Origin of the sequence: Vibrio sp. 10N.247.311.51 (genome assembly GCF_041467855.1) — a bacterium.
Taxonomy (GTDB): Bacteria; Pseudomonadota; Gammaproteobacteria; order Enterobacterales; family Vibrionaceae; genus Vibrio; species Vibrio coralliirubri.
The window spans coordinates 1-57671 of sequence record NZ_JBFSVK010000013.1; the positions used below are offsets into that span (position 1 = coordinate 1).

General features: G+C 44.5%; 49 protein-coding genes, 1 tRNA gene and 1 riboswitch (1 of these 51 running past the window's edge). Of the genes, 27 read left to right on the forward strand and 23 right to left on the reverse strand.

Going from position 1 to position 57671, the window contains the following annotated elements:
- Positions 1 to 192: 192 nt before the first annotated feature.
- Both AB6E85_RS13185 and AB6E85_RS13190 read right to left on the reverse strand, forming a co-directional pair.
- The gene (locus AB6E85_RS13185) at positions 193 to 2001 is read right to left on the reverse strand and encodes a DUF3413 domain-containing protein (RefSeq protein ID WP_248639478.1); all 1809 of its coding nucleotides are present in this window, start codon (positions 1999 to 2001) and stop codon (positions 193 to 195) included.
- Positions 2002 to 2029: 28 nt separating this feature from the next.
- A complete protein-coding gene (locus AB6E85_RS13190) occupies positions 2030 to 2257 on the reverse strand; it encodes a YejL family protein (RefSeq protein ID WP_017068253.1) in 228 nt (75 codons plus the stop codon).
- A gap of 84 nt (positions 2258 to 2341) precedes the next feature.
- Between AB6E85_RS13190 and yejK the strand changes: the two genes are divergently transcribed.
- The 3 genes from yejK (at position 2342) to AB6E85_RS13205 (ending at position 6110) form a co-directional block, all read left to right on the forward strand.
- Positions 2342 to 3346: a nucleoid-associated protein YejK gene (gene yejK, locus AB6E85_RS13195; RefSeq protein WP_017061190.1), complete on the forward strand. Its 1005-nt coding sequence runs from the start codon at positions 2342 to 2344 to the stop codon at positions 3344 to 3346.
- Between the two features lie 105 nt (positions 3347 to 3451).
- Positions 3452 to 4855, forward strand: a complete 1404-nt coding sequence (locus AB6E85_RS13200) for an Hpt domain-containing protein (RefSeq protein ID WP_372142996.1) — start codon at positions 3452 to 3454, stop codon at positions 4853 to 4855.
- Between the two features lie 76 nt (positions 4856 to 4931).
- Positions 4932 to 6110, forward strand: coding sequence for a chemotaxis protein (locus AB6E85_RS13205; protein ID WP_372142997.1), 1179 nt, complete (start codon positions 4932 to 4934; stop codon positions 6108 to 6110).
- Between the two features lie 104 nt (positions 6111 to 6214).
- On the opposite strand, the gene nhaC is transcribed toward AB6E85_RS13205, so the two are convergent.
- The gene (gene nhaC / locus AB6E85_RS13210) at positions 6215 to 7651 is read right to left on the reverse strand and encodes a Na+/H+ antiporter NhaC (protein ID WP_017063453.1); all 1437 of its coding nucleotides are present in this window, start codon (positions 7649 to 7651) and stop codon (positions 6215 to 6217) included.
- 500 nt (positions 7652 to 8151) lie between these two features.
- On the opposite strand from nhaC, the gene asd reads away from it, so the two are divergent.
- Positions 8152 to 9270, forward strand: coding sequence for an aspartate-semialdehyde dehydrogenase (gene asd / locus AB6E85_RS13215; RefSeq protein WP_017629874.1), 1119 nt, complete (start codon positions 8152 to 8154; stop codon positions 9268 to 9270).
- Between the two features lie 120 nt (positions 9271 to 9390).
- Entirely contained in the window at positions 9391 to 9912 is a 522-nt protein-coding gene (locus AB6E85_RS13220) for a prepilin-type N-terminal cleavage/methylation domain-containing protein (protein ID WP_048611556.1), read from the forward strand.
- Positions 9913 to 9969: 57 nt separating this feature from the next.
- Here AB6E85_RS13220 and AB6E85_RS13225 read toward each other — a convergent pair whose 3' ends face one another.
- Together AB6E85_RS13225 and AB6E85_RS13230 are read right to left on the reverse strand one after the other, a co-directional pair.
- Positions 9970 to 10815 (reverse strand): ion transporter, encoded by an 846-nt coding sequence (locus AB6E85_RS13225; protein ID WP_048610604.1) that lies wholly within the window; start codon positions 10813 to 10815, stop codon positions 9970 to 9972.
- Positions 10816 to 10964: 149 nt separating this feature from the next.
- Entirely contained in the window at positions 10965 to 11603 is a 639-nt protein-coding gene (locus AB6E85_RS13230) for a YchE family NAAT transporter (RefSeq protein WP_004734056.1), read from the reverse strand.
- A 639-nt stretch (positions 11604 to 12242) separates the two neighbouring features.
- On the opposite strand from AB6E85_RS13230, the gene adhE reads away from it, so the two are divergent.
- Entirely contained in the window at positions 12243 to 14948 is a 2706-nt protein-coding gene (gene adhE / locus AB6E85_RS13235) for a bifunctional acetaldehyde-CoA/alcohol dehydrogenase (RefSeq protein WP_017056490.1), read from the forward strand.
- A 186-nt stretch (positions 14949 to 15134) separates the two neighbouring features.
- On the opposite strand, the gene AB6E85_RS13240 is transcribed toward adhE, so the two are convergent.
- The 3 genes from AB6E85_RS13240 to sodB form a co-directional block, all read right to left on the reverse strand.
- Positions 15135 to 15818, reverse strand: a complete 684-nt coding sequence (locus AB6E85_RS13240; protein ID WP_048611559.1) for an SDR family oxidoreductase — start codon at positions 15816 to 15818, stop codon at positions 15135 to 15137.
- A gap of 278 nt (positions 15819 to 16096) precedes the next feature.
- Positions 16097 to 16600: a VC2046/SO_2500 family protein gene (locus AB6E85_RS13245; RefSeq protein WP_261881426.1), complete on the reverse strand. Its 504-nt coding sequence runs from the start codon at positions 16598 to 16600 to the stop codon at positions 16097 to 16099.
- 246 nt (positions 16601 to 16846) lie between these two features.
- Positions 16847 to 17431, reverse strand: coding sequence for a superoxide dismutase [Fe] (gene sodB / locus AB6E85_RS13250; protein WP_004734050.1), 585 nt, complete (start codon positions 17429 to 17431; stop codon positions 16847 to 16849).
- A gap of 269 nt (positions 17432 to 17700) precedes the next feature.
- On the opposite strand from sodB, the gene AB6E85_RS13255 reads away from it, so the two are divergent.
- Together AB6E85_RS13255 and AB6E85_RS13260 are read left to right on the forward strand one after the other, a co-directional pair.
- Positions 17701 to 18039, forward strand: coding sequence for a Grx4 family monothiol glutaredoxin (locus tag AB6E85_RS13255; RefSeq protein ID WP_004741702.1), 339 nt, complete (start codon positions 17701 to 17703; stop codon positions 18037 to 18039).
- A 98-nt stretch (positions 18040 to 18137) separates the two neighbouring features.
- Positions 18138 to 18767, forward strand: a complete 630-nt coding sequence (locus AB6E85_RS13260) for a DsbA family protein (protein WP_048610518.1) — start codon at positions 18138 to 18140, stop codon at positions 18765 to 18767.
- A 192-nt stretch (positions 18768 to 18959) separates the two neighbouring features.
- On the opposite strand, the gene AB6E85_RS13265 is transcribed toward AB6E85_RS13260, so the two are convergent.
- On the reverse strand, positions 18960 to 20285 hold the full coding sequence (locus AB6E85_RS13265) for a Na+/H+ antiporter family protein (RefSeq protein WP_029235135.1): 1326 nt from the start codon (positions 20283 to 20285) through the stop codon (positions 18960 to 18962).
- Between the two features lie 65 nt (positions 20286 to 20350).
- The gene (gene rnt, locus AB6E85_RS13270) at positions 20351 to 20995 is read right to left on the reverse strand and encodes a ribonuclease T (protein ID WP_017061178.1); all 645 of its coding nucleotides are present in this window, start codon (positions 20993 to 20995) and stop codon (positions 20351 to 20353) included.
- 188 nt (positions 20996 to 21183) lie between these two features.
- Here rnt and motY point away from each other — a divergent pair, with 188 nt between their 5' ends.
- On the forward strand, positions 21184 to 22065 hold the full coding sequence (gene motY, locus AB6E85_RS13275; protein WP_371724730.1) for a flagellar protein MotY: 882 nt from the start codon (positions 21184 to 21186) through the stop codon (positions 22063 to 22065).
- Positions 22066 to 22160: 95 nt separating this feature from the next.
- Here the strand turns inward: motY and AB6E85_RS13280 are convergent, their stop codons facing one another.
- Positions 22161 to 22595, reverse strand: coding sequence for a DUF2753 domain-containing protein (locus AB6E85_RS13280; RefSeq protein ID WP_004734047.1), 435 nt, complete (start codon positions 22593 to 22595; stop codon positions 22161 to 22163).
- A 200-nt stretch (positions 22596 to 22795) separates the two neighbouring features.
- Positions 22796 to 23212, reverse strand: a complete 417-nt coding sequence (gloA, locus tag AB6E85_RS13285; RefSeq protein ID WP_172379823.1) for a lactoylglutathione lyase — start codon at positions 23210 to 23212, stop codon at positions 22796 to 22798.
- Between the two features lie 765 nt (positions 23213 to 23977).
- On the opposite strand from gloA, the gene AB6E85_RS13290 reads away from it, so the two are divergent.
- Positions 23978 to 26731: a cation-translocating P-type ATPase gene (locus AB6E85_RS13290; RefSeq protein WP_372142998.1), complete on the forward strand. Its 2754-nt coding sequence runs from the start codon at positions 23978 to 23980 to the stop codon at positions 26729 to 26731.
- Positions 26732 to 26912: 181 nt separating this feature from the next.
- Here the strand turns inward: AB6E85_RS13290 and nth are convergent, their stop codons facing one another.
- From nth to AB6E85_RS13330, 8 genes are all read right to left on the reverse strand, one after another.
- A complete protein-coding gene (nth, locus tag AB6E85_RS13295; RefSeq protein ID WP_248401971.1) occupies positions 26913 to 27548 on the reverse strand; it encodes an endonuclease III in 636 nt (211 codons plus the stop codon).
- Between the two features lie 164 nt (positions 27549 to 27712).
- Positions 27713 to 28405 carry an electron transport complex subunit E gene (locus AB6E85_RS13300; protein ID WP_017099961.1) on the reverse strand — a complete coding sequence of 231 codons (693 nt, stop codon included), beginning with the start codon at positions 28403 to 28405 and terminating at the stop codon, positions 27713 to 27715.
- Positions 28405 to 29034 carry an electron transport complex subunit RsxG gene (gene rsxG, locus AB6E85_RS13305; RefSeq protein ID WP_012603532.1) on the reverse strand — a complete coding sequence of 210 codons (630 nt, stop codon included), beginning with the start codon at positions 29032 to 29034 and terminating at the stop codon, positions 28405 to 28407. Before rsxG ends, AB6E85_RS13300 begins: the two co-directional genes overlap by 1 nt.
- 13 nt (positions 29035 to 29047) lie before the next feature.
- Positions 29048 to 30094 (reverse strand): electron transport complex subunit RsxD, encoded by a 1047-nt coding sequence (rsxD, locus tag AB6E85_RS13310; RefSeq protein WP_050633736.1) that lies wholly within the window; start codon positions 30092 to 30094, stop codon positions 29048 to 29050.
- Positions 30094 to 32766, reverse strand: a complete 2673-nt coding sequence (rsxC, locus tag AB6E85_RS13315; RefSeq protein WP_372142999.1) for an electron transport complex subunit RsxC — start codon at positions 32764 to 32766, stop codon at positions 30094 to 30096. Before rsxC ends, rsxD begins: the two co-directional genes overlap by 1 nt.
- Positions 32767 to 32773: 7 nt before the next feature.
- Positions 32774 to 33367: an electron transport complex subunit RsxB gene (gene rsxB / locus AB6E85_RS13320; RefSeq protein WP_004734040.1), complete on the reverse strand. Its 594-nt coding sequence runs from the start codon at positions 33365 to 33367 to the stop codon at positions 32774 to 32776.
- A gap of 2 nt (positions 33368 to 33369) precedes the next feature.
- Positions 33370 to 33948 carry an electron transport complex subunit RsxA gene (rsxA, locus tag AB6E85_RS13325; RefSeq protein WP_004734039.1) on the reverse strand — a complete coding sequence of 193 codons (579 nt, stop codon included), beginning with the start codon at positions 33946 to 33948 and terminating at the stop codon, positions 33370 to 33372.
- Positions 33949 to 34314: 366 nt separating this feature from the next.
- Positions 34315 to 34390 (reverse strand) — tRNA-Asn (locus tag AB6E85_RS13330).
- 509 nt (positions 34391 to 34899) lie between these two features.
- Between AB6E85_RS13330 and uvrB the strand changes: the two genes are divergently transcribed.
- The 3 genes from uvrB to luxU all read left to right on the forward strand — a co-directional run bounded on the left by uvrB (position 34900) and on the right by luxU (position 38990).
- The gene (gene uvrB / locus AB6E85_RS13335; protein WP_017062180.1) at positions 34900 to 36930 is read left to right on the forward strand and encodes an excinuclease ABC subunit UvrB; all 2031 of its coding nucleotides are present in this window, start codon (positions 34900 to 34902) and stop codon (positions 36928 to 36930) included.
- A 302-nt stretch (positions 36931 to 37232) separates the two neighbouring features.
- Positions 37233 to 38621, forward strand: coding sequence for a quorum-sensing sigma-54 dependent transcriptional regulator LuxO (gene luxO, locus AB6E85_RS13340; protein WP_052878991.1), 1389 nt, complete (start codon positions 37233 to 37235; stop codon positions 38619 to 38621).
- 24 nt (positions 38622 to 38645) lie between these two features.
- Positions 38646 to 38990, forward strand: coding sequence for a quorum-sensing phosphorelay protein LuxU (luxU, locus tag AB6E85_RS13345; RefSeq protein WP_048611583.1), 345 nt, complete (start codon positions 38646 to 38648; stop codon positions 38988 to 38990).
- A gap of 75 nt (positions 38991 to 39065) precedes the next feature.
- Here luxU and AB6E85_RS13350 read toward each other — a convergent pair whose 3' ends face one another.
- A complete protein-coding gene (locus AB6E85_RS13350; RefSeq protein WP_050620882.1) occupies positions 39066 to 39953 on the reverse strand; it encodes a YvcK family protein in 888 nt (295 codons plus the stop codon).
- Positions 39954 to 40147: 194 nt separating this feature from the next.
- Positions 40148 to 40300: riboswitch (molybdenum cofactor riboswitch) on the forward strand.
- Here AB6E85_RS13350 and moaA point away from each other — a divergent pair.
- The 11 genes from moaA (at position 40289) to AB6E85_RS13405 (ending at position 50584) form a co-directional block, all read left to right on the forward strand.
- Positions 40289 to 41278 carry a GTP 3',8-cyclase MoaA gene (moaA, locus tag AB6E85_RS13355; protein WP_372143000.1) on the forward strand — a complete coding sequence of 330 codons (990 nt, stop codon included), beginning with the start codon at positions 40289 to 40291 and terminating at the stop codon, positions 41276 to 41278. (Overlaps the previous riboswitch by 12 nt.)
- A gap of 86 nt (positions 41279 to 41364) precedes the next feature.
- Positions 41365 to 41877, forward strand: coding sequence for a molybdenum cofactor biosynthesis protein B (gene moaB, locus AB6E85_RS13360; protein WP_372143001.1), 513 nt, complete (start codon positions 41365 to 41367; stop codon positions 41875 to 41877).
- A 12-nt stretch (positions 41878 to 41889) separates the two neighbouring features.
- A complete protein-coding gene (moaC, locus tag AB6E85_RS13365; protein WP_004734026.1) occupies positions 41890 to 42369 on the forward strand; it encodes a cyclic pyranopterin monophosphate synthase MoaC in 480 nt (159 codons plus the stop codon).
- Positions 42366 to 42611 (forward strand): molybdopterin synthase sulfur carrier subunit, encoded by a 246-nt coding sequence (gene moaD / locus AB6E85_RS13370; RefSeq protein ID WP_019823606.1) that lies wholly within the window; start codon positions 42366 to 42368, stop codon positions 42609 to 42611. The genes moaC and moaD overlap by 4 nt, the downstream gene beginning before the upstream one ends.
- A gap of 2 nt (positions 42612 to 42613) precedes the next feature.
- Complete coding sequence (gene moaE / locus AB6E85_RS13375) at positions 42614 to 43069, forward strand: molybdopterin synthase catalytic subunit MoaE (RefSeq protein WP_081230609.1); 456 nt, start codon at positions 42614 to 42616, stop codon at positions 43067 to 43069.
- Between the two features lie 650 nt (positions 43070 to 43719).
- Positions 43720 to 45351: an ABC transporter substrate-binding protein gene (locus tag AB6E85_RS13380; RefSeq protein ID WP_372143002.1), complete on the forward strand. Its 1632-nt coding sequence runs from the start codon at positions 43720 to 43722 to the stop codon at positions 45349 to 45351.
- Between the two features lie 103 nt (positions 45352 to 45454).
- A complete protein-coding gene (oppB, locus tag AB6E85_RS13385; RefSeq protein WP_017067676.1) occupies positions 45455 to 46375 on the forward strand; it encodes an oligopeptide ABC transporter permease OppB in 921 nt (306 codons plus the stop codon).
- 15 nt (positions 46376 to 46390) lie between these two features.
- Positions 46391 to 47293: an oligopeptide ABC transporter permease OppC gene (gene oppC, locus AB6E85_RS13390; protein ID WP_019823598.1), complete on the forward strand. Its 903-nt coding sequence runs from the start codon at positions 46391 to 46393 to the stop codon at positions 47291 to 47293.
- Between the two features lie 42 nt (positions 47294 to 47335).
- Entirely contained in the window at positions 47336 to 48307 is a 972-nt protein-coding gene (locus tag AB6E85_RS13395) for an ABC transporter ATP-binding protein (RefSeq protein ID WP_012603544.1), read from the forward strand.
- A complete protein-coding gene (gene oppF, locus AB6E85_RS13400) occupies positions 48304 to 49290 on the forward strand; it encodes a murein tripeptide/oligopeptide ABC transporter ATP binding protein OppF (protein ID WP_009848634.1) in 987 nt (328 codons plus the stop codon). The genes AB6E85_RS13395 and oppF overlap by 4 nt, the downstream gene beginning before the upstream one ends.
- Before the next feature lie 355 nt (positions 49291 to 49645).
- Complete coding sequence (locus AB6E85_RS13405) at positions 49646 to 50584, forward strand: glutathione S-transferase family protein (protein ID WP_372143003.1); 939 nt, start codon at positions 49646 to 49648, stop codon at positions 50582 to 50584.
- A gap of 82 nt (positions 50585 to 50666) precedes the next feature.
- Here AB6E85_RS13405 and pta read toward each other — a convergent pair whose 3' ends face one another.
- Together pta and AB6E85_RS13415 are read right to left on the reverse strand one after the other, a co-directional pair.
- Positions 50667 to 52832 (reverse strand): phosphate acetyltransferase, encoded by a 2166-nt coding sequence (pta, locus tag AB6E85_RS13410; RefSeq protein ID WP_017069189.1) that lies wholly within the window; start codon positions 52830 to 52832, stop codon positions 50667 to 50669.
- Positions 52833 to 52979: 147 nt separating this feature from the next.
- On the reverse strand, positions 52980 to 54176 hold the full coding sequence (locus tag AB6E85_RS13415) for an acetate kinase (RefSeq protein ID WP_017107306.1): 1197 nt from the start codon (positions 54174 to 54176) through the stop codon (positions 52980 to 52982).
- A 341-nt stretch (positions 54177 to 54517) separates the two neighbouring features.
- Between AB6E85_RS13415 and yfbV the strand changes: the two genes are divergently transcribed.
- From yfbV to malZ, 3 genes are all read left to right on the forward strand, one after another.
- Entirely contained in the window at positions 54518 to 54970 is a 453-nt protein-coding gene (gene yfbV, locus AB6E85_RS13420) for a terminus macrodomain insulation protein YfbV (protein ID WP_017062168.1), read from the forward strand.
- 302 nt (positions 54971 to 55272) lie between these two features.
- Positions 55273 to 56238 (forward strand): ABC transporter substrate-binding protein, encoded by a 966-nt coding sequence (locus AB6E85_RS13425; protein ID WP_372143004.1) that lies wholly within the window; start codon positions 55273 to 55275, stop codon positions 56236 to 56238.
- A gap of 190 nt (positions 56239 to 56428) precedes the next feature.
- Positions 56429 to 57671, forward strand: partial view of a maltodextrin glucosidase gene (malZ, locus tag AB6E85_RS13430; protein ID WP_372143005.1) — the 5' portion only. 605 nt of this gene lie beyond the right edge of the window; only the first 1243 of its 1848 coding nucleotides appear in the window; the start codon lies at positions 56429 to 56431; its stop codon lies off the right edge, out of view.

Consider the following 57671-nt stretch of genomic DNA (forward strand, 5'->3'; position numbering starts at 1 on the left):
TTAACGGTTGCCGGTTTTCAAGACCGGTGCTTTCGACCACTCAGCCATCCCTCCAGTGGCGTGAATAATATAAGGGGTGGAGGATCTTGTAAACCCTTAATTTTCATAATTTTGTTTTGTTGCTTGTTTTCTAATCATTCACGGCAATAAAAAAGGGAAGCCATTGGCTTCCCTTTTCTGTTTGCTGATTATTTAGTCATTTTTTGTGTAGAAACGCTGTAGCTCTGTGAGGCCTTGCATCAATACAGGTAAGCGAGGGCTTACGTTTTTCAGGCGCTTGTAATTCTGGTCGTACAATTTGTAGTTACCAAATTTATCTAGCACCGTTGTTTGCTGATCAGTAACAAGCGCAAGTTCACGAGAATCGCCCGCGAGGATCCACTTTCTGCTACGCTCATTAAACAGGCTGCGACCACTACTGAAATCCGTTGGGTTCGAAGATACACCCAATAGCTCTTGCATCAGTGTTACTGACACGTCTAGATGACTAGAACGGTGAGTGTATTCAGAAGCAGACTTACCAGGCCAGCTGATAAACAGTGGCACCTGTAATTGATAACGACTGTAGTTGGAGTTTGCACCCCAGCTATTGGTTTTGGTTTCGTTAAACTCAGTACCGTGGTTAGAGGTAATGATAACCACTGTGTTGTCGGCGAGCTCTAAGCGTTCTAGTTCAGCGTAGATAGTTGCTAGCTGAGCATCGGCCGCAGTCGCTGACTTTTGATAGTCTGCTGCAAAACGCTCTGCTGTCGTTAGCGTAGAGTCCGACTCTGAACTTGAATCGTAGCTGGCGAAGTTATCCAGTGTAGTTAGTTCAATAAAGTTAAACCAAGGGCGTTTAGCTTGCGGTGATTGAATCCAGTCAGACCAAGCTTTTATGGCACTCTGGTCATCATAAGTTGCTTGCTCTGGCATCACATCACGGCCTCGGAAGATGATATCCGAGTACAGTGCATCACTAAAGTTGTCGCCACTGAAAGCAGCGAACTTGTAATCGTGATTCTCTAAAACATCGAGCAATACTGCGCTTGACCCTTGAGCTTCAATGCTGCTTGCGTAGCTGCTCGGTAGGCCGTAGAACAAGCCAAAAATACCAAACATATCGTTACTTGAACTGTAGTGGTTGGTGAAGTTGATCGACTGTTGTGCGTAGGCATAGCTGTTTGGCATCGCTGTCGCATTAAGTGCGTCAGAGCGAAGGTTGTTCACACTCACCATCAGGATATTAAGATCATCACTGCGGCGGTTGTATTGAATTTTTTCTAGCGGGTAGCTAACTAGGTTTACGTTCTCTTTGTTCGCTTCTAAACGCTCAAGGTACTCTTCACGGTCTAATAGGCCATGTTTTTCCATAAAGCTTTTCGCTGTCATTGGGTAAGACAGTGGGAAGTTCGCTTTCTGGCTAGTAATTGGGTTATAGAAATACGCATCAGCCCACATGTAGGTCAAGTGGCTGCTGATGAAACACAGGAAGAAGACGGCAGTAATCGGACGGCCAATGTGTTTATGAGACAGTTTACGCTGCTTACGCCAAACCCACTCAGACAGACCAAGCTGTAGTAAGAAGATAAATGGCATAACAATGAAGAGGTGCTGCAAATCAGACGTGAATGCAGATTCCTCTCCACTGAATAAAACCTCCCACACGACAGGCGTCAGGTGGAGGTTTATATTTTGATACGTTTGGGTATCAATCAGTAGGACAGTTAAACCTATGGTCGCGAAGATAACGGCAACCAAACGTAATAACTTCCTCGACGGAAGAATAAAAGTGAGCGGGAACAGCACTAATAGATAGAGCGCGAACACTAAAAAGCCAAAATGACCAACCCACGATGCAGCCAAATAGAATTGACCTAGCAAGGTTTCTGGCCAAGCAGATTGAGTAATATAACGAGTACCAATCAACATCGCAGCAATGATGTTGAAAAATGCAAACCAGTGACCCCAACCAACCAGTCGAGATACACGATCGCTATATGAGTTTGCGCTGTCTACCATTTATAATTCTTTTATCCGTCAATCAAATTTAGTGAGACTTTTTATCTTCAAGAGAAGAAATTAAAGCCTCGGCAAATTTTTCAGCAATTCCTTTGCGTTGTGAAGCAGCAACATTCTGATTTAAGACATTGGTTGCGATATTTCCAGCGATCATCAGTGAAAGTTCTGGCGAAGCTTTGTGCTTAGATAGTACAGCACCTACTTCAGCTAGGATTTTTTCAACTTGATCATCTGTGTATTTAGATATAATCGGCATAAGGACTCTAATAATGATAGTAAAAGCGGCTTATGATAACCTACTATGCACGACAACTGAAACCTGAACGGTAATATTTTCACTATGAGCCTTCACCTTTCCAACGTAATTTTACACCAGCTGAGCAAGAACGATCAGGATGAGCTGATTGTTAACTATCGTGCTGAATCTCTAGAAAACGATGCTTCATCTGAAAGCCTAGTTGCTGAACTTCACCGTGTTTTTAATTCAAAAGCAGGCAAAGGGTTTGGTTCTTTCAAATCTGACAGCGAATTCCAGCAGTGGTTGCATCAACTTCGTGCTGGTGAGACAAACTTTTACGATTTTTCTCAAAAGAGTGCGCAACGTCTAAAAGACGAACTATCAAAGTACCCATTCGCTGACGAAGGTATCTTGGTAATGGCTGAATATCAGTCACTTGCAACAGATTACCTTTTCATTGGTTTATTGCCTTCAAACCAAAGCCTAAAGGTAACTGAAGGGCTTGATATTAGTGCGACTGACTACCTTGATATCTCAAAAATGGATATCGCGGCTCGCCTAGACCTTTCAACTTATGAGACTGATAAAGAGTCAAACCGTTACTTAACTTACATTAAAGGACGTGTTGGCCGTAAAGTCGCGGATTTCTTCTTAGATTTCTTACAAGCTGAAGTGGGTTTGGATGCGAAACAGCAAAACCAAGTACTGATGCAAGCGGTAGAAGACTTCGTTTCTGACTCTAAATTAGAGAAAGAAGAAGCGATCAGCTACAAAAAGCAGGTTGCGGATTACTGTAACGAGCAGCTTAAAGCGGGCGATGAAGTGCAAGTTCGTGAACTTTCTGGTGAGTTGCCAGCGAGCACAGATGGCACAAGCTTCTTTGACTATACTAGTGAGCAAGGCTACGAGTTAGAGGACAGCTTCCCAGCCGATCGCGCAACTATGCGTAAACTAACAAAATTTGTTGGTGCTGGTGGCGGTTTGAATGTTAGTTTTGATAGTCTGCTTCTAGGCGAACGTATCTTTTACGATCCAGAGACAGACACGCTAACGATTAAAGGCACTCCACCGAACTTACGTGACCAACTGACTCGCAATAAGTCATAGTCCGAAGTTAACGGATAAAAGCGGCAGCAGGACGTTGTCGCTTATTTTGTGCTTAATCTTTTAGCTACGGTCATGGCTTCAAGTTAACACGCACAAGGAATATAGATGGAACAATCAGTAGCAAAGCCCAAACGCTTTAAAAAACCAGCCACCTTCTTGGTTGTGCTCTTGGCTCTGTGGCTACTTCCTTCATTGGCTCTTCTTAACCTAAGCCGTTCCTACACCAATTCTCTTGCTCAAATTGAAGAACTCGGTATTCGAGTCAACGAATTGAGGCAATCGCTTTATTTCTCAGAACCGCTTCGAGTCTCCCGTATCAATGATCTCGCACTCGATGCTCAGTTGGTTTATTCGATCCGACTGCAGATTGAATCAGATTTCCAACACGCCTTGTTTCGTCCTGATGTGAACCAACTGTTGTACGTAGCTGATCAGTTCCTTGAAAAGTTCGATGAGTTCATTCCAATCGAAAGCCAAGTTCAAGACATCGTTGATAATATTAAGATCTTGCGTGCGGATAAAGAGCTTTCACCTAAGCTAAAACCACTCCTCAATGAATTCGGCGTTGTGGTATTTGAAGCCATGTATTCTGACAATCAAAGCTCGTCAGCGACTTATCGCGCCTTTGATTCCATTCTGGACAAATCTTATTCACTAGAAACCGAAGAGCAAGATGCACTCCAGCAGTTACTGGCTGATGCGTCAGCGTTGTTGAGTGATTACGCTCAGCTTAACTATTTGGTTGATAAGATTAAGAAAAACTCAGTAAATGAACAGATCATAAAACTCGAAGCTGAGTTCCATGATCGTCAATTCAACCTATTGTTGGTGATGCTAGGCTTAAGCTTGGTGGCGATGAGCGGGATAGTGTTTTGGGGCGTTAGGTCCACAAAAACGATGAAAGAAGCAGACCAAGAATTCAGCTCGGAACTAGAAATTAATTCAAGTAAGGAAGACGCTTCTTCTAGCGATGTTGTTTCCTCAGCAGTGAAACAAGCAGATCACGACGCTTATGTATCCGAGAGCACCTCAACGAGACAGTCTTCCGACCTTCAACCTCCGCAGAGCGTTAACGTTACAAGCCAACCCGTTGTACCGCAAGACTCTATTCAGCAAGCCTCTGAGCAGGCGCCAGTAGTAGAGAAACACATTGCCAGTGTCACAGATTCAAAGCCTGCGATTGATATTGAAGACATGTTAGAAACGCTCGATGGTGATGCTGAATCTGTCGAACTCTTACTTGGTGTGTTTGTACAAGACCACGCCAGTGACTACGAGAAGTTTAAGTCTTTGTTGACTAAAGATGAAACCTCCGCGGCTCGCATTGTACATAGCTTAAAAGGTGTGGCCGGCAGTATTAAAGCGTCTCGGTTAGCCATCATTGCCGCAAGTATTGAAATGACAATGAAGCAGTCCAGAGCGATCAGTGAACATGATTTGGCTGAACTAGAGCAGGCCATAAAAGCCTCTGTGGATTCTGCTCATGAATATTTAGACAGTCAGCGTTAACTTTTACAGGATTTTTGACAATACTCTGACGAAGCGCTCATACAATCCGCGCCCTTAGTCTTTGTCAGAGGTTTATATGTTACGAGTTTCGAGTCGAAGTTGGATGGTGTTGGTGCTTAGCATTGTGCTAAGTGGTTGTTCTCTCTTAGAAGTTAAGTTAGATAGTCAAACGACGCCTCTCACTCAACAAGAGTTAAATGCTCGGGTCATGACTCGTGAATACGCCAAGATGTTCTTTACACGAGTAGAAGACTCGGCCGATCTCATCGCGCAATCTTACCCTGCTGATGACACCTTACATCAATCTTATGTGTTGCTTTGGAAGATCCATGCAGAGCAGGGCTTACAACAAGCGGCTTACCAAACTTCCCCTATGTCTGCATTAATTGACTCGTGGGTTTTCACTGCCCAAATGAATCAGTTTTATAGCCAAGGCGATGGTGCGGATCTGTTCGTGACGGATGATGCGGTAGAGACTTCTCGTTTTCTTGACCAAGAAGCTGAGAAACTGGCAAAGGGTGTATTGAGCTCGAGTGATTTCAAAAGCAGCAAAGCGTTCGTTGCTCAGTTTGCTGCTAGCCACCCGTTTAAAGACCTCACATTCAGAAGCACACCTGCTTACCGTGAATGGCTAAGTTACCTTGGTAAAGACGAATCGCAAATCGTTCAGAGCTTAGGCACCATGCCAGAAGCCATGAGTGACGCATCTGATCGTTTAAGCCTTATGGCTGACCAGACACCGAAACTGATGTCGTGGAAGGCGGAGCTGGTTGCATTGAATAGCTCACTAACGGGTGAAGACCTATCGATGACGCTGGAAAGCCTTCGTCAAACATCAGCAAGCATGCAAGACTTCATTGAGAACAACCCGGAATACATGCAAACACTGGCTTCTATTATGTCGACAGAAATGCAGCCATTGCTCAACGACCTGAGCGATAAAACCGACCAAAAATTAGCGATGCTGAGCGATGAACGTGTGGCGTTAGAAAAAATGGTCACACGTGAGAGAGAAGCACTGGTAGAGATGATTGCGAAAGAGCGCATCGAGATTGCTGGCATTGTGACTTCAGAAAGAGAGTTGTTCACTCAAGACCTTGATCGTGTCTCTCAAGAGGTGGTGGTACTTGCAATTGATAAACTGATGGAGTTAATCAAAGGTGTGATTATTTACTTCATCCTGTTTATCTTAGTGGTGTTCTTTGCCCCGTTAGGTATCGGTTACTGGTTGGGTAAACGAACCGCCAATAGATAGATAAATAAGTAAATCAGCAGATCAAAAAAAGAGCGCTCTAGGGCGCTCTTTTTGCATTTATCTATTAACGTTTTGAGTTAGTTCGAAAGCGTTAGCTCCTGAACTTAAGCTTGTTGCTTGCTTAACTCTGTCGCTTCTTCAGCTTCAAACGCTGGTGCTGTTGGTTCACACTTATCAACGAACCAACCCATGTAAGACGTCACTATAGTCACGATGATACAGATGAAGCTTAACCACATGAAGGGTGCGTAAGACAGCGTCGCAACACCAAGAATACTCGCCATGTAGATGCCGTTGTCACTCCACGGAACCATACCCGACGTTAGCGTGCCACCAAACTCAGCATTACGAGATAGGTTCTTACGCTTGTAGCCTAAACGGTCGTAGTTTTTCGCACAGATTTTTGGCGTAAGGATTAACGATACGTACATTGCAGAACCGAACACGTTACCCATGAAAGCCGTACCAATTGTGCTCGTCGCTAGTGAACCTGCACTGTTTACGCGGCGCTCAAACACCTTAGCGATTGTCTCTAGTACGCCCACTTTATCCAGTAAGCCACCGAAACCTAGACCAAATACGATAACCGCAACTGAACCTAGCATTGAAGACATGCCGCCACGGTTAAGAATCGAATCAATAAACTCGACGCCAGATGAGATTGAGAACGGTGCCCAAGCAGTGTTGAATGCCGTTAGGAAGTCGATATCTTGGATCATGACTGCCCAGATAATACCCAGCAGAGAACCAAAGCTGATGACCGGGAATGAAGGCATACGGAAAGCCAACAGACCAAGTACGATAAGTACTGGAACGAATGAGTAAGGCGTGATGTAGAACTGAACTTCCATCGCTTTGATGACAGAGTCTACTTGGCTCATATCAACGTTGCCTGCGTAGTGGAAACCAAACGCAGTGAACATGATACCGGTAATTACGTAGCTGATTAACGCAACTGGCAACATGCCCTTGATGTGTTCAACTACTTCAACACCAGACATTGAAGAAGCCAGAATCACTGAATCAGAAAGCGGAGACATCTTGTCACCGAAGTAACAACCTGACAGTACGGCACCTGCAGTAATCGGTGCTGGAACACCTAGACCTTGGCCGATACCCATCATCGCGATACCTGCTGTACCCGCAGCACCCCAAGAAGTACCGGTCGCCAATGCAGTTAGAGAACAGATGATCATGGTCGCTAAAAGGAAGATAGAAGGGTGGATAGCTTTCAGACCATAGTAAATGATAGTAGGTACGATCCCGCCTGAGATCCAAGTACCAACAAGAGCGCCAACGGCTAAAAGTATTAAAACTGCGCCTAAGCCATTGGATATTCCTTTGAGTGCTGCTTTTTCTAAGTCTTTGTATTGGTGTCCAAGACGAATACCAAGAACCATGATAATGAACCAGCCAATATACAAGGCAAGTTGAATTGGAAGGTCAAGCTTTGCAGTAAAGGAAAAAGCAAGGGATAGAAATAGTCCTAACGCGATGAATACCTGCAATAGGTTCGGTAGGCGAGTTTTACTCTGCTTCATAAAAGCCTCTTGTGATTTCGAGCATTTATAGTGCTTCGTTATAGTGTGTGGTGCAAAACGGACACTACAGTAATTAGTTTATTATATCGAAAAAATACGTCCAAGTTGTGATATTTGACTGTTAACTCAATCAATTGTGGTTTCATAATCTAAATTTTTGTTACATTCATGATTGTTACATGTTGAAATCTGTCGCACGTTGTTTTCGTTTTGTAAAATAAAACTCTGATTAACCTTGGTTTAAAAGAGGGATTTACTGTTTGTGATGAGCGTCGATTGAATCGATTTTGGCGATGTAAATGTTTGAATCTGACGATAATGAGCGCTTAATCAATGAGGTGGAGATGGAATGTCGATACAGAGATAACTGCACGATTCATTACGTTCACTTAAAAGAAACGAAAAAGTTACACTTTTTGACAAAAAGCACTTGAGTTCTGTTTCTGAAAAACTTATAGATGGGGGAGAGCAATTTTAAATTTATACATGGAGAGTGAGCGATGAGAGTAGGTCTAGTTGGTTGGCGCGGTATGGTTGGTTCTGTACTGATGCAACGTATGGTTGAAGAGAAAGACTTCGACTTGATTGAGCCTGTTTATTACAGCACATCTCAGATTGGTATTCCTGCCCCTGTTTTAGGTGGTAAAGATGCGGGTCTACTTCAAGACGCTTTTGATATTGATAGCCTAAAACAGCTTGATGCTGTGATTACCTGTCAAGGCGGCGATTACACATCAAAAGTATACCCAGCACTGCGTCAAGCAGGTTGGAAAGGTTACTGGATTGATGCAGCTTCTACTCTGCGTATGGACGCTGATTCAATCATCACTCTTGATCCTGTTAACTTGGCTCAAATTCAGCAAGGCATTCACAGTGGCACCAACACGTTCGTTGGCGGTAACTGTACTGTGAGCTTAATGCTTATGGCTCTAGGTGGCCTGTACGAGAAAGGCATGGTTGAGTGGATGAGTGCCATGACTTACCAAGCAGCTTCTGGTGCGGGTGCTAAGAACATGCGTGAGCTGATCTCACAAATGGGTGTGATCAACGACAGCGTAAGTTCTGAGTTAGCGAACCCTTCAAGTTCAATTCTTGATATCGATAAGAAAGTGGCTGATACGATTCGTTCATCTTCATTCCCAACAGACCAATTTGGTGCTCCACTGGCGGGCTCACTGATCCCTTGGATCGATGTGAAGCGTGAAAACGGTCAGAGCAAAGAAGAGTGGAAAGCGGGTGTTGAAGCAAACAAGATTCTTGGTCTAGATGGTCAGCCAATCCCAATTGATGGTACTTGTGTACGTATCGGTGCAATGCGTTGTCACGCTCAAGCGCTAACGATCAAGCTTAAGCAAGACGTGCCAATGGACGAAATCGAAGAGATCATCGCGACGCACAACGATTGGGTTAAAGTGATTCCTAATGACCGCGACATCACGGCACAGGAGCTAACACCAGCGAAAGTAACAGGCACAATGTCTGTACCAGTCGGTCGCCTGCGTAAGATGTCGATGGGTAACGACTTCCTAAACGCCTTCACGGTTGGTGACCAACTACTTTGGGGTGCTGCAGAACCACTACGTCGTACTCTACGCATTATCCTTGCTGAGAAAGCGTAACTGCCTCATTTTTGAGAATAATTAACGAAGAAGCGCCTTAGGGCGCTTTTTTTGTTTCTGATGACAGAAGTCTGACTTTAAAACCTTACCTTTCGTGCGTCTTAAAGTTGGAGCTAGAAAATGAAAGCAAACCTTAAAGGTTTTACTCTTATCGAGTTGATTGTTGTTATCGTCATTATTGGTGTTTTAGCGGTTGTTGCAGCACCTAGGTTTTTAAACATACAACATGATGCTAGGGCTTCGGTTATGGAAGGGTTAGGAGCATCTGTCCATACTGCGGCTGATTTGGCGTTTGAAAAAGCCGCCGTGGAAGGTATGGAAGACCAAGAATCATATTTGATTCCTGAGTATGGGCGAGTGAAGTTTGGTTACCCCGCGGTTGAAAAAGGGGGAATGGAAAACTTTTTAGCGATTGATTCAGGGTTTCATGACCTGACGACTGAATGGACATGGGCAGCGCATAATAATGGGCCTGTGAGCGACCCTGACCTGTGGCTGATTACCCGATCGGAATATTTGTCGGACGTTCTTCCTAATGACTTCAATACCGCTATCGAGAAGACCCAATGCTATGTGAAATACACGGCCGCAATGGAAGCCAATGATGGCTACCAAGTGGAAGTTTTCACAGATGGCTGTTAGTTGCTTTAGTTAGATAGTTAACAAAAAAAGAGTTCTTAGGAGCTCTTTTTTTGGTTTTTATTCGGTCTCGTCGGTGACGACACGCTTGTCTGGATCCGCTAATTCGCTAGCACAGTGCTTGCAATACATCGCGTCCGAATCATGACCTGCTCGGTTACAGTTAGGACACTTAACCAACTCTTTGTGCGAGTTCATCTCATTACTGAGTTCTGCAGTAATGATCCCGGTCGGCACCGCTAAGATAGAGTAACCCAATAACATGGTCAGTGATGCTATGGCTTTACCAAGCGCGGTCTGCGGCACCATGTCACCATAACCGACCGTAGTGATAGTCACGATGGCCCAGTAGATACTGTGAGGAATACTGGTGAAGCCATTGTCAGGACCTTCAATAACAAAGATCAGTGCGCCAAAGATAACCACCAAGATGCCGACGGTGCTAAAGAAGATCAGTATCTTTCGTCGTGCCATTAATAGTGAGCGCAACAGAATATTGGAATCTTGCAGGTAGCGAACCAGCTTTAGGATTCGGAAGATACGCATTACACGCAGCAGTCTCACCACACCCATAAATGAAGCGCCTGGGAAGATGATCGCTAGGTAGGTCGGAAGAATCGCCAATAGGTCAACGACACCATAAAAGCTGGTGGCGTAAGATTTTGGTTTTGGAGAGCAATAGAGCCTTAACAAATACTCAAGAGTGAAGAGTGCAGTAAAGGTGTATTCGATATAACGCAGCTGTTGTGACCATTCGGTCATCACATTAGGGATGGATTCTAAGATCAGAACCAACAGCGAAGCCAAGATTGCAACGATCAGAGATATATCAAATGCACGTCCGGCTGGCGTGTGAGTACCAAAGATAATGACGTACAAATGATGCTTGAGTGGCTTGCGTGACATAAGGAGAGGTTCGTCTTCTGTTAAATGCATTAACAGTCATTATACAAGCTTCATAATAACGAGGCGAGTGAAAGCCCAATTGCTTTACTCGCCTCATCTATATATCAATATTGTTGCCCTTTATAGAGCAACCGAAATGTCGTTAAACGTTATGCCAAACCTGGGAACAGATTACGTAGGCCATTGGCGATGAACTCGATGCCCAATGCGCCAAGAATCAGGCCCATGATACGTGTAATAACGTTGATACCCGTTTGACCTAAAAAGCGAACGATAACCGGTGCTGAACGGAACAAAAGCCAAGAGCATGTTGCGAATGCGATGATACTAATGCCGATGCCGACCGTATCAATAGCAGCAGGGTAGCGAGAACCATAAACAATCGTCGAACTGATTGCACCTGGGCCTGCCATTAGCGGCATAGCAAGTGGAACAACGCCAATTTGCTCTTTGCTGATGTATTCAGATTTCTCTTGTTTGTTCTGCTTATCTTCACCGAGTTTACCGCTCATCATCGAGAACGCGATGCTCAGTAATAACAAACCACCTGCCACACGAAATGAGTCTAGTGAAATGCTGAACATATCAAGCAGCATTTGCCCCGCAACAAGTGACACAATCAAGATCACGGCAACAGCAATGTTTGCTTGTAAGGCTGTCCTGTTCCTCTCTTCTGGCGGCATATGAGCAGTAAGAGAAACAAAAACAGGCATGATGCCGATAGGGTTTACGGCAGCAACAAGCCCAAGGAAGAATTGCATAAAGATTGCGAGTTCTAAGCCTTGCATGAGAGCGATCTCCAGTTAGCGTACTTTAAGGTTGAAGGGTTGATCTGTGAATAGTCTAGGCGCGTAATGTAAGGGACAAACTACATTTTCACGAATGAAAAAAACTAACTTGAAACGGGTGATTCTTTTTAGAAAAACTAATTGAATCTCACTTTTGTTTTAGGCTTGTTGCAAGCTGGTCGGTAGTGTTTCATTTTGTAACTTCTTATTGAGTAACTGTTAACCCACGCACGAAATTAATAAAAATTATGTCAGAATCTAGCCCGTGCAACGGTATGGATATACTCTCAGTAGCACGAATATAGCTGTATACATGTAATTTAACGGACTAAAAATGAAACTTTTTTACAGTTTATTACGCTATGTAGAAAAAAATTGTCTGTTTGCTTGTTTTTTGTGCGAACGAAAAGTGTGAGTTTAATCTATATAAATCATGCTCTTAGGTTCATTTTTGCGATTGCCTTACTACTTTCTGGTTAATTATTTTTGGGTAACTGATCTGGGTCAATTTTTTTCACACTGTGAAATAATATACTCAGCCCTGAAAGCAATTTACTAAGAACGCTGATGTTTAAGGTTAAAGGCAAGCAGCGAATTTAATAAAAAGTTTTTAATATTTATTATTTTAGGAGATCCACCATGCCTGTAACTAACTTAGCGGAACTTGATGCTCTAGTAGCTCGCGTTAAAGCAGCACAAGAAGAGTTTGCAACATTCTCTCAAGAGAAAGTAGACGCAATCTTCCGCGCAGCTTCTCTTGCTGCTAACCACGCTCGTATTCCACTTGCTCAACAAGCAGTTGCTGAATCTGGAATGGGTATTGTTGAAGATAAGGTTATCAAAAACCACTTTGCATCTGAATTTATCTACAACAAATACAAAGACGAAAAAACATGTGGCATCTTAGAAGAAGATGACAACCTAGGCACAATGACTATCGCTGAGCCTGTAGGTATCATCTGTGGTATCGTTCCAACAACGAACCCAACTTCTACAGCAATCTTCAAATCTCTAATTTCTCTTAAGACACGTAACGGCATCATCTTCTCGCCACACCCACGTGCAAAGAACTCAACTAACGACGCAGCGAAACTAGTACTAGACGCAGCTGTTGCAGCTGGTGCTCCAAGAGACATCATCGGTTGGATCGACCAACCATCTGTAGAGCTTTCTAACGCGCTTATGAAGCACGACGGTATCGCACTTATCCTTGCTACTGGTGGTCCAGGCATGGTTAAAGCAGCATACTCTTCTGGTAAGCCTGCTATCGGTGTTGGTGCTGGTAACGTTCCTGTAGTTATCGATGAAACAGCTGACATCAAACGTGCTGTAGCATCTATCCTTATGTCTAAGACTTTCGATAACGGCGTAGTATGTGCTTCTGAGCAAGCTGCAATCGTTGTTGGTGAAGTATACGACGAAGTGAAAGAGCGTTTCGCTTCTCACAAAGCTCACGTTCTATCTAAAGCTGACGCTGATAAAGTACGTAAAGTTCTGCTTATCGACGGCAACCTAAACGCTAAAATCGTAGGTCAACCTGCTCCAGCAATCGCTGAAATGGCTGGTGTTAAAGTTCCTGCTGATACAAAAGTACTTGTAGGTGAAGGCCTTGGTAAAGTTTCTTACGATGACGAATTCGCTCACGAGAAACTATCTCCAACTCTAGGTCTATTCCGCGCAGACGACTTCGAAGACGCAGTTGCTCAAGCGGTAACTATGGTTGAAATCGGTGGTATCGGTCACACATCTGGTCTTTACACTAACCAAGATACTAACGCAGACCGCATCCGTTACTTCGGTGACAAGATGAAGACTGCTCGTATCCTAATCAACATCCCGACTACTCACGGTGGTATCGGTGACCTGTACAACTTCAACGTTGCACCTTCTCTAACTCTAGGTTGTGGTTCATGGGGTGGTAACTCTATCTCTGAGAACGTAGGTCCTAAGCACCTTATCAACAAGAAAACTGTAGCGAAGCGAGCTGAAAATATGTTGTGGCACAAACTACCTAAGTCTATCTACTTCCGTCGTGGTAGCCTTCCAATCGCAATGAGCGACCTAGAAGGTAAGAAACGCGCATTCCTAGTAACTGACCGTTTCCTATTCAACAACGGTTACGCAGATGACGTAGTTAGCCTGCTTAAAGCACAAGGCATTGAAGTTCAAACTTTCTTCGACGTAGAAGCGGATCCAACGCTATCTGTTGTTGAGAAAGGCGCTGAAGCAATGAAGAGCTTCCAACCTGACGTAATCCTTGCTCTAGGTGGCGGTTCTCCAATGGATGCTGCTAAGATCATGTGGGTTATGTACGAGCACCCAGAAACTCACTTCGAAGAACTAGCAATGCGCTTTATGGACATCCGTAAACGTATCTACAAGTTCCCTAAAATGGGTCAAAAAGCTGAGCTTGTATGTATCACTACAACTTCAGGTACGGGTTCAGAGGTTACTCCATTCGCTGTTGTTACAGACGACAAGACTGGCGCTAAATACCCACTAGCTGATTACGAAATCACGCCAAACATGGCTATCGTTGATGCGAACCTAGTAATGAACATGCCTAAGTCTCTTACAGCGTTCGGTGGTTACGATGCAGTAACTCACGCTCTTGAAGCTTACGTATCTGTTCTAGCGAACGAGTACTCAGACGGTCAAGCTCTTCAAGCACTTAAGATGCTTAAAGAATACCTACCATCAAGCTACAAAAATGGTGCGGCTGACCCAATCGCTCGTGAGAAAGTACACAACGCAGCAACTATCGCTGGTGTAGCATTTGCGAACGCATTCCTAGGTGTGTGTCACTCAATGGCTCACAAAATTGGTGCTGAGTTCCACCTACCACACGGTCTTGCTAACGCACTACTTATCTCAAACGTTGTACGTTACAACGCGAACGATAACCCAACTAAGCAGACTGCATTCTCTCAGTACGACCGTCCACAAGCACGTCGTCGTTACGCTGAAGTTGCTGACCACCTAGGCCTAAGCCAAGCTGGCGACCGTACTGCTCAGAAGATTGAACGTCTACTGACTTGGTTAGAAGAGCTTAAAGTTGACCTAGACATCCCACTATCTATCCAAGCTGCGGGTGTTAACGAGTCTGACTTCATCGCTAAACTAGACGAGCTAGCTGTTGAAGCGTTCGATGACCAGTGTACAGGTGCTAACCCACGTTACCCTCTAATCACTGAGCTAAAAGAAGTGCTAACAACTTCTTACTTCGGCCAACCATACGTTGAAGGCGAAACTTTCGAAGGTACTACAGTTATCCTTAAGAAAGCAGACCAAAAGCCAGCTGAAGCGAAAGCGCCAAAAGCTAAAAAAGAAAAAGCTAACGCATAATAAGTAAGCATTAGTTTTGAGATAAGTTTTCGCTAGCACGAACCTTATCTATCGGGAAAAGATGAAAGCCCCAGTCGAGAGACTGGGGCTTTTTTTATGTTTGGTTCGTTTGTAAAACAGATTGAAAGGCAGTAGCTCTGTTACTCAATATGAGCTGAGCCAGTCATGTTCACTTGGAGTAGAGAGTTAAACCTCTGCCGCGACAACTCGCCCACTGAAGTAGTCATTCGAGACAATGTATTCAGTGGTTCGAGTCAACTCGTCTTGCAGCTGCGCCCAGTGACATCGGTTGAGCTTACCATCGGAGTTATGAACGGCGGGAACAACGCCACCGACTCGAATACCAAAGGGAGTCAGCTCTTTCGCCCAACTATGGGTAAAGCCAGTGATCATTGAGTTTGCGCTCTCTAAGCCGGACACATCGTGAAAGTCATCATGAGATATCACATTCACAATCACGCCTTCTTTATCTTCTTCTCGTAATCTCTCAGCACTGATTTGCCCAAATGCGAACAGGGTCGATGCCATCGATGAGAGATCATTAATAAAGCTGCTCACAGGCTGATCGCCAATTAGGCTAGGCATTGGGGAGCTTATCCAGTTATTGACCAGCACATCGGGTGTCGTGTTGAAGGTGGTTTGAATAAAATCATATACGCTGAGAATCGCTTGGCTGTCATTGCCTTTGAGCGTGTAGTGGTAAACAGAGTCAGAAAACCGGGCACACTGTAGATACGTCGCCTGAAGTGCTTCCGTGTCTTTATCACAAAGGATGACGGTGGCTCCAAGGTTAACAAAGTGGTTCGCAATCGTCCCTCCCAGTCGCGAGCCGGCAGATGTCACCAATATGATTGAGCTTTTTATTTCCATCCCAGTACCTAAACAAATCGTCCATGTCGGATAAGGATGGGTTAAATTTTATACAATGGGTGTGAATTGGTTCAAACTAAGGTGCGCCAAATAATAAGTTTTTATGAACTTAGTGGCACGTCACATTTTGTAGTAACTTCAAGCGGTAACCGACATCTGGTGTTTTTAGGTTGCCTAAGGCTGGTGGTTCATATCATTCATGTGAATACTTTTAAGTGTGCGAGTTAGTCGAAGAAGAGCTATGGAGAGACAGCGAAAAAGGGAAAGGTAGGTGACCGCTATACTTGAGCTTGAATTTGATACTGACGTTGCGCGGTTGTTAGTTCATTGTAGAGCGTGGCATGTGGCAAATCAGGTAAATGCTTGTTGGCAAGTTTGCGTCGGTCATGACCAGAAAGGTTCTGGTAAACCTCTTCGGGTAAGTCGGCCGTATCTTCAGGCATGAAGGCAAGCGCTTCGGGTTTCAAGTAATGGCTGAGCTTGGCGCTAGCAAGGCTAGCTTGATGAAAATGATTAGATTGCTGAGCTGAAATCTCATACGAAGATTGGTTTGAACGCAGTTGTTGAGGTTCTGCTACGCCAAATTGTTTGCGCAGGCGATCTTCATTTGTCTCTGTGATTTCAATGGTGTCAATTGGCGTGCAATCACGGACATCATTAGAAAACATAGATAACAGCAACGCGAAATCTGCACGGCGACCTTGCTCAACCGCTTGGCTGATCCCGATGCCGAACTTCAGTTCGTTGATGATTCCTGCTTTGTCTAAAGTATGTATTTGCATGTCGCCTCTCATTGGATACACCTTTAACGGCATGGAGTCGGCAAACTTTAGTGTTTAATTACAGGCAAATAGAGAATTTATGCAGAGTAGGGAACAAGGTTATAAATAGGTCGAGAAGTAATCTCTATTGACGGTTTTCTACGAGATGCCTAGATTTTGTGGAATGCGACAGATACAAAAAAGCTCACGCCGAGGCATGAGCTTTCAATAGATAACTCGCTATAAATAGCGCAGCGTAAGCAATAATTACTTAGCTAGGTTCTCTTCTACGAAAGACCAGTTTACTAGGTTCCAGAATGCAGCCATGTAGTCAGGGCGAACATTGCGGAAATCGATGTAGTAAGCGTGTTCCCATAGGTCAACAGTTAGAAGTGGAGTAACACCTTCTTCTGTTAGAGGAGTAGCAGCGTTAGAAGTGTTAACGATGTCTAGAGAACCGTCAGCTTTCTTAACTAACCAAGTCCAAGAAGAACCGAAGTTGTTGATTGCTGAATCAGTGAATTTCGCTTTGAATTCTTCGAAAGAACCGAATGCAGCGTTGATAGCTTCTGCAACAGCGCCAGTTGGTTCGCCGCCTGCTTTAGGAGCAAGACAGTGCCAGTAGAACGTGTGGTTCCAGATTTGAGCAGCGTTATTGAAAACACCACCAGTAGAAGTCTTAACGATCTCTTCTAGTGTTTTGCCTTCAAACTCAGTACCTGGGATAAGACCGTTTAGCTTAACAACGTAAGTGTTGTGGTGCTTACCGTGGTGGAAATCTAGCGTTTCTGCTGAGATGTGTGGTTCTAGCGCGTCTTTCGCGTAAGGAAGAGCCGGTAGTTCAAATGCCATTGCTCAATTCTCCATTGATATGAAAGAGTTAACTCTTTCGATTGCTTCCAGTGATATTATTATTCATGGCTCGCTATACTGCCAACCATGGTCAATTTGCTGACTTGCGATATAGTTTAGCAAGTTTTTACTTTATTAAAAGCTTATTTCATTACTTTTGTGTGAATTGTTAGCTTAGCTTGTTAACCGCTTTTTTTATATGGTTTTTATTCTTTTAGTTTGGGGTAGAATAAAGGCAATAAAAGCCGTAATCCATTAACGAGGAAGCAATGGAAACTATCGATAAAATCAAACAGCAAATTGAAGAAAACACTATTCTACTGTACATGAAAGGTTCTCCTAAGCTACCTAGCTGTGGTTTCTCTTCTCAAGCGTCTCAAGCTCTAATGGCATGTGGCGAAAAATTTGCTTATGTAGATATCCTACAAAACCCTGATATCCGTGCAGAGCTTCCTGCTTACGCACAATGGCCAACTTTCCCACAACTTTGGGTTGAAGGTGAGCTAATCGGTGGTTGTGACATCATTCTTGAGATGTTCCAAAAAGGCGAACTTCAGCCAATCATCAAAGAAGCAGCGGCTAAAGTTGCTGGCGATGACGCTGAATAAGTTCTAGCCTTTGCGCTGAATAGTTAAAATGAGGGGCCTTAATTAGGCTCCTTTTTTGTTTGAATTGATCGAATCATTGACTCGATAAGGAATGAACAATGAACGTAAAACTTCATTATGTGCATGATCCAATGTGCAGCTGGTGTTGGGGTTACAAGCCAACACTTGAGTTATTGAAACAACAATTGCCTGCGAGCATTGAGTTTAACTATGTAGTGGGTGGTTTAGCCCCGGATTCTGATGAGCCAATGTCAGAAGAGATGAAAGGCAAGCTGCAAGCGATTTGGAAGCAGATCGAAGCTAAGCTAGGTACTGAGTTTAACCATGAGTTTTGGACTGAGTGCCAACCTGTTCGCAGTACTTACCCTGCGTGCCGTGCTGTGATTGCCGCTGGTTTTCAAGACCACTACGAGGCGATGCTTGAAGCGATTCAACATGCTTACTACCTTCGTGCGATGCTGCCTCATAGCCAAGATACGCATTTGCAGTTGGCTGAAGAGCTAGGTATGAATGTTCAACAATTTGAAAATGACCTTTCTAGCAAGTTATTGGAAAGTGAGTTAGATGACCAGTTAGGCTTTAAAGAAGCGATGGGAGTATTTTCTTACCCGACCTTAATGCTTGAAGTGAACGGCATCTTTAGTGAAGTTGAATTGGATTACCATTCAACGGAAGCGACGCTTAAGTCTATTCGCGAAATTCTTGTGAGTAATGCTCCCGCTGCATAATTCAGCGAGAGTTGTCTGTATTGACGCAATGATTTATAAGGCTTACTCATAAGAGTAAGCCTTTTTTGTTTGGTGTCGCTTGTTCATTGAGAGTGAGAGGAAGAAAGAGTGAAACGAATCCCAGAGCCAAAAAGACCGCACGAGGCGGTCTTTATAAAAGTTATCTTAGGGTTCTTTAACTACAGAACCTAATTACAGAACCATGGCTGCAATCCAGCCGAATACGATCAGCGGGATGTTGTAGTGCAGGAACGTCGGTACTACGGTTTCCCAAACGTGCTCGTGTTGACCATCAGCATTTAGACCAGACGTTGGACCTAATGTTGAGTCAGAAGCCGGAGAGCCCGCATCACCAAGTGCTGCAGCTGTACCTACTAGAGCGATTGTTGCCATAGGAGAGAAGCCAAATGCTGCTGCTAGTGGAACGTAGATAGTTGCAAGGATTGGAATCGTAGAGAACGAAGAACCAATGCCCATAGTAACCAATAGACCAACGATGAGCATAAGCAGTGCTGCTAGAGGCTTGTTGTCGCCGATGCTTGTTGAAAGTGCTTCAACCAGAGATTCAACGCCACCAGTTTGCTTCATTACTGCTGCGAAACCTGCCGCTGCAATCATGATGAAACCGATCATTGCCATCATGTGAACGCCCTTGGTGAAAACATCTTGTGTCTCTTTCCAAGCAATAACGCCACCGAAGGTAAATACCATGAAACCCGCTAGAGCACCGATGATCATAGAACCCGTCGACAGTTGAACTGTTAGCGCTGCTACGATACCCGCTGCTGCAACTAGGATGTGCTTCTTGTTGATCTCTTTCACTTCTGTTGAAACAACAGTGTGAGAGGTTTCTTTGTATTGGCGAGGCTTACGGTAAGTAAAGAATACTGCAGTAAGAAGACCGAAGATCATGCCTGCTGCTGGTAACAACATTGCCATAGGTACTTGGCTTGCTACAACGTTTTCAAGACCATTGTCGTGAAGGTTTTTAAGCAGGATGTTGTTTAGGAAGATGCCGCCAAAACCAATTGGTAACACCATGTAAGGCGTAATCAGACCAAAAGTAAGTACACACGCAACCAGACGACGGTCTAGGTTCATTTTTGCGAATACGCCTAGTAGAGGTGGGATTAAGATTGGGATGAAGGCGATATGTACTGGAATCACGTTTTGCGAAGACATGGTCACTAAGATCAACGACGCAAGCATGCCGTATTTAAGACCAGTCGATGCTGCACTGTTCTCTTTGCCGTGAATGCGTTTGATAACACTTTGAGCAAGGAGATCTGTGATACCAGAACGTGAGATAGCAACAGCGAATGTACCAAGCATAGCGTAGCTAAGTGCAATCGTTGCACCGCCGCCTAATCCACTTTCGAAAGCCGCGACTGCGTCGTTCAAGCTCATACCAGAGGCTACGCCACCGATAATTGCACTGAACGTCAGAGCAACGACTACGTTTACGCGCATCAAAGCTAAAACAAGCATGATGCAAACTGAAATTACAACAGGATTCATATTATTCTCGGGATGTTGTGTTTTTTATGAAGGCAATACGAAAAAACGTTTACCGACTCTATTTTTTATTCTTCGTCAACAAGAGGCCAACCACCAAGGGCTTTCCATTTGTTTACAATGCCGCAAAATAACTCTGTGGTTTTTTGCGTATCATACAAAGCAGAGTGTGCTTCTTTGTTGTCAAATTCCATCCCTGCAGTGCGGCAAGCTTTAGCCAAAACGGTTTGACCGTAGGCAAGACCACTAAGAGCTGCAGTGTCAAAAGTAGCAAATGGATGGAAAGGGACGCGTTTAAGCTTACAGCGCTCACTTGCCGCATTAACGAAGTTCAAATCGAATGTAGCGTTGTGAGCAACCATGATTGCGCGACTGCAATCTGAAGCTTTTTGTTCTTTTCTCACTAGCTTGTAGATTTCTTTAAGGGCTTCTTGTTCCGACACAGCACCACGTAATGGGCTAAATGGGTCTTTAATTCCGTTAAAGTCTAATGCTGCCTGCTCTATATTTGCGCCTTCAAAAGGCTCAATGTGAAAATGAAGCGTTGATGCAGGGTGCAGATCTCCGTTCTCATCCATTTTTAATGTAATGGCACAGATTTCTAATAATGCATCGGTTTCAGCGTTAAACCCTGCGGTTTCCACGTCGATGACCACTGGAAAATAGCCACGAAAGCGTTTTTTTAGGGTCAGAGCTTCGTTTTCTACAGTCATGTTAGCCCAAATAAGTGTGATTAAGGCTGCATTATTGCAGATAATAGCAGTGATAAAAACTAGGGAAGGGCAATAAATCATAAATTACCTAACCTATTACGGCTTGATAATTGCATATTTAAACGTGAGAGAAAAATGCGGCAATTGGCTGCATTGTTAAACGAATTGCTTAAGAGATACTCCACTTTATGAAGAAACAACTCATAACAGGTTCAATGCTATTTTCGCTACTTGTGTCATCATCGGTCATCGCACAAGAAAAGCGTTACGGAGCATCTCCTCAACAGTCGACATGGGAGATGGTGGCCAACACGCCACTTGAATGTCGCTTGGTCCACCCAATTCCAAACTTTGGTGATGCTGAGTTCTCATCTCGCGCGAGCAAAAAAATTATTTTGGACTTTGAGCTTAAAATGCGCCGCCCAATGGGTGCGACGCGCAATGTAAGCTTGATCTCTATGCCGCCACCTTGGCGTCCGGGTGAAAGTGCTGATCGCATGACAACCATTAAGTTCTTCCAACAATTTGATGGCTATGTCGGCGGTCAAACAGCTTGGGGCATCTTGAGTGAGTTGGAGAAAGGGCGTTATCCGACATTCAGCTACCAAGAGTGGCAGAGCCGAGATCAACGTATCGAAGTGTCGTTGTCGTCGGTGTTGTTCCAAGAAAAATATAATGTGTTTAGTGACTGTGTTGCTAACCTGCTGCCTTATAGCTTTGAAGATATCTCTTTCACTATTTTGCATTACGACCGCAACAGCGATCAGCTGAACAAGTCGTCGCGCAAAAGGCTGAGCCAGATTGCCGATTACGTTCGCTATAACCAAGACATCGACCTTGTGCTAGTGGCAACGTACACCGACTCTGTCGACAGCAAAGGGATTAGCCAAAACCTTTCAGAGCGCAGAGCGGAATCGTTAAGAGAGTACTTCAAATCTCTAGGCCTGCCAGAAGATCGTATTCAAGTACAAGGCTATGGTAAGCGTCGTCCGATTGCAGACAATAACTCGCCAATTGGTAAAGATAAGAACCGACGCGTTGTGATCTCTTTAGGTCGTACACAGGTTTAAGCTAAACAATAGCTTGTTTTGAAATGACAAAGCCCGTCTTGATGACGGGCTTTTTTATGTTTTAAATTTGGAGTCGTTGTTTGGACGTAACTTGTTTAGTTCAAGCGGAAGCGGGCGATCATTTCACAGTTGGTCGCGGTATCGATCTTCTCCACCATAGAGGCAATTTTAGGGTTTGGGTGGCGTTTCATGAAATCGATCAGCGCTTTTTTACAGCAACCAATAGAATCGATAAAGCTTGAACATTGAGTATTAGGGCACTGAGGGATCAGTGTGAGTACCTTTTCGGAAGCCAGTTGAAGATACTTGAGCTCGTATTCAGTGTCGCCAGCCCAACGCCAGAATTGAGCAAGATTGTGGCAAGAAATCACCGAGATAAGTAGGCGTTCATCGGCCTGAATATCGGTACGTTCTGTAATTTCTTCGCTTAAGTTCAATGCTTGCTGATAGTGAAGAATACTTCGTACAGGATCATCGAGCTGCAATGCCGTATCGGCGAGTAACGTGTGTTTTTCCCATTCGCTAATCATTGTATTACCTCATTAATCAATAGGTGGTTAATTTAAATGATAATCATTATCATGTAAAGTTTCATCAATGAGATTGTTAAGAATAATTGGTGAAGCATATCGATTATGTGGAGAGTGATAAAAAAGAAGCGAGCATAGTGCTCACTTCTTTTTTCATTTCATCAGGCGTTCAAACTCAACTTCTCAAAGAGGTTAAGGAATTAACCTTCTAGACCTGCGCTTGCTTGTTTGTTCTGAATCAGCTCAATCATGTAGCCATCAGGATCTTTAACGAACGCAATGTGTGTAGAGCCGCCTTTAACCGGACCCGCTTCTCGCGTTACGTTGCCGCCAGCGGCTTTAATCGCATCACACGTTGTGTAGATGTCATCAACACCGATAGCAACGTGACCAAAAGCAGAGCCAAGATCGTATTCCGTGGTGCCCCAGTTGTAAGTCAGCTCAATCACTGCGCCTTGAGATTCGTCGCCAAAGCCAACGAAAGCCAGTGTGTATTTGTACTCTTTGTTTTCGTTCTTACGTAATAGCTGCATACCCATTACATTGGTGTAGAACTCGATAGACTTGTCTAGATCACCCACGCGTAGCATGGTGTGTAAAATACGACCGTTTGACATGATTTGCTCCTAGCTTGTTATTGGTTGTTTCTTTTATAGCACTATATATGAGCAAGCTCATAAGCAACACCAAAGAGATGATGAGTTTGGTCATATTTTCTTATTCTCATCATCTATCTTACTCTCCCCCTCTACCTTTTTCTTATTTGTATTACAAGAAATCAAAGGGAAACGGCCTTATTAATTTGTCAGTCACTAGCACTTAATTTGCAGTTTTGCATAAATAGTAAGTTTGAGTGTTGGTCTTTTTTGTAATGGCCAAGAATGACCTTGGTTGTTGAATTGTGACTTATATCTCCATCTTGTTGCTGATTTCCTTTCGTTTTTACAATTGGCATCTAACTTTCCATTTTATCAATTTATGATTACGCCAACATATCCCTGTTTATAGAAAGGTTATTCCGATGCTTTACTTCGTTATTAAGGAATTTTCGATAAAATACGCTAATAACCAATGGTTTTCACGAAAGTTCAAAGGGTGTCTATTTTTTGTACTTATCTTTTTTTAACAATAGTTTGGGCTTGTATTGTTTGTTTTATGTTTTATGTTTGATGTGGTTGTGTTTTCAAAGTAGTTGTCAAGTGTGTATCAAGTGTATCTTTTGCGATCTTTGCTAAATAGACAATCCTTACTATATAGTTTTTCAAGCGCACCAAATCGATTAAATATTCACTTTTGATTTGTGCGATTTTTCTATCATATAAGAATAAGTATTATTTTATTACATTAGCCTCGGCGTGAGGCATTTGATGTGGAGTACTCAAATGACGAGTAAATGGTTTACACAACAAAGTTCAGATGTTTTAAACGAACTGAACGCAGATCAAACGACAGGTTTATCAACTTCTGAAGCGGATGCACGCTTAGAGAAGCACGGCACTAACGAACTGACTGCACAAGAGTCAGCTTCTGCGTGGGAACTGTATATTCATCAATATAAAAACCCACTGATTTTTATTCTAGCTGTTGGTGCAATCGTTTCTTGGTCTACTGGCCACGCGATTGATGCTATTGCTATTGCAGTGATTATCCTTATCAATACTGGTATCGCGTTCTGGCAAGAATTTAAAGCTCAGAAAGGGATGGAAGCGCTAAAAGAAATGGCAGCTCCAGAAGCCGAAGTGATGCGCGATGGTAAATGGATCAGTGTTCCAGCTAAAACCCTCGTTTCTGGTGACATCATCAAAATTAATACCGGCGATATTCTGCCTGCTGATGTTCGTATTCTTGAGTCAAACCGTCTGACGGTAGATGAGGCTGCACTGACCGGTGAATCTGAGCCAGTGAACAAGCAGTCTGAACGCCTTGAAGATGAGACCCTTGGTCTTGGCGATCAGAAGAACATGGGCTTCATGACAACAATCGTGACTACAGGTACAGGCCTTGCTGTTGTAACAAGCACAGGTATGCAAACTGAAGTTGGTCACATCGCTGATATGATGAACCAAACGGAAGAGACGAAAACACCAATGCAAGAGCGTATGGACACCATCGCACTCGCGTTATTGGTTGTTGCTCTTGTGGTTGTTGCTATTGTTTGTGCTATCGGTGTTTACCACGGTATGCCATGGTTAGAAATCCTAACAACAGGTATCTCTTTATCGGTTGCCGCTATTCCTGAAGGCTTACCAACGGTGGTTACTATCGTATTAACGATGGGCTCGACTAAGATGGTTAAGAATAATGCTTTGGCTAAACAGCTAGCAGCAATCGAAACGCTTGGTTCTACAACCGTTATCTGTTCAGATAAAACCGGTACGCTAACACAAAACCAAATGCAGGTAATGAAAGCGTACGATGTGTCTGGTCGTTACTGGGATGTATCAGGTAAAGGTTTTGATCCTAAGGGTGAATTCATTACCAAAGGTCACAATGTCGAAGCGACAAACAGCCCTGCAATGATGAAAGGTCTTGTTGTTGCAACACTTTGTAACGATGCTGAATATGTAAATGCTGATGGTAAATGGACGGTTCGTGGCAACCCGACAGAAGGTGCACTAATTGTTGCAGCTGCAAAAGCAGGTCTTAAACAAGATGAAATGCTATCAACGGGTGGCTACTCAATTGTTAAGAAGTTCCCGTTCGATTCTGGTCGTAAGATGGCTTCTGTTATCGTTCGTGATCCACAAGGTAAGCACTTCCTAGCATTGAAAGGCGCGCCAGATGTTGTTCTTGGTAAATCAACCAGCTTCATGGTTGACGGTGGTTTCGTACCAACGGTTGGCTGTGAAGTTTCAGGCAACTTGGCTCTCGATACCGCACCGTCTCAAGAACTTCATTTAGACTTTGAAGCGGCAATCCAAACCTTTGGTGGTGATGCTCTGCGTACACTTGCCGTTGGTTTCCGTGAATTAAAAGAAGAAGAGCTTGAGTTAGATTTCCCTGAGCTTGAAAAAGACGTCAGCATCCTGGGTATCTATGGCATCATGGATCCACCACGTCCAGAAGTGCGTGATGCAGTAAATAGCTGTTATAGCGCTGGTGTTCGTACGGTAATGATTACCGGTGACCACGCAGTCACGGCAGCAGCGATTGCTCGTGAAATCGGAATCATCCGTAGCGAAGACGATCTAGTGGTAACGGGTGCTGAGCTTGACCAAATGGATGACGAGAAGCTGTTGTCTATCTGTTCTCAGGTTGCAGTATTTGCACGTGTTACTCCAGAGCACAAGCTGCGTATCGTAAAAGCGCAGCAAGAGAACAACGAAGTTGCCTCTATGACCGGTGACGGCGTGAACGATGCGCCAGCACTGCGTCGTGCAGACATTGGTGTTGCGATGGGTATTACTGGTACGTCTGTTGCGAAAGACTCAGGTGACCTTATCCTGTTGGATGACAACTTCAGTACTATCGTGAAGGCGGTACGTCAGGGTCGTCAAATTTTCGATAACCTACGTAAGTTTATCCGCCAAGCACTTACAGCGAACGTGGGTGAGGTTTCGGTAATCCTATTTGCATTCCTACTCATGGGACCAGATGTAGTACTTCCGCTAACTCCACTAATGATTTTATGGGTTAACCTCGTTTCTGATGGTCTACCAGCACTCGCACTTGGTGTTGAGCCAGAAGAGAAAGATCTCATGGAGCGTAAGCCAGGCAAACGTGACCAAGGCTTCTTCTCTAATGGTCTTGGCGCACGTATCCTAACTCGTGGTCTCGCATTAGGTGGTCTGAGCTTTGTGACATTCTCTTACGCACTCGACGGTGGTTACAGTGCTCAATACGCACAAACTGTTGCGTTTTTAACACTGATCTTTGCTCAACTTTGGAGCTTGTTCGATGCACGTACGTTTACAACGATTTATCGTAAGAATCCGTTCACTAACCACTACCTACTTGGTGCGGTGGCAGTATCGGCTATCTTGTCTTTAAGCGTTGTTTACACAAGCTTCGGCCAGCTGGTATTCAGCACAGAAGCACTAGAGTTTAATCACTTAATATCGTTAATCTTCATTGCAGCAGTACCAACATTTGTTCTATCTGCTATCAAAGAAGTGACTAAAGTGAAGTTTATCTAAGACAGACTTCTTAGCTAAATAATTGAATCCCGCCATAAAAGGCGGGATTTTTTATGCTTGTTATCTTTGGGAACGCAGAATTAGAAATGAAAACTGATGTAGAGGCTGCTTCTAGAGAGTGGCAATAAAAAAGCAGCGCTTTAAGCGCTGCCGTATTGATTAATCGTTGTGAACGGAAAGACTAATCTTCGCTCTTTTCTTTGTACTCACATAGGTCTTCAATGATACAGCTGCCACAGCGTGGTTTACGTGCGACACAGGTGTAACGTCCATGAAGAATGAGCCAATGGTGGACATCCAGTTTGAATTCTTTTGGGATAACTTTAAGTAGCTTTACTTCGACATCGTCGACGGTTTTACCCATCGCTAGCTTAGTGCGGTTTGATACACGATAGATGTGAGTATCAACGGCAATCGTTGGCCAACCGAAAGCGGTATTTAACACTACGTTTGCTGTTTTACGTCCAACACCTGGAAGGGCTTCTAATGCAGCGCGATCTTCCGGTACTTCACCATTATGTAAGTCAAGCAGCATACGACACGTTTTGATGGTGTTTTCTGCTTTTGAATTAAATAGGCCGATGGTCTTGATGTACTCTTTTAAGCCATCAACACCTAGGTCGAAAATTGCTTGCGGAGTGTTGGCTACAGGGTACAGCTTATCCGTCGCCTTGTTCACGCTGACATCGGTTGCTTGTGCTGATAAAAGTACGGCAATCAGCAGTTCGAATGGGCTGTTCCAGTTAAGCTCAGTCTCTGGCTTTGGATTGTTTTCTCTTAAACGCTCAAGTATTTCTACTCGTTTTACATTGTTCATAGCGACATTACTTTCAAATAGTTAGGGCATGAAGCTTGGATTGCTTCTGCTTTATCATCGGTTACGCGCTCTTATGAGCGTCATTATTATATGTACTGTTTAGATCTGATTTTCCCCGCTGAGTGGTTAAGCTAACTCAGCGAGGTTTAAGCTAATTTAACTTATTAGGCATTGGTAACGCGAGCGCGTTCAATGACTGGTTTTTCTTGTTTTGGTTGTCTAGATTTTGCTTGGTTATCGATAATGTTTTTCAAAGCAATTAAGAAACCAACACCAATGAAGGCACCCGGTGGAAGCAGGGCTAACAAGAAGCTGTTATCAAATTGGAATATCTGGATTCGTAACACCGAAGCCCAGTCACCAAGCAGCAGGTCTGCGCCATCAAATAGGGTACCGTTACCAATAACCTCACGCATCGCACCTAACACGACCAATACTGATGTCATGCCTAGACCCATCCAGAAACCATCTTGAGCCGCTGGTAGCACTTCATTTTTTGAAGCGAAGGCTTCCGCACGACCAATGATGATGCAGTTGGTTACGATCAGCGGGATGAAGATACCCAAAGAGAGGTAAAGCCCATAGGCGTAAGCGTTCATCAGCAATTGAACACACGTTACTAGCGAGGCAATGATCATTACGAATACTGGGATACGTACTTCTTTTGGCACATGATTACGAACCAAAGAAACAGAAACGTTTGAGCCGACCAGTACAAGCAAGGTAGCAATGCCTAGCCCAAGTGCGTTAGTGACTGTTGACGATACAGCCAGCAGCGGACATAATCCAAGAAGTTGCACTAGGGCAGGGTTATTGGCCCACATGCCATTTTTGATCAGTGTTTTATGGTCACTCATTATTCACCACCACAATTTAGAGGTTGAGCAAGCAATGCTTGGTTGTTTTGATTAACGTATTGAACCGCTTGTTTGACTGACTTCACGACCGCTCTTGGTGTGATGGTTGCGCCAGTAAACTGGTCAAAGTCACCACCGTCTTTACGAACCTTCCAACGGTCAAGATTAGAATCTGTTACTTGTTTGCCTGCAAACGAAAGAATCCAATCACTCACACGCAAATCAATCTTATCACCCAAACCTGGAGTTTCTTGGTGAGAAAGCACGCGAGTACCTAAAATAGTACCGTCGATCTTCATTCCAACAATCACTTTAATTGCGCCGTTGTAGCCGTCTGGGGCAATCGCTTCGATCGCAATCGCACTCGGCTCACCATTGATTTTAGCAATGTAAGCCGGCATCGCTTGCTCAGTACCAAGCTCTTCTGCTTGAACCAAAGTACAAGACGAAAACAGCTCGTTGTCGTGCAGATCGTGTGGGATCACTTGGTTAAGAACAGACAGTAACTGAGCCTGTTCTTGTTGTTTAATCTGATCTTTGGTCAGGTAGTGAGTTACCGCGACCAAACCCGTCGAAGCACACGCAAAAATCGCGAGTACAAGGCCGTTTTTCTTAATTGCATTTAGCATGGTATCCGCTCCCTTAGTGGCCGTATGTACGAGGTTTGGTGTAGTAGTCAATCAGTGGAACACACATGTTGGCTAACAATACAGCAAACGCCACGCCATCAGGGAAACCACCCCAACTGCGGATGATAAAGACTAAACCGCCGATCAGAGCACCAAACACCAAGCGACCTTTGACTGTCGTGGATGCTGAAACTGGGTCGGTTGCAATGAAAAATGCGCCGAGCATAGTCGCCCCAGATAATAGATGAATGGTCGGTGATGCGGTCTCGCCGGGCGTGAACATCAAGAACACTAGGCTAAATAGGGTCAAGCTGCCCAGAAACGCGACTGGGATATGCCATTGAATCACGCGTTGCTTGATAAGCACCAAGCCACCAATAAGGTAAGCAAGGTTTACCCATTCCCAACCCACGCCAGCTAACCAGCTAAATTGAGGTTGAGACAGAGCTTCAGACGCTGTGTTGCCTGCCGTTAATGCGGTTTTGAAGGCATCGAGTGGCGTCGCCATTGTGGTGCCATCAATCCCTAAACGAGCTTGTTGTAGAGATAATCCTTCATTATTGAAGCCAGTAAAGATCATCAAGAATGAGTCCACAAAACTGGTTGCTTCAGCGGTTAAGCTAGCTGGAGCATTCCAACTGGTCATCTGAACTGGGAACGAGATCAGCAAAACAACGTAAGCGACCATCGCTGGGTTAAATGGGTTTTGCCCAAGTCCGCCGTATAGGTGTTTCGCGATGACAATTGCGAAGAACATACCTATCACTAGAATCCACCACGGAGAGTGTGGAGGAATCGCGACACTAAGTAGCCAAGCGGTGACAACAGCACTGTAATCACGTAGCGCCATCACTGGCGGGCGCTTTCTTAGCAGCATGATTGCCGCTTCAAAGGTAACCGCAAGTGCGATAGCAAATACTAACTGGATGAGCGTACCCCATCCGAAGAAGTAGGTTTGAGCTAGTAGACCTGGCAATGCACAAATAGCGACCCATTTCATCAGATCTGGGGTGCTTCTACGACTGTGTGCGTGCGGTGAGCTGGCGATAAAGAAGGCCACTACTCTTTCTCCTCATTATTCTTTTTATCTAGCTCTTGCTGTGCTTTTCTTGCTTTAGCACGAGCAATAGCGGCAGCAACAGCTGCTTTCTTAGGATCGACTGGTTCTTGTTGAGTTTCAGCCTTTAGTTCAACTGCAGGTTCAGCCACAGATTCAGGCGTTTCTGCTGACTCTTCCTGTTTCGCTTGTTGTGCTTTTCTTGCTTTAGCGCGAGCGATTGCGGCAGCAACGGCTGCTTTTTTAGGATCAACGGGTTCTGATTGAGTTTTAGCTTCAACCTCAATCACTGGCTCAGGAGTTTCTGCTGCTTCGTCTTGCTTAGCTTGTTGAGCTTTCTTGGCTTTAGCGCGAGCGATGGCTGCAGCAACAGCGGCTTTCTTAGGATCGACTGACTCTTGTTGAGTTTCAGCTTCAACTTCAATCACTGACTCAGGAGTTTCCGCTTGCTTAGCTTGCTGTGCTTTTTTCGCTTTAGCGCGAGCAATGGCCACAGCGACAGCATCTTTCTTGGCATCGCCAGTACTTTCAGCCGGAGCGTCAGAAGCCGATTCAGCTTGTTGAGCTTTCTTCGCTTTAGCACGAGCAATGGCCGCAGCAACAGCATCTTTCTTGGCATCACCAGTACTTTCAGTTGGTGCATCAGAAGCTGATTCCGCTTGTTGAGCTTTCTTGGCTTTAGCGCGAGCAATAGCCGCAGCGACAGCATCTTTCTTGGCATCGCCAGTACTTTCAACTGGAGCCTCGGAAGCTGAACCTGCTTGTTGTGTTTTCTTGGCTTTAGCGCGAGCAATAGCTGCAGCAACGGCATCTTTCTTAGCATCACCTGATTTTTCAGCTGGAGCTTCAGAAGCTGATTCTGCTTGTTGAGCTTTCTTCGCTTTAGCGCGAGCAATAGCCGCAGCGACAGCATCTTTCTTGCCATCACCTGAGCTTTCTGCAGGAGTATCAGCGGCTGCTTGTTGTGCCTTGCGCTCTCGAGCTTGACGTTTACGTTCTTCACGCAATTTCGACATTTCAGAGTTGTCTGGTTCAGCGCCATCCGCTTTCTGAGCCGCAGCTTGTTTCGCTTTTGCCTTCGCAATAGCGGCAGCTACCGCAGGTTTCACTGCTGGTTCTGCATTAGGAGCTTGGTCTGCCGCGGCTTTTTGCGCTTTAACGCGAGCAATCGCAGCTGCAATCGCATCATCACCATCCGCAGACTTCATATCTTTACGACGGTTGTCAGCAGCTTTCTTGAAGCGGTTTTCACGTTCTGCTTTGTCGCGCTCCATACGAGCGTTTTTCTCTTCGAAACGAATCTTGGCGCGCTCTGCAGCTGTTGCTTCGTCTTTTCTTGTTTTGATTTCGGCTTTCGCTTGGCGATAGTACTGAACAAGAGGGATTTCACTTGGGCAGACAAACGCACAAGCACCACATTCAATACAGTCTTTAATATTCAGCTCTTCACACTTATCCAACTCGTTGGCTTTGGCGTGCCATTGCAGTTGTTGAGGAAGTAGAGACGCAGGACAAGCTTCAGCACACGCGCTGCAACGAATACATTCCATCTCGTAAGTACTTGGTGAGATCTCACGACGCGTTGGCGCTAAAATACAGTTCGACGTTTTAGTGATTGGCACATTGGCGTGTGGCAAGGTAAAGCCCATCATCGGACCGCCCAAAATCAAACGTGGTAGTTTTTTATCCGCTTTGTAGCCAAACTCTTCAAGTAACTCGTGTACAGGTGTACCTAGTAGTGCCCACACGTTACGAGGTTGCTTAAAGGTTTTACCGGTTAAAGTCACCACGCGGTTAACTACTGGTTCACCGTCGATTACCGCTCTCTTAATTGAGTAAAGCGAGCCGACGTTTTGAACCAAAACACCAATGTCTGCAGGAATGCCGCCAGCCGGAACCTCTTTATTGGTTAGGATCTTGATCAGCTGTTTCTCACCACCAGAAGGATACTTAGTTGGGATAACGCGAATGACGATATCTTTGTCTTTCGCTGCAATCTCAAGTGCTTTTATCGCGTCTGGTTTGTTGTCTTCAATGCCGATAACCGTCAGCTTTGGTTGAAGAATGTGTTCAACCACTTCGATGCCTTTTAATACTTCGTTGGCATGTTCTTGAAGCAACTTGTCATCAGAGGTGATGTAAGGTTCACATTCCGCAGCATTGACGATCAAAATGTCGGTACGACCTAAGCCTGATTGAAGCTTCTTAGCCGTAGGGAAGCCTGCGCCGCCCATGCCTGAAATGCCAGCTTGGCGAATCACATCAAGCAGTTCGTCAGAAGTCTTTGTCGAAAAATCTTCAACTGGATTTTTTTCAATCCAAGTGTCTAGGCCATCAGGTTTAATAACCACGCACATTTCGCTCAAGCCTGAAGGGTGAGCGGTAGTTCGCGGTTCGATAGCGGTAATCACACCCGATGTTGGTGCGTGTACTGGCAAAGTAAAACCTGTATCTAAGGCCGTAAGTTGCTGACCTTTTAACACAGTGTCGCCAGCAGCAACCAATAGGTTACCCGGCTTACCGATGTGCTGTTTCACAGGAAGAACGATTTCTTCTGGAAGCCTTGCATGGACGATATCAGTAGTATTCGACTGTTTCTTGTTTTCAGCAGGGTGCACGCCGCCAGGGAAGTTCCAAATAGAGCCCGTGCGAATTTGTTCAATTAAAGAGATCATACTAACCCTATGCTTTAGGCTCTGACGCAGTCGCATCAGTCGCTTGGTTAGTGATATCAGTAACAGGAATGATGTTCATCTGCCATTTCCAATTTTCAGTCGTTGTTGCCACTGGAATCATTTCAATACAGTCAGTAGGGCACGGTGCGACACATAGATCACAACCTGTACATTCATCTTTAATTACTGTGTGCAGTGCCTTGGTGCCACCAACAATGGCGTCAACAGGGCAGGCTTGAATACACTTGGTACAGCCGATACACATATCTTCGTGAATGAAGGCAACGGTTTTTACTTTGTTATCTAAGTCATGAGCGGAGTCTTCAACTTCTACGCCCATTAAATCTGCTAGCTTCTCAATGGTTGCTTGGCCGCCCGGAGGACATTTGTTGATCTTGTCTCCGTTAGCGATCGCCTCTGCGTATGGGCGACAACCAGGGTAGCCACACTGGCCGCATTGGGTTTGCGGTAAAATGGTGTCGATTTGATCGACGATAGGATCGGCTTCAACTTTAAAACGGATAGAAGCAAACCCCAAAATAGCGCCAAAAACAGCGGCTAAAACGGCTAGCGCAATGATCGCAATTAAAATGGTACTCATGCTTATTTCACCAACCCAGTAAAGCCCATAAATGCCAGAGACATTAGGCCTGCTGTGATCATCGCAATCGATGCGCCTTTGAATGGCATTGGAACATCAGCAACCGCAATACGTTCACGCATCGCAGCAAATAGGATCAACACAAGAGAGAAACCAACCGCTGCGCCGAAACCATAGATGATCGACTGAATGAAGTTGTGGTTTTCATTGATGTTCAGAAGTGCCACACCTAATACCGCACAGTTGGTGGTGATAAGAGGTAGGAAGATACCCAGCAGGCGATAAAGAGTCGGGCTGGTTTTGTGAACGACCATTTCCGTAAATTGAACAACCACCGCGATAACCAAGATGAAACTCATGGTACGCAGGTATTCAATACCCAGAGGGGTAAGGATGTAGGTTTCTACTAGGTATGCAGAAACCGACGCTAACGTTAGAACGAAAGTCGTCGCGAGGCCCATGCCAATCGCAGTCTCCAGTTTCTTGGAGACTCCCATAAATGGACATAGTCCTAAAAACTTCACTAGCACAAAGTTATTGACCAGCACTGTGCCAACCAACAACAAAAGGTATTCGGTCATAATGGATTAATTCTTGAGATTCCGATCCCGATATTATCCTGCTTTGCTCACCTAATAACAACCAAGGATCACTAGGGATTTAGACACTTGGTGAAAAAAACGTCAGGTAATCGTTTGATTATTAAAGTCCCACTAAGTATAGACGGGCAATTTTTACTTGGTGAGACAAGTTTATAGGAATGGTTAAGTTGGATCATTGACAAGATCATTCGTGAGTTGGGTGTGCTATTAGTGCTAATTACAGGGGAATAATTGTTGGTTCTTGGGAGAGTAGAGTTATCGAAGGAACGTCAAAAAATAGCAAAATGCCAACCAAAAGCACTAAAACGCAAAAAGCCGCATCGAGTGATGCGGCTTCTTTAAATTTGGCTCCCCTTGCAAGACTTGAACTTGCGACATACGGATTAACAGTCCGCCGTTCTACCAACTGAACTAAAGGGGAATTGCTTGTTAGCGACGCGAATTCTAATAATAGTCCGTTTTTCTGTCAACAAAAAATAGCAGAAAAAAGTAAGATAAAAAACTTTACTTTCTTGAACGCCTTATAGGATTTAGCTTTGCTTTAGTTATCCACCAAAATTGTGGATAAGTGTGTGTGTGAAACTTTAACAACAATAATTGGGATAAATCGAAAAATGTAAAAATCTTATCTAACGTAATGTATTTAAAAGATTTATAGCAAAAAATCGTAATTGTATAACTTTTGTAGATGATAAAACGAACAGTAAAACAAGCGGTATTTTTAGGTTTTTTGGGGAAAAGTGGTGGATTAAAATTCGAGTAATTTAGCTGGGGAAACTTTGCAGGGGCACGGATAATACCAAGTTCTAAAAATAAAAGCTATAACTGATCTCTGATCTTAAGATGCATTTCTCTAGATAATTGTTGCAACGACACTCCTCCTAGAGTGACAATGACCTGATTAAAAAAACAGTATGGAAATGGCGACCTATGAGTAAACTCTTTGACTTGGTATCGGACTACAGCCCGTCCGGTGATCAGCCGACAGCGATAACCAAATTACTAGACGGATTAGATTCTGGTTTGGCACATCAAACTCTACTAGGGGTAACGGGCTCAGGTAAAACCTTTACACTTGCCAACGTCATTTCCCAATCTCAAAGACCAGCGATTCTGTTAGCGCCTAACAAGACACTGGCGGCTCAACTTTACGGTGAGATGAAATCTTTCTTTCCAAACAATGCCGTTGAGTATTTCGTTTCTTACTACGATTACTACCAACCTGAAGCCTACGTTCCAACCACGGACACGTTCATCGAGAAAGATGCGTCTGTGAACGCTCATATCGAACAAATGAGGCTTTCGGCAACCAAAGCCTTATTAGAACGAAAAGACGCCATCATTGTGGCTTCTGTGTCGGCTATCTACGGTCTTGGTGATCCTAAGTCTTATTTGAAGATGATGCTTCATTTGAGTCGTGGCGAGGTGATGGATCAGCGTGATATTTTGCGCCGTTTGGCTGAGCTGCAATATTCAAGAAACGATGTCGCCTTTGAACGTGGTCAGTTCCGTGTTCGTGGTGAGGTGATCGATATCTTTCCTGCTGAATCTGACCAAGATGCGGTTCGAATTGAAATGTTCGATGACGAAGTGGACTGCATTAGTATTTTTGATCCTCTGACTGGTGCGGTGAAACAAAGAGACTTGCCGCGCTTTACGGTTTATCCAAAAACTCACTATGTAACGCCAAGAGAAAAAATCCTTGAGGCGATTGAGAATATCAAGGACGAACTGCGCGATCGTGCTCAATACTTAAAAGACAACAATAAGCTTTTGGAAGAGCAGCGTATCTCTCAAAGAACTCAGTTTGATATTGAGATGATGACTGAGCTTGGCTTCTGTTCCGGTATCGAAAACTATTCACGATACTTGAGCGGCCGTGCGGAAGGGGAAGCGCCGCCAACGTTATTTGACTACCTGCCTGATGATGGTTTGCTGATCATCGATGAGTCACACGTGACTGTGCCGCAAATTGGTGCGATGTATAAAGGTGACCGTTCTCGTAAAGAAACCTTGGTCGAGTTTGGTTTTAGACTGCCTTCTGCATTGGATAACCGTCCAATGAAGTTTGAAGAATTTGAGTCTATAGCCCCACAAACGATTTTTGTGTCGGCAACACCAGGTAATTACGAGATTGAAAAATCAGATGGCGAGATTGCTGATCAAGTGGTACGTCCTACTGGTTTGTTAGACCCAATCATCGAAGTAAGACCTGTCGCGACGCAGGTGGATGACTTGCTGTCTGAAATCAGAATCCGTTCAGTGAAAGAAGAGCGTGTTTTGGTTACCACGTTGACCAAGAGAATGGCAGAAGACTTAACCGAATACCTAAGTGAGCACGGCGTTAAAGTGCGTTACTTGCACTCGGATATCGATACCGTTGAGCGTGTAGAGATCATCCGAGACCTACGTTTGGGCGAGTTCGACGTGTTAGTGGGCATTAACTTACTTCGTGAAGGTTTGGATATGCCTGAAGTGTCGCTGGTGGCGATTCTTGATGCAGACAAAGAGGGCTTCTTACGTTCTGAGCGTTCTCTGATTCAAACCATTGGTCGTGCTGCGCGTAACTTGGAAGGTAGAGCGATCCTTTATGGTGATTCGATTACTAAGTCGATGAGAAAAGCGATTGATGAAACCGATCGTCGTCGTGAGAAACAGCAGGCTTACAACGAAGAGCAAGGCATCACGCCGCAAGCGTTGAAACGCAATATCAAAGACATTATGGAACTGGGTGATCTAACCAAGTCGAAGCAGCAGCGCCAATCGAAGCAAGTTCCTTTATCTAAGGTGGCTGAGCCTTCTGAAAGTTATGCCGTACTTACGCCGCAACAGCTTGATAAAGAGATCAGTAAGCTAGAAGCTGCGATGTATCAGCATGCTCAGAATCTGGAATTTGAATTGGCCGCACAGAAGCGTGATGAAATTGAGCAGCTAAGAAAGCAGTTTATTACCAACAGCTAATCTCACTTTTCGCTCGAGAAGTGATCCCTCTCAGCACAAGAATTGAGAGTGTTTCAGACAAAAAAACAGCCAGTAGTAAATGTTCTACTGGCTTACGTTTGTGAACACTCGGTCCACTAACAACGTCAGTTGGCTAGGTGACCCGAAGGTCATCTATATCGTTGCATCGTTCGTGCCAGATAGATAAAACATTGATTGTTTGAAGTAAGTAAAAAAACACACTACAAATATTGTGGCTAATTTGCATAATGCAAAGCGGAATGCGACTATAATAAGAAATGCAAATTATAAATGGCTAGGATATGCAATCAAAAACGCTAGATAACAAATCGAAGTATTTGTTGATGGTAGAGGATACCGCTTCGGTAGCAGCTTTATATCGCTCGTATCTTACACCGCTCGAAATTGATATCAACATTGTCGGCACTGGCCGCGATGCAATCGAGAGTTTGAATCATCGAATCCCAGACCTTATTTTATTAGATCTACGTCTACCTGATATGACGGGTATGGACGTGCTATTTGCTGTAAAACAGAAGTACCCTGAAGTTCCGGTTATCTTCATGACGGCTCATGGCTCTATCGATACCGCCGTAGAAGCGATGCGTCATGGTTCTCAAGATTTCCTTATCAAACCGTGTGAAGCCGACCGACTCCGTATTACGGTGAACAACGCGATCCGCAAAGCCACCAAGCTTAAAAATAGCTCGGAACACCCGGGAAACCAAAATTACCAAGGCTTTATCGGCAGTAGCCAAACCATGCAGCAGGTTTACCGAACGATTGATTCTGCTGCATCGAGTAAGGCGAGCATTTTCATTACTGGTGAAAGTGGTACCGGTAAAGAGGTATGTGCAGAAGCCATTCATGCGGCGAGTAAGCGTGGCGATAAGCCTTTCATCGCGATTAACTGTGCCGCTATCCCTAAAGATCTGATTGAAAGTGAATTGTTTGGTCACGTTAAAGGTGCCTTTACCGGTGCGGCGACCGATCGCCAAGGTGCTGCTGAGCTTGCTGATGGTGGAACACTGTTTCTTGATGAACTGTGCGAAATGGACTTAGAGCTGCAAACCAAGCTGCTGCGCTTTATCCAAACCGGTACTTTCCAAAAAGTCGGCTCTTCGAAGATGAAGAGTGTCGACGTTCGTTTTGTGTGTGCGACCAACCGTGACCCTTGGAAAGAAGTACAAGAAGGTCGCTTTAGAGAAGATTTATACTATCGTTTATACGTGATTCCATTGCACTTGCCGCCATTGCGTGAGCGTGGTGAAGATGTCATCGAGATCGCGTATTCTCTGCTAGGCTATATGTCGGTCGAGGAGGGGAAGGCGTTTGTACGTTTTGCTCAGGAAGTACTTGATCGCTTTAATCAATATGAGTGGCCGGGTAACGTTCGTCAGCTACAAAACGTGTTGCGAAACGTGGTGGTATTGAATAACGGCAAAGAGATTACTCTCAACATGCTTCCACCACCGTTGAACCAACCGATTGAAAACAGTCTGCGATTGAAAGAGAAGCAGAATGAAGACATCACGGTAAAAGATATTTTCCCATTGTGGGTCACTGAGAAAACGGCTATCGAACAAGCCATTAAAGCGTGTGATGGCAACATCCCCCGTGCGGCAGGTTTCTTAGATGTCAGTCCATCGACGATATACCGTAAGTTGCAAACGTGGAATGCGAAGCAGTAATCATCAAACAATAAGAAAATAATAATGACGAAAGTATTAAATCAGCAAAAAGTTGATGAGCTTGCCGGCGAAATTGGGCAAGAGAATGTTCCGGTTTTACTGGAAATCTTTTTAGGTGAGTTGAAAGGCTACTACGAGCACTTAGAGATAAATAAAGAGTCGGATACCTCTAAGTACTTGGCTGATATCAGTCATGCACTTAAGAGCAGCGCAGCAAGTTTTGGCGCGGATTCTTTGTGTAGTTTTGCGATTAGCTTAGATGCAAAAGTGAAGCAAGCGTTACCGGTGACAGAAGTTGATTTTCAAGATATGCAAGAGCTCCTGTTGTCAACATACACTGAATATCAGCAGTTGATGACGGACCTCTAAAACGGCGAGTTATTACTGAGATTAAAAAAGGAGCGCGATGCTCCTTTTTTGTTGTCTGTCGCTTTAACTGACGGCTTAAGTTAACTGGGCTTCAATGGCTTGTTGAAGCTTCACACGGTCGTGTCGCCAATCTCGGTTTGCCGATGCAAGATCTGTGGTCACACAATTCCATTGCCCTTCTAATTCAGGGTGTGGTTCATTGCCCAGTACAATGTCTATTTTTCTTGCCTTACAGGTACGTTCACACCACTCCAATTGCTCTTGAAGCGTCATTTTCCCTGCAGGGCCGTGCTCTGGTGAAAGGTTTTCAACGAAGATAACTTTTGCCTTGGTATTTTCAGCGATTGCTTTCCCAATCTCTGGAAGGAGAAGAGGAGGCATCACACTGGTTAAAAAGCTTCCAGGGCCAAGGACAATGCAGTCTGCTTGCTCAACGGCAGCAACGGCTTCTTTGGTTGCTGGCACTTCTGGAGACAAGTCCATCATGCGCAGCTTTTCCGTCATGTCATCAACGTTGGTTTCGCCGGTTACCCAGCGGCCGTCCATTGATAGAGCAGTGAGGTCTGAAGGATGCTCTGTCATTGGGACGATATTGACATCGACCTTGAGCATATTTCGAATCAGGTTAATCGCTTCCAATGGGCGAACGGAAAGGTTGTCTAACGCCGTCAGCATTAGGTTACCTAAGTTATGACCGTCTAGCTCACCTTGGCCGCGAAAGCGGTATTCGAACATCATCGAACTGATTGAAGGTTCTGTAATTAATTGGTTGATACAGTTACGTGTATCTCCCCATGCGATGCCACCTTGGCAATCTCGAATACGTCCGGTGGAACCGCCGTTATCTGTCGTTGCAACAATGCCAGTTGCGTTGTTACCAAAGTCTTTTAATGCAGCTAACATGCGACCTAAGCCATGGCCACCGCCGATTGCTACGACTTTCTTTGAAGAGTAAATATTCATTTATTGTTCTTGTTAGGTTATTACCAACTATAATTTAGGTTAAATGCTTCTCGCTATATACTCAACAAGAGTTATTTTGAGCGTTTGATACGTTTTTTTTGCCGATGTGACCCGTTTTTTACCATCAGAGCTAGATTCACGTACAAATATTAAGTATTTTATTACTCAGCTACTGCGCGTGTGAATATAACGCTCAGTTGCCATAACTCCGAGCTCTCGCATGCTAAGTCGCACAGTGGTATTTGCTGTACCGATACGCATCAAGAGCCAGTGACATGTTGTCACAAGGGCTTAATTGGAAATGATTATGCCTCCCGTGTTTGGAAAGGTGTTCCGTGGCGCAACAATTCGAAGATAGATTCCATCGCAAGTTTTATTACTTGCGCTTGTCGGTTACAGACGTCTGTAACTTTAAATGTACTTACTGCTTGCCAGATGGTTATAAACCGTCAGGGCAAAAAAACTCGTCTTTTTTAAGTGTTCCCGAGATCAAACGCGTTGTTAAAGCGTTTGCAGATTGTGGTACCTCAAAGATCCGCATTACAGGCGGAGAGCCGAGTCTGCGTAAAGACTTTCCTGAAATCATACATACCGCTGCTTCTACTCCAGGCATCGAAAAAGTGGCCACCACAACGAATGGCTACCGCATGGAGAAACAAGTAGGACAATGGCGTGATGCTGGTTTAACCCATATAAACGTGAGCGTGGATAGTTTAGATTCGCGCATGTTCCATCAGATCACTGGTGAGAATAAGTTTACTGAGGTTATGCGAGGCATTGATAAAGCGTTTGAGGTTGGCTTTGAACAAGTCAAAGTCAACGTCGTATTAATGAAAGACCTTAACAGTCAGGAATTACCAGCCTTCCTTAATTGGATCAAAGACAAACCTATTCAATTACGTTTTATCGAGCTGATGAAAACTGGCGAGATGGACGAGTTGTTCGATAAACATCATGTGTCTGGCGTTGCGATTCGCAACCAGCTTATTGCTAATGGTTGGCTGTTAAAAGTCAAAGCCGTTAACGACGGCCCGGCGCAAGTGTTTGTCCACCCAGACTACAAGGGTGAAATCGGTTTGATCATGCCTTACGAGAAAGACTTTTGTGAGAGTTGTAACCGACTGCGCGTTTCTGCGACCGGTAAACTTCACTTATGTCTGTTTGGCGACCATGGTGTCGAACTGAGAGATCTGATTCAAGAAGATCAACAAGAGCAAGAGCTCATTGATCGAATTCAGGCTCAGCTTCAAACCAAGTCCGTTAGCCACTTCTTACACGATGGCAACAGCGGCATGACTCCAAACTTGGCGTCAATCGGCGGTTAACCCGCTATATACTCTAAAGCATTTTATCGTTCAGCTTCTTTAGGCTGAGCGAATCAGTCTAATGAAAAATTTATATAGGTGAACAAATGGGTCACGCAGAAAGCAAATTCCAAGCAGCAAACATCGCAGTATTAACGGTTTCAGATACGCGTACAGAAGAAAACGACACGTCAGGCGGTTACCTAGCAGAGCATGCGAAAGAAGCGGGTCACAACGTGGTTGATAAGCAAATTGTTATCGATGACATGTACAAGATCCGTGCGATCGTATCTAAGTGGATCGCTGATGAGAGCGTACAAGCGATCATGATCACGGGTGGTACGGGTTTCACTTCTCGTGACAGCACGCCTGAAGCGCTTAAGCCACTGTTCGACAAAGAAGTAGAAGGCTTTGGTGAGCTATTCCGTCAAGTGTCTTACGAAGAGATCGGTACATCGACAATTCAATCGCGTGCGATTGCGGGCTTTGCTAACCACACGGTAATCTTTGCGATGCCAGGCTCTACAGGCGCTTGCCGTACAGGTTGGACTAAGATCATCAAGCAACAGATGAATGCTAGCCACCGCCCTTGTAACTTCATGCCACACCTTTCTGTATAAGGCGGTTTGAGTATGAGCCAATTTACACACATTAACGCGTCTGGCGAAGCAAACATGGTCGACGTATCGGCTAAAGCGGAAACGGTACGTGAAGCGAGAGCGGAAGCATTCGTTCAAATGTCGGCAGAAACGCTAGAGCTGATTGTTTCTGGTAGCCACCATAAAGGTGATGTTTTCGCAACGGCACGCATTGCGGGTATCCAAGCGGCGAAGAAGACGTGGGATCTGATTCCACTGTGTCACCCTCTGCTATTAACCAAAGTAGAAGTGCAGCTTGAAGCGATCGAGTCTGAAAATAAGGTTCGCATTGAATCTGTTTGTAAGCTTGCGGGTAAGACGGGCGTAGAAATGGAGGCGCTAACGGCTGCTTCTGTTGCTGCACTGACGATTTACGATATGTGTAAAGCTGTTCAGAAAGACATTGTTATCGAGAACGTACGTCTGTTAGAGAAGACGGGTGGTAAATCAGGACACTTTAAGGTGGAATCATGATTACTGTACTTTTCTTTGCTCAAACTCGTGAACTTGTCGGCGTTGATAGCCTAGAAGTCGACGCGCAATTCAGTACTATCGAAGCGATTCGCAGCCACCTTGTAACACAAGAAGGCAAATGGGATATCGCATTGGAAGAGGGCAAGCTTCTGGCTGCGCTTAACCAATCAATCGTACCTTTGACGACTGAAGTGAAAGACGGCGATGAAGTCGCTTTCTTCCCACCAGTGACTGGAGGCTAAGCATGGATCCAAGAGTATTAGTGACAACAGAGGATTTCTCTGTAGGCGACGAATACGACTACTTGGCTCAAGGCACAGCTGCCGGAGCGATTGTGACGTTCGTTGGTAAAGTTCGCGACATGAACCTTGGCGATAACGTGATTGGTTTGTCTCTGGAGCACTATCCGGGCATGACAGAGAAATCACTGAGCGAGATCTGTGATCAAGCTGAAGCGCGCTGGCCTATTCAGAAGATGCGAGTGATTCACCGCGTGGGTGACCTAGATATCGGTGACCAAATCGTTTACGTTGGTGTATCCAGTGCGCATCGTGGCGCTGCCTTCGAAGCGTGTGAGTTTGTTATGGACTTTCTGAAAACCAAAGCGCCGTTTTGGAAAAAAGAACGGACTACTGAAACAACTCGCTGGGTTGATTCTCGCGATTCAGATACAAAAGCTGCGGAGCGTTGGGAGAAATAATTCTCGCAATAGGATGTTGCTTCAAAAATTCGCTCTGTTGATTGAGACAGTAAAAAGCCGACTATTAAGGTCGGCTTTTTTGTGCGGGCTACAAAGTCATTTATAAATAAGTGCTGTATTAATAAATGGTTAGTCATTCATGTTGCATATAAATTCGATTCCTGATTTTGTCTGTCTTGGTGCATTTCTAAAACTGTTTTGGTGCAGTGCTTTATGCTGTTTTGTATAAAGTGATAATCCTCACAAATAGTGGAGTCTATTTAGGGGATATGTGATGTGCAATTAGATTTCATGTGGCATTAATGTTAATTTGCCGTCTGTGTTCTAGCATAAGATGCTAAAAAAAAGTATCAATACAGATACATCAACACTAAAGGCTGTTTTTTAATTAATCCCTATGTGTAACTCACTATTCATTAGGTTTTTATTAGAGATTTACACTATTACCTTAAGTAATTCGGAGAATTATCCGATTTTTTGCGACTTGTTTATGGCAAATTACTTCAATGGTTGATAGTGTGTGCCTCAATCTTTGTAAGGTTTTAGATTTTTATGCTTAAATTTTGAGCTAAATAAATCTAAATCACTGCCGTTCAGTAAACCTGGCAAAGAAGTCATGGATGCAATACGAAAAACTTGGAGTTTATTAAATGTACAAGAATAAAATCACTCAGGCCCTTCTTCTAGGTGCTGGTTTGGCAGTGGCTGCCACTTCTACTCTTTCTATCGCTGCTGAAGTTCCAGCAGGCACTGAACTAGCAAAAGTTCAGGAACTGGTTCGCGGTAATGGTACTGAAGTAGCAACACTCGACCCTCACAAATCTCAAGGTGTACCAGAATCTCACGTAATTCGTGACCTTCTAGAAGGTCTAGTGAACCAAGACGGCGAAGGTAATACTATCCCAGGAGTAGCTGAAAGCTGGGAAACGACAGACAACAAAACATTCACTTTCCACCTGCGCAAAGATGCTAAATGGTCTAACGGCGATCCTGTAACGGCAAATGACTTCGTTTACAGCTTCCAACGTGCGGTTGATCCTTTAACTGCTTCTCCATACGCTTGGTACATGGAATATACCAAGATGGCGAATGCGAAAGACATCGTTGCGGGTAAGAAAGACAAGAGTGAACTAGGCGTTAAAGCTTTAGATGACTACACGTTAGAAGTGACTTTAGATACAGCGGTCCCATATTTCGTAATGATGATGGGTCACACAACAGTGAAGCCAGTACATAAAGCAACTGTTGAAAAATTCGGTGACCAGTGGACTAAGCCTGAAAACTTTGTTGGTAATGGTGCATTTGTTCCAAATCAATGGGTAGTTAACGAGCGTCTTGAACTAGTACGCAACGAAAATTATTGGGATAACGAACATACAGTTCTTAACAAAGTAACCTTCCTACCAATCGAAAACCAAGTAGCGGAAATGAACCGCTTCCTCTCTGGCGAACTAGATTTCACATACGAAGTTCCTAACGAGCACTTCCGTCGCTTACAGAAAGAATACCCAGAAGATGTAAACATTAAGGGTAACCTGTGTACTTATTACTACCAATTTAATGCACAGAAAGCACCTTTCGATGACGTACGTGTTCGTAAAGCAATGTCTTATGCGATGGATCGTGACATCGTGACGAAAGCGATTCTGGGTCAAGGTCAAAAACCAGCTTACTTCTTGACTCCTGAAATTACTGCTGGTTTTGCCCCGGTAACTCCAGAGTATGGTCAACTTTCTCAAAAAGAGCGTATTGCTGAAGCGAAGCGTCTTCTTGAAGAAGCTGGCTACACGAAGAGCAACCCACTTGAATTCAACCTGCTTTACAACACGTCTGAAAACCACAAGAAGCTTGCTGTAGCAATCGCATCAATGTGGAAGAAAGAGCTTGGTATTAACGCGAAACTCGAAAACCAAGAGTGGAAATCATACTTAGACAGTAAAGATACTGGTAACTTTGACGTTGCTCGTGCAGGTTGGTGTGGTGACTACAATGAAGCATCTTCATTCCTAACATTGATGGTTAGCCAAAATACAACTGCTGGTCAGCACTATAAGAGCGCAGACTATGACAAGATTATCGATAAAGCACTAAGCTCTACTTCAGAAGAAGAGCGTACTAAGCTATACATCGAAGCAGAAAAATTGCTAGCTAAAGACATGCCAATTGCTCCAGTCTACCAGTACGTTACAACACGTCTTGTATCACCTCAGCTAGGTGGTTACCCAGAAGGTAACGCCGAAGATAAGATCTATTCAAAAGATCTTTATATCAAAGCAAAATAACCTCCTATAAAAATAAAATATAACTAACTTAGACCTGTGTGCGAGAAATCGCACGCAGTGTCTATTTAATTTTTAATTGTCACAGACTGAAAAGAGTGAGTTTATGCTTAAATTCATTATGAAAAGGATATTCGAAGCGATTCCAACCATGTTGGTGTTGATCACTATATCTTTCTTTCTCATGCGTTTCGCACCGGGTAACCCGTTTTCGAGCGAACGCCCATTACCGCCAGAAGTTATGGCTAACATCGAAGCTAAATACGGCTTAGATAAACCTGTATTTGAACAGTACACCACGTATTTGACTAACATCGTTCAAGGTGACTTTGGTCCATCATTCAAATATCAAGATTACACCGTAAATGAGCTGATCGCAGTCGCACTTCCAGTATCTGCGAAGGTAGGTTTTATTGCCTTTATCTTTACCCTGATTATGGGAGTATCGGTCGGGACGATTGCCGCCTTGAAGCACAACACCTGGATTGACTACACCATAATGTCGACCGCTATGCTCGGGGTGGTGATGCCATCCTTCGTGTTGGCTCCAGCGCTTATTTACCTGTTCTCTCTGCACTGGAACATATTCCCAGCAGGTGGTTGGCACGGCGGTACTTATATGTACATCGTCCTGCCAGTTATCGCGATGTCTCTTCTTTACGTAGCCACATTTGCTCGTATTACTCGCGGTAGCATGATTGAAACGCTAAACAGTAACTTTATCCGAACTGCTCGTGCAAAAGGCCTAAGTTACCGTTACATCGTTCTAAAACATGCACTGAAGCCAGCACTGCTGCCTGTCGTTTCTTATATGGGACCTGCGTTTGTAGGTATCATTACAGGTTCTGTTGTTGTTGAAACCATCTTCGGCCTACCAGGTATCGGCAAGCTGTTTGTTAACGCCGCGTTTAACCGTGACTACTCGCTAGTAATGGGTGTAACCATCTTGATTGGTTTCCTATTCATCTTGTTCAACGCAATCGTTGATATTTTGCTAGCGCTAATTGACCCGAAAATTCGCTACTAACAGGGACGCATGGTTATGTTGAAGAAAAAAGAAAATTTAGAAGCGATCGAAAAGTTCTCTGAGAGCTTAGAGATTGAAGGTCGCAGTTTGTGGCAGGATGCCCGCATTCGTTTTATGCGAAACAAAGCGGCAATGGTAAGCCTGTTTATTCTTACGCTTATGGTACTGGCAGTTATCTTCTTACCGATGCTTGCTCAGTACACTTATGACGATACTGACTGGTACGCAATGCATGCAGCGCCAAGCGCGGACCACTGGTTTGGTACTGATAGTTTAGGCCGTGATTTGTACGTTCGTACTCTTATCGGTGGTCGTATCTCATTGATGGTTGGTGTGATGGGCGCATTCGTAGCGGTACTGATTGGTACGCTTTACGGTGCAGCTTCAGGTTTCATCGGCGGTCGTACTGACCGAGTGATGATGCGTATCCTAGAGATCTTGTACGCAGTACCATTTATGTTCCTAGTAATCGTCCTTGTAACGTTCTTTGGTCGTAACATCATCCTAATCTTCGTTGCTATTGGTGCGATTGCTTGGCTAGATATGGCGCGTATTGTACGTGGTCAAACGTTGAGCCTACGTAGTAAAGAGTTCATTGAGGCTGCACACGTATGTGGTGTAAGCAAATGGAAGATCATTACACGTCACATCGTACCGAACGTACTGGGTATCGTAGCGGTTTATTCTACGCTGCTTATTCCAAGCATGATCCTTACAGAATCATTCTTATCTTTCCTTGGTCTTGGTGTTCAAGAGCCTATGACAAGCTGGGGCGCATTGCTTCAAGAAGGTTCGCAAACAATGGAAGTTGCAATCTGGCAATTAACATTCCCTGCGGCATTCATGGTAGTTACGCTGTTCTGCTTTAACTACGTAGGTGATGGTCTGCGCGACGCGCTTGATCCAAAAGACAGATAACGAAATAGCAATTAAAAGCTATAAAAGATTAAGGAAGCAATAATGAGCTTATTAGATGTCAAAGATCTGCGCGTCGAATTTACCACGCAAGATGGTATCGTAACCGCAGTAAACGACTTGAACTTCTCACTTAACCAAGGCGAAACGCTGGGTATTGTTGGTGAGTCGGGTTCAGGTAAATCACAAACGGTATTTGCACTGATGGGGCTGCTGGCTAAGAACGGCATTATCTCAGGCAGTGCAAAGTTTGAAGGCAATGAAATCCTCAACCTGCCTGAAAAAGCGCTGAACAAGGTTCGTGCTGAACAGATCGCGATGATCTTCCAAGATCCAATGACCTCACTGAACCCTTATATGAAAGTAAGTGATCAGTTGATGGAAGTACTTATGCTGCATAAAGGCATGGGTAAAGCCGAAGCGTTTGAAGAATCAGTACGCATGCTTGAAGCGGTGAAAATCCCTGAAGCACGCAAGCGTATCACCATGTACCCACACGAATTTTCGGGCGGTATGCGTCAGCGTGTGATGATCGCAATGGCACTGCTATGTCGTCCTAAATTGCTTATCGCTGATGAACCAACAACGGCACTGGATGTAACCATTCAAGCGCAAATCATGGAATTGCTGAACGAACTTAAAGATGAGTTCAATACGGCAATCATCATGATCACCCATGACTTGGGTGTTGTTGCTGGCTCATGTGACAAAGTACTTGTGATGTACGCGGGTCGTACCATGGAATACGGCACGGTTGATGAAATCTTCTACGAGCCAAGCCACCCATATGCGGAAGGCCTGCTTAAAGCGATTCCTCGTTTGGATACCGAAGGTGAAATTCTACCGACGATTCCAGGTAACCCACCTAACTTACTTCGCCTACCAACAGGTTGTCCTTACCAAGACCGTTGTCACCGTGTAATGGACCGTTGTAAGCAAGAAGCACCGATTTTGCAGCCATTTGCTAAAGACCGTCAGCGTGCTTGTTTTTCTGATTGGGAGACTTGGACAAAATGAGTAAAGAATTACTATTAGATATTAAAGACCTGAAAGTTCACTTTAGCATTGCAGCTAAGTCTGCTTGGCCTTGGGCAAAACCATCAAACCTTAAAGCGGTTGATGGTGTTGATGTTCACCTTTACGAAGGAGAGACTCTGGGTGTAGTAGGTGAGTCTGGTTGTGGTAAGTCGACTTTTGCACGCGCAATTATTGGCTTAGTTGAAGCGACCGAAGGTCAAGTGATGTGGTTAGGTCAAGACCTAACTAAGATGCAGGAAGTGAAGCGTCGTGAGACTCGTAAAGAGATTCAGATGATCTTCCAAGACCCGCTAGCGTCACTTAACCCACGTATGTCAGTAGGCGATATCATTGCTGAGCCTTTAGAGACTTTCTTTCCTGAACTTTCTAAACAAGAAGTAAAGGACAGAGTTAAAGAGATGATGGCAAAGGTTGGTCTACTACCAAACGTAATCAACCGTTACCCACATGAATTCTCTGGTGGTCAGTGTCAGCGTATTGGCATTGCACGTGCGCTAATCTTGAAACCTAAGATGATCATCTGTGATGAACCTGTTTCTGCACTGGATGTATCTATCCAAGCTCAAGTAGTTAACCTTCTGAAAGAGCTACAGAAAGAACTTGGTTTGTCTTTGGTATTCATCGCGCACGACTTGTCAGTGGTTAAACACATCTCTGACCGTGTCTTGGTGATGTACCTAGGTAACGCGGTAGAGCTTGGTGAATCAGATGCCTTATTCTCTGACCCTAAACACCCGTACACCAAAGCGTTGATGTCTGCAGTTCCGATTCCAGACCCTCGTCTAGAGCGCAACAAAACGATTCAGATGTTGGAGGGTGATTTACCATCGCCAATCAATCCACCATCAGGTTGTGTGTTCCGTACGCGTTGCCCACAAGCAACAGAGGCGTGTGCGCAAACTAAGCCAACCATTCAAGGCGATGACGTACACGCAGTATCTTGCTTGCACGTACAAGTCTAGAGCCTATTTAAACCGGTTCAGCCTGTGACAGGCTTAAGCGCAACTTGTTTATGAGTTGCGCTTTTTTTGTATCTAAAGATCCATATTAAATAAGCTTCATCAAATAATTCGAACAACTAAGCCAACTTCTTCTAGTTTTGAAAAAGTTGGCTTTTTTTATACTAATACCAATCGTAGTAAATAACTGCTCATCCTAGCTTGTTAAAACGCTCGATAACGGCGTTAGAATTTTTGATTGTAGAATAACTACTAACAGAAAAACTCTTCCTTGTTCTCAAGCCTTTTCTCTGCGCTATTTCTGAACATTTACTTACTGTGATTGGTATATAAAAGTTTCGATGACAGAGGTTTGGATATGGGTAAGTTAGTTGAAGGTGTTTGGCACGATGTGTGGTACGACACCAAAGAAAGCGGTGGTAAGTTTGTTCGTGAAGATGCAGGTTTTCGTCACTGGGTAGAGAACAAACCGGGCGCGCAGTTTGAGCCGGAAAGCGGCCGTTATCACTTATACGTATCATTGGCTTGCCCTTGGGCGCACCGAACCCTTATCTTCCGTGAACTGAAAGACCTGACCGATCACATCGATGTGACAGTAGTTTGCCCCGACATGATGAGTGAAGGGTGGCAAATGGGCTTGCCTGAGCCTCTGTTTGGTCATACCCGCATGCATCAAATCTACACTCAAGCCAAACGGGATTACTCGGGCAGAGTAACGGTACCTGTGCTGTGGGATAAGAAAACCAACACCATTGTGAGTAACGAGTCGTCTGAGATTATCCGTATGTTTAACTCCGAATTTAATGAGTTAACAGGCAACACCGATGATTACTACCCGTGGGAGTTATCCAAGAAGATTGATGAGTGGAATGATTATATCTACCCAACCATCAACAACGGCGTATACCGAACCGGCTTTGCGACAACACAAGAAGCCTATGAAGAAGCGTATGACGCCTTGTTTGAAGCCTTAGACAAAGTAGACGCTCACCTTAGCGAACATCGCTATTTGGCGGGTAACGAGATTACAGAAGCGGATTGGCGCTTGTTCACTACTCTGGTTCGATTTGATGCGGTGTATGTGGGTCACTTCAAGTGTAACAAGCAGCGAATTGCTGACTACCCACATATTCAAGGGTACTTAAAAGAGTTGTACCAAATAGAGGGTATTAAAGAGACGACCGATTTCTATCATATCAAGCGTCACTACTACTACAGCCATACCGGTATTAACCCAACTCAAGTGGTACCTAAAGGGCCTGGTCTGGATTTAGAATCGCCCCACGGTCGAGGCTAGGCTTACCAAGTAGTTCCTTTACTCCAGACATAAAAAAACCCTAGATAAACATCTAGGGTTTTTGCTTTCTACAAAAGAAAAATTAGTTAATTACTTTTTCTTCAGCTTGTGCAGCTTGGTCTGCTTGGATAGCCGTTAGAGCTACTGTGTAAACGATATCGTCTACTAGAGCACCACGAGACAAGTCATTTACTGGCTTGCGCATACCTTGAAGCATTGGACCGATAGACACTAGGTCTGCTGAACGCTGTACAGCTTTGTAAGTCGTGTTACCCGTATTTAGATCTGGGAATACGAATACTGTCGCTTTACCTGCAACTGGAGAGTTAGGCGCTTTAGAAGCGGCTACGTTTTCCATGATTGCTGCATCGTACTGTAGAGGACCGTCGATCACTAGATCAGGACGTTTCTCTTGAGCAAGTTTCGTTGCTTCACGTACTTTATCTACGTCTGCACCCTTACCAGATTCACCAGTAGAGTAAGAGATCATAGCAACGCGTGGGTCGATACCGAATGCCGCAGCAGAATCTGCAGATTGGATAGCGATTTCAGCAAGTTGTTCAGCTGTTGGATCTGGGTTGATCGCACAGTCACCGTATACAAGAACTTGATCAGGCAGAAGCATGAAGAAGATTGAAGATACGATAGAAGCATCAGGAGCAGTCTTGATGATCTGGAACGGAGGAACGATTGTGTTCGCCGTTGTGTGAACAGCACCAGAAACTAGGCCGTCAACTTCGCCAGCTTCAAGCATCATAGTACCTAGGAATACTGAATCTTCTAGCTTCTCACGAGCAACAACTTCAGTCATACCTTTAGCGCCACGAAGTTCTACTAGACGAGCTACGTAGTTTTCGCGAACTGATGCAGAATCGATGATCTCAACGCCAGCGCCAAGCTCAACACCTTGTTGTGCTGCAACGCGACGGATTTCTTCAGGGTTACCTAGAAGTACACACGTTGCGATACCGCGCTCAGCACAGATAGCCGCAGCTTTAACTGTACGTGGCTCATCACCTTCAGGAAGAACGATGCGCTTAGCCGCTTTACGAGCAAATTCAGTTAGCTGGTAACGGAATGCTGGTGGGCTTAGACGACGGATGCCTTGAGTACCTTCAGATAGAGAATCAATCCAAGGGCCATCAATGTGGCTTGCAACGTGATCGTTAACGAACTCGATACGCTCTTTATCGTCTGCAGGCACTTCTAGGTTGAAGCTCTGTAGGTTTAGAGACGTCTGCCAAGTGTTACCTTGAGCCTTGAAGATCGGTAGACCTGAAGCGAATGCAGGTGCACAAAGGTTAGCAATGCTTTCTGGAATGTCGTAACCGCCAGTAAGCAGGATTGCGCCAATCTCAACACCGTTTTTCGCTGCAAGTGCCGCAGCAACGATAACGTCAGGACGGTCTGCAGAAGTTACTAGCAGTGAACCTGGTTTGAAGTGCTCAATCATATGCGGTAGAGAACGAGCACAGAAAGTGATGCTCTTAATACGACGAGTTGAGATTTCACCTTCGTTAACGATTTCAGCGTTAAGGTGCTTAGCCATATCAACCGCACGAGTTGCGATTAGGTCGATGCTCCATGGCACGCAGCCAAGAACACGGATAGGACTAGAGTTGAAGATTTGCATTACTTCAAGGTTCGCTTGCTGAGCGCTATCTGCATCATCGAAGATTTCAGAAAGGTCAGGGCGAGTACGGCCAGCTTCATCAACAGGAGCGTTAAGCTTGTTGATGATTACGCCTTTGATGTTTTTGTTCTTAGTACCGCCGAAGTTAGAACATGCTACTTCGATACGCTCTTTAAGCTGCGTAGGGTTGTCAGTACCAGGAGTCGCAACGAATACGATCTCCGCGCCAAGTGTTTTTGCGATTTCCGCGTTCACTTGGTTAGCAAATGGGTGCTTACGAGTAGGTACTAGACCTTCGATTAGCGTTACTTCTGCGTCTTTGTTGATCTTGTTGTATTGCTCAACAACAGACTCTAGAAGCTCGTCCATTTTTTCGCTACCGATCAAAGCTTCAGCTTTAGTCATTGCGATTGGCTCACCAATCTTAATGTCGCTGTTTGCGCTGATGATAGTAGACGTTAGATCTGGTTGGTTACCACCGCTACGAGGCTGAGCGATTGGCTTGTAGAAAGAAACACTTACGCCCTTACGCTCCATAGCGCGAAGAACACCCATGCTAACACTAGTAAGACCAACACCAGCGCTTGTAGGGATAAGCATAATAGTACGTGACATTGACGAACACCTTTGACTATTGGAAATAAAAAAAGCTCAACTGCTATTCCCACCGATATTTAAATTGGGGTAGGAATAGAAGTTGAGCCCCATTTTCTTGATATGAAAAACTGACTAGCTTCGAGTGAAGCTAGTCAGGAAAATCAATTAAAGACCTGCTAGTTTCGCAGTGTCTTCAGCAATTACTAGCTCTTCGTTAGTAGAGATAACCATTGCAGGGATACGGCTGTTAGCTGTAGTGATAGTACCTTCGCCGCCGAAACGAGCTTTCAGGTTAGCTTCACCGTCAACTTCGATGCCGAAGATGCCTAGGCGGTTAAGAACCATTTCACGGATTGGGCCAGAGTTCTCGCCGATGCCGCCAGTGAAAGTGATTGCGTCTAGACGACCTTCTAGAGTTGCAGTGTAACCAGCAACGTACTTAGCTAGACGGTGACAGAACACGTCCATTGCACGAGTTGCTTCTTCTTTCTCACCGTAGTTGTCTTCAACGAAACGACAGTCAGAAGTCACTTCAGTTAGACCAGCAAGACCAGACTCTTTAGTTAGCATGTTGTTGATTTCTTCAACAGAGTAACCAAGAGCGTCGTGTAGGTGGAAGATGATCGCAGGATCTAGGTCACCACAACGAGTACCCATAACAAGACCTTCAAGAGGAGTCAGACCCATAGAAGTATCTACAGATTGACCGTTCTTGATTGCACATACAGAAGCGCCGTTACCTAGGTGACAGTTGATGATGTTAACTTCTTCAACTGGCTTGTTTAGTAGGCCTGCAACTTCACGAGTGATGAATAGGTGAGAAGTACCGTGCATGCCGTAACGACGGATGCCGTGCTCTTTGTACAGGTTGTACGGTAGAGCGTATAGGTAAGACTCAGAAGGCATTGTTTGGTGGAACGCAGTGTCAAATACAGCAACGTTTTGTAGACCAGGGAAGTTCTGTTGAGCCGCTTCGATACCGATAAGGTGAGCTGGGTTGTGAAGAGGTGCGAAAGTCGCAGCGTCTTGAATACCCTTAAGAACTTCATCAGTGATAAGTGCAGAAGAAGTGAACTGCTCGCCACCGTGTACGATACGGTGACCGATAGCGCCAAGGTTAGCTTTAAGCTCAGGCTTAGAAGCAAGAATAGTTTCTACCATGAAAGATAGTGCTTCTACGTGAGCTGCGCCCGCGCCTAGTTGTGCTTCATGCTTGCCATCAAGTTTCCACTTCATACGAGCTTCTGGAAGACCTAGACACTCAGCAAGACCAGTTAGGTGCTCTGCACCTGTTTCTGCATCAACAACAGCGAATTTAAGAGAAGAACTACCACAGTTTAAAACTAAAACTAGCTTAGACATTAATGACTACCTGTTTATTTTTCTGATCGAAATCAGTTAAGGATGAAAATTAATCTCAAGAATAGTCGAAGCACATAGGCTTGCGTACTAACCTTGGTCAAAAAAACGTTAATTTCCGTATAAAGTGAAAGCGCTCTTTATCAAAAAGAGGCTTGTGCATTCCTTGCAGAAGTCTTCTCAAAGTTGCTTAAATTGTAAATAAGGGCAACAATGAGATTGAGGTCTGCAAATAATAGCGATATTGTGCAAATATAACAAAAAAATTTGAAAGAATATTATTTTTCGTCAAATTTTTGTGTTTTTAGTTGATGATTTCAACTTTTTTTTAATGGGAGACTCATATGAGCAATAGAGTTGGTTTAGCTAGTAGTTTAAAAGATGGCCAAAAGTACATGGATCTCTGGCCCGTCCGAAAAGAGTTAAACGCGATCTTCCCAGAACAGCGCATTATTAAAGCGACCCGTTTTGGCGTGAAAGTGATGCCTGCGATTGCCGCTATCAGTGTTCTTACACAAATGGTCTTTAATAATTACCAAGCGATGCCACAGGCTGTGGTTATGGCTTTGTTTGCGATCAGCTTGCCGCTTCAAGGTATGTGGTGGTTGGGCAATCGCTCAAATACACAACTTCCGCCAGCGCTAGTATCGTGGTACCGCGAACTGCATGAAAAGATCACTGAAACGGGTTTTGCGTTAGAGCCTATGAAGCCGCGACCTCGCTATAAAGAATTGGCAATCATTTTAAATCGTGCGTTTCGTCAGTTAGATAAGTCCTCAATGGAGCGTTGGTTCTAAAGAATCCCAGCTCTCCCTCTTGTCTGAGAACAACTATTCATCTTCTATAGCTTGTTCTCAGATTTGCTCCTCTCTTTGTTACCTCGCTTACTTTCCGTTTAGCTTACCTGTCCTTATTCACTTGGTTTCTTACCTTCCTCCGAAGTCAATATAATCTTTCTCACATAACTCGAGCCTTGTTGTATTTTTGTTAAATATCACTTCAAGTTATCAATGGTTACTGGTAATAATATCAATAGTGATTTTGATGTTGTTCTCTTTGAGCGAGTAATGACGGGTAGAGCTTGATTCAGGGAGCGATAATGAGTTCTGTAAGAAAGGTATTGGCAGCGGTTTTAAGTTGCTTGATATTGCTATGGACTGGCAATGCAATGGCAAACGTTGCCAAAGTGTCGGTTTCACAAGTTGTTGACCATCCAGATCTGAATGCGACACGTCTAGGGCTTCTTGAAGGATTGAGAGCCAAGGGCTATGAACCCGGTAAGAACTTAGAATTCTCCTATGAAATGGCGAATGGTAACCCGGCTCAGGCAGCCAAGATAGCCAGAGAGCTCGTCAGTGAAAATCCTCATGTACTCGTTGGCATCGCGACACCGACTTCACAAGCTTTGGTTTCGGCAACCCGTTCGATACCGATTGTGTTTACCGCGGTTACGGATCCTATCGGTGCTAGGCTGGTCAAACAGCTAGAAAAGCCGGGCCGGAATGTCACGGGTCTTTCTGATCTCTCTCCAATTATTCAACATGTCTCTTTGATCAAAGAGCTTCTTCCTAAGGCAAGTTCAATCGGTGTGGTTTATAACCCTGCCGAAGCGAATGCCGTTGCGTTAGTTGGGTTATTGAGAAAGGCGACCCGAGATTTCGGTTATACACTTCACACCGAAAAAGCGCTGACTGTTGACGATGTCGAAGCAAAAGCAGAATCCATTGCTAAGAAGTCTGATGTTATCTATGCCTTGACCGATAACACGGTTGCAAGCGGCATGGAGGGGCTGATAGACGCTGCAAACCAAGCTGGCACACCTGTGGTTGCAGGAGCAACGTCTTATGTCGGGAAGGGAGCGATTGCTGGTTTAGGTCTAGATTATTATGATGTTGGGGTTCAGACTGCGGATTATGTCGCAGCCATTCTGGAAGGACAGAAGCCCGGGAAGTTGAGTGTCAAAACTGCGCAGAGTTCTCAGCTGGTGGTCAACCTAGATGCTGCACGTGAGCTTGGCGTGATAGTGCCTCAGTCTGTGATTGATCGTGCGGTCATTAGCCGTTGATGGAGTAATTCCAAATTTGATATCCCTTTCTTAAATGGGTGACTCAATTGATCATTTTGAGAGAAATCGACTTACTGTAAACAAAGTGGATCTACAAAACGTGATCTACTTTAACGGATGTTATTTTTCTCATTGTGGTCAATGAAATTTTTCATATCTTAAGCAAATTGAACATTGCTCGAGAACCGTTATGAAACCATTTATCTTTCATGCTCAAACTTCTGACTACTTCCACGAAAAAGATGGTGTACTAACCGTAACATTATTGTCTGAACGCAATGACTGGAATAAGGTTCAGTTGAGGCATGAGCCAGATAACGAAGAGTACCTGCTCGATATGACAAAGGTGGGTGAACAAGGTCGTTTGACGCTTTGGCAGGTCTCTTTTCCTGTTAATACTGACAGAAGTGTTACACACTATGCGTTCAAGCTTGTCGATTCAAAGGGACAATACTGGCTGGATGCGAAAGGCGTTCACAGCCGTGTTTCGAGTCGCGAATTTCACTTTAAGTTTAATAGCCAGCATCAACCATCATCGTGGGTGTCAGAGCAAGTCTTCTATCAAATCTTCCCTGAACGTTTTTGTAACGGAAACCCGAGCATTAGCGTCAAAACTGGGGAATATCGCCTAAAAGAAAACACCTTAGATGTTGTGGTGAAAGAGTGGGGCGACGCTGTCGAAGGGCACAATGGAACGGGGGCTGCGGAGTTCTTCGGTGGTGACCTAGCAGGCATTCATAACAAGTTAGATTATCTACAAGATCTAGGCATCACCGCGCTGTATCTCAATCCAATTTTTCAGTCGCCTAGTAATCATAAATACGACACAACTGACTATTACAACATCGACTCGCATTTCGGAACCAATGACGAGTTCGCTGCACTTTCAAATGACATCCACAAGCGTGATATGAGAGTCGTTCTGGATGCTGTGTTTAATCACACCTCTGTGGAGCATCCTTGGTTTGATAAGCTGAAAGTGACAGGCTCGGGTGCCTATGACCACCCAGGCTCGGCATTTCACGACTACTACTTTTTCGACCCTGACAACCCTCAGCAATATGTCGGCTGGAAAGGGATCAGTTCGCTTCCAGTCTTAAACTTTTCTAATGCTTCCGTGCGAGATTACATATATGAGTCGCAAGACTCTGTGATAAAGCATTGGTTGAAAGCACCTTATAATGTCGATGGTTGGCGCTTCGATGTGATTCACATGTTAGGCGAGGGTGAGGGCGCTTATAACAATGCGCATTATGTAGAGGCATTTCGGAATTCAGCGAAAGCAGAGAACCCTGAGGCCTACATCTTGGGAGAGCATTTCTTTGAGGCCACATCATGGCTACAGGGCGCACAAGAAGATGGGTCGATGAACTATTATGGTTTCGCTCACCCAGTTCGTGCGTTATTGGCGAAACAAGACATCGCGTACGAGC

Bases quoted from the DNA above. Each gene is read 5' to 3' on its own strand.
- AB6E85_RS13185 (WP_248639478.1), bottom strand. From the start codon at position 2,001: ATGGTAGACAGCGCAAACTCATATAGCGATCGTGTATCTCGACTGGTT.
- AB6E85_RS13190 (WP_017068253.1), bottom strand. From the start codon at position 2,257: ATGCCGATTATATCTAAATACACAGATGATCAAGTTGAAAAAATCCTA.
- yejK (WP_017061190.1), top strand. From the start codon at position 2,342: ATGAGCCTTCACCTTTCCAACGTAATTTTACACCAGCTGAGCAAGAAC.
- AB6E85_RS13200 (WP_372142996.1), top strand. From the start codon at position 3,452: ATGGAACAATCAGTAGCAAAGCCCAAACGCTTTAAAAAACCAGCCACC.
- AB6E85_RS13205 (WP_372142997.1), top strand. From the start codon at position 4,932: ATGTTACGAGTTTCGAGTCGAAGTTGGATGGTGTTGGTGCTTAGCATT.
- nhaC (WP_017063453.1), bottom strand. From the start codon at position 7,651: ATGAAGCAGAGTAAAACTCGCCTACCGAACCTATTGCAGGTATTCATC.
- asd (WP_017629874.1), top strand. From the start codon at position 8,152: ATGAGAGTAGGTCTAGTTGGTTGGCGCGGTATGGTTGGTTCTGTACTG.
- AB6E85_RS13220 (WP_048611556.1), top strand. From the start codon at position 9,391: ATGAAAGCAAACCTTAAAGGTTTTACTCTTATCGAGTTGATTGTTGTT.
- AB6E85_RS13225 (WP_048610604.1), bottom strand. From the start codon at position 10,815: ATGTCACGCAAGCCACTCAAGCATCATTTGTACGTCATTATCTTTGGT.
- AB6E85_RS13230 (WP_004734056.1), bottom strand. From the start codon at position 11,603: ATGCAAGGCTTAGAACTCGCAATCTTTATGCAATTCTTCCTTGGGCTT.
- adhE (WP_017056490.1), top strand. From the start codon at position 12,243: ATGCCTGTAACTAACTTAGCGGAACTTGATGCTCTAGTAGCTCGCGTT.
- AB6E85_RS13240 (WP_048611559.1), bottom strand. From the start codon at position 15,818: ATGGAAATAAAAAGCTCAATCATATTGGTGACATCTGCCGGCTCGCGA.
- AB6E85_RS13245 (WP_261881426.1), bottom strand. From the start codon at position 16,600: ATGCAAATACATACTTTAGACAAAGCAGGAATCATCAACGAACTGAAG.
- sodB (WP_004734050.1), bottom strand. From the start codon at position 17,431: ATGGCATTTGAACTACCGGCTCTTCCTTACGCGAAAGACGCGCTAGAA.
- AB6E85_RS13255 (WP_004741702.1), top strand. From the start codon at position 17,701: ATGGAAACTATCGATAAAATCAAACAGCAAATTGAAGAAAACACTATT.
- AB6E85_RS13260 (WP_048610518.1), top strand. From the start codon at position 18,138: ATGAACGTAAAACTTCATTATGTGCATGATCCAATGTGCAGCTGGTGT.
- AB6E85_RS13265 (WP_029235135.1), bottom strand. From the start codon at position 20,285: ATGAATCCTGTTGTAATTTCAGTTTGCATCATGCTTGTTTTAGCTTTG.
- rnt (WP_017061178.1), bottom strand. From the start codon at position 20,995: ATGACTGTAGAAAACGAAGCTCTGACCCTAAAAAAACGCTTTCGTGGC.
- motY (WP_371724730.1), top strand. From the start codon at position 21,184: ATGAAGAAACAACTCATAACAGGTTCAATGCTATTTTCGCTACTTGTG.
- AB6E85_RS13280 (WP_004734047.1), bottom strand. From the start codon at position 22,595: ATGATTAGCGAATGGGAAAAACACACGTTACTCGCCGATACGGCATTG.
- gloA (WP_172379823.1), bottom strand. From the start codon at position 23,212: ATGTCAAACGGTCGTATTTTACACACCATGCTACGCGTGGGTGATCTA.
- AB6E85_RS13290 (WP_372142998.1), top strand. From the start codon at position 23,978: ATGACGAGTAAATGGTTTACACAACAAAGTTCAGATGTTTTAAACGAA.
- nth (WP_248401971.1), bottom strand. From the start codon at position 27,548: ATGAACAATGTAAAACGAGTAGAAATACTTGAGCGTTTAAGAGAAAAC.
- AB6E85_RS13300 (WP_017099961.1), bottom strand. From the start codon at position 28,405: ATGAGTGACCATAAAACACTGATCAAAAATGGCATGTGGGCCAATAAC.
- rsxG (WP_012603532.1), bottom strand. From the start codon at position 29,034: ATGCTAAATGCAATTAAGAAAAACGGCCTTGTACTCGCGATTTTTGCG.
- rsxC (WP_372142999.1), bottom strand. From the start codon at position 32,766: ATGATCTCTTTAATTGAACAAATTCGCACGGGCTCTATTTGGAACTTC.
- rsxB (WP_004734040.1), bottom strand. From the start codon at position 33,367: ATGAGTACCATTTTAATTGCGATCATTGCGCTAGCCGTTTTAGCCGCT.
- rsxA (WP_004734039.1), bottom strand. From the start codon at position 33,948: ATGACCGAATACCTTTTGTTGTTGGTTGGCACAGTGCTGGTCAATAAC.
- uvrB (WP_017062180.1), top strand. From the start codon at position 34,900: ATGAGTAAACTCTTTGACTTGGTATCGGACTACAGCCCGTCCGGTGAT.
- luxO (WP_052878991.1), top strand. From the start codon at position 37,233: ATGCAATCAAAAACGCTAGATAACAAATCGAAGTATTTGTTGATGGTA.
- luxU (WP_048611583.1), top strand. From the start codon at position 38,646: ATGACGAAAGTATTAAATCAGCAAAAAGTTGATGAGCTTGCCGGCGAA.
- AB6E85_RS13350 (WP_050620882.1), bottom strand. From the start codon at position 39,953: ATGAATATTTACTCTTCAAAGAAAGTCGTAGCAATCGGCGGTGGCCAT.
- moaB (WP_372143001.1), top strand. From the start codon at position 41,365: ATGGGTCACGCAGAAAGCAAATTCCAAGCAGCAAACATCGCAGTATTA.
- moaC (WP_004734026.1), top strand. From the start codon at position 41,890: ATGAGCCAATTTACACACATTAACGCGTCTGGCGAAGCAAACATGGTC.
- moaD (WP_019823606.1), top strand. From the start codon at position 42,366: ATGATTACTGTACTTTTCTTTGCTCAAACTCGTGAACTTGTCGGCGTT.
- moaE (WP_081230609.1), top strand. From the start codon at position 42,614: ATGGATCCAAGAGTATTAGTGACAACAGAGGATTTCTCTGTAGGCGAC.
- AB6E85_RS13380 (WP_372143002.1), top strand. From the start codon at position 43,720: ATGTACAAGAATAAAATCACTCAGGCCCTTCTTCTAGGTGCTGGTTTG.
- oppB (WP_017067676.1), top strand. From the start codon at position 45,455: ATGCTTAAATTCATTATGAAAAGGATATTCGAAGCGATTCCAACCATG.
- oppC (WP_019823598.1), top strand. From the start codon at position 46,391: ATGTTGAAGAAAAAAGAAAATTTAGAAGCGATCGAAAAGTTCTCTGAG.
- AB6E85_RS13395 (WP_012603544.1), top strand. From the start codon at position 47,336: ATGAGCTTATTAGATGTCAAAGATCTGCGCGTCGAATTTACCACGCAA.
- oppF (WP_009848634.1), top strand. From the start codon at position 48,304: ATGAGTAAAGAATTACTATTAGATATTAAAGACCTGAAAGTTCACTTT.
- AB6E85_RS13405 (WP_372143003.1), top strand. From the start codon at position 49,646: ATGGGTAAGTTAGTTGAAGGTGTTTGGCACGATGTGTGGTACGACACC.
- pta (WP_017069189.1), bottom strand. From the start codon at position 52,832: ATGTCACGTACTATTATGCTTATCCCTACAAGCGCTGGTGTTGGTCTT.
- AB6E85_RS13415 (WP_017107306.1), bottom strand. From the start codon at position 54,176: ATGTCTAAGCTAGTTTTAGTTTTAAACTGTGGTAGTTCTTCTCTTAAA.
- yfbV (WP_017062168.1), top strand. From the start codon at position 54,518: ATGAGCAATAGAGTTGGTTTAGCTAGTAGTTTAAAAGATGGCCAAAAG.
- AB6E85_RS13425 (WP_372143004.1), top strand. From the start codon at position 55,273: ATGAGTTCTGTAAGAAAGGTATTGGCAGCGGTTTTAAGTTGCTTGATA.